Annotated in this window: 53 protein-coding genes and 1 pseudogene (2 of these 54 running past the window's edge); 31 read left to right on the top strand and 23 right to left on the bottom strand. The window is 73.8% G+C overall.

Features of this window, described 5'->3' with window-relative positions; translation table 11 throughout:
* Window positions 1–281, bottom strand: partial view of a LysR family transcriptional regulator gene (locus tag OG802_RS27770; protein WP_329414780.1) — the 5' portion only. Its footprint begins 586 nt before the window's first position; the window shows 281 of its 867 coding nt (coding positions 1–281); the start codon lies at window positions 279–281; its stop codon lies beyond the left edge, outside the window.
* Window positions 282–376: 95 nt separating this feature from the next.
* Here OG802_RS27770 and OG802_RS27765 point away from each other — a divergent pair, with 95 nt between their 5' ends.
* Entirely contained in the window at window positions 377–1,111 is a 735-nt protein-coding gene (locus OG802_RS27765; RefSeq protein ID WP_329414778.1) for a CTP synthase C-terminal region-related (seleno)protein, read from the top strand.
* Here the strand turns inward: OG802_RS27765 and cyc2 are convergent.
* From cyc2 to OG802_RS27750, 3 genes are all read right to left on the bottom strand, one after another.
* Window positions 1,099–3,330, bottom strand: a complete 2,232-nt coding sequence (cyc2, locus tag OG802_RS27760) for a germacradienol/geosmin synthase Cyc2 (protein ID WP_329414777.1) — start codon at window positions 3,328–3,330, stop codon at window positions 1,099–1,101. The two genes, OG802_RS27765 and cyc2, sit on opposite strands and share 13 nt — an antisense overlap.
* A gap of 130 nt (window positions 3,331–3,460) precedes the next feature.
* Complete coding sequence (locus OG802_RS27755; RefSeq protein ID WP_329414776.1) at window positions 3,461–4,648, bottom strand: damage-control phosphatase ARMT1 family protein; 1,188 nt, start codon at window positions 4,646–4,648, stop codon at window positions 3,461–3,463.
* Window positions 4,649–4,755: 107 nt separating this feature from the next.
* Window positions 4,756–5,406, bottom strand: coding sequence for a ScbR family autoregulator-binding transcription factor (locus OG802_RS27750; protein WP_329414774.1), 651 nt, complete (start codon window positions 5,404–5,406; stop codon window positions 4,756–4,758).
* A gap of 490 nt (window positions 5,407–5,896) precedes the next feature.
* On the opposite strand from OG802_RS27750, the gene OG802_RS27745 reads away from it, so the two are divergent.
* Entirely contained in the window at window positions 5,897–6,856 is a 960-nt protein-coding gene (locus tag OG802_RS27745) for a lytic polysaccharide monooxygenase auxiliary activity family 9 protein (protein ID WP_329414772.1), read from the top strand.
* Window positions 6,857–7,087: 231 nt separating this feature from the next.
* On the opposite strand, the gene OG802_RS27740 is transcribed toward OG802_RS27745, so the two are convergent.
* The gene (locus tag OG802_RS27740) at window positions 7,088–7,729 is read right to left on the bottom strand and encodes a Tat pathway signal sequence domain protein (protein ID WP_329414769.1); all 642 of its coding nucleotides are present in this window, start codon (window positions 7,727–7,729) and stop codon (window positions 7,088–7,090) included.
* A gap of 678 nt (window positions 7,730–8,407) precedes the next feature.
* Here OG802_RS27740 and OG802_RS27735 point away from each other — a divergent pair.
* The 7 genes from OG802_RS27735 (at window position 8,408) to OG802_RS27705 (ending at window position 15,288) form a co-directional block, all read left to right on the top strand.
* The gene (locus tag OG802_RS27735; RefSeq protein WP_329414767.1) at window positions 8,408–9,073 is read left to right on the top strand and encodes a DUF6230 family protein; all 666 of its coding nucleotides are present in this window, start codon (window positions 8,408–8,410) and stop codon (window positions 9,071–9,073) included.
* Window positions 9,073–9,534, top strand: a complete 462-nt coding sequence (locus OG802_RS27730) for a DUF6114 domain-containing protein (RefSeq protein WP_329414764.1) — start codon at window positions 9,073–9,075, stop codon at window positions 9,532–9,534. Before OG802_RS27735 ends, OG802_RS27730 begins: the two co-directional genes overlap by 1 nt.
* A 503-nt stretch (window positions 9,535–10,037) precedes the next feature.
* Complete coding sequence (locus tag OG802_RS27725) at window positions 10,038–11,057, top strand: substrate-binding domain-containing protein (protein WP_329414762.1); 1,020 nt, start codon at window positions 10,038–10,040, stop codon at window positions 11,055–11,057.
* A gap of 129 nt (window positions 11,058–11,186) precedes the next feature.
* On the top strand, window positions 11,187–13,889 hold the full coding sequence (locus OG802_RS27720; RefSeq protein ID WP_329414760.1) for a sensor histidine kinase: 2,703 nt from the start codon (window positions 11,187–11,189) through the stop codon (window positions 13,887–13,889).
* 11 nt (window positions 13,890–13,900) lie between these two features.
* A complete protein-coding gene (locus tag OG802_RS27715; protein WP_329414757.1) occupies window positions 13,901–14,335 on the top strand; it encodes a roadblock/LC7 domain-containing protein in 435 nt (144 codons plus the stop codon).
* Between the two features lies 1 nt (window position 14,336).
* Complete coding sequence (locus OG802_RS27710; RefSeq protein ID WP_329414754.1) at window positions 14,337–14,693, top strand: DUF742 domain-containing protein; 357 nt, start codon at window positions 14,337–14,339, stop codon at window positions 14,691–14,693.
* Window positions 14,680–15,288 (top strand): GTP-binding protein, encoded by a 609-nt coding sequence (locus tag OG802_RS27705; RefSeq protein WP_329414752.1) that lies wholly within the window; start codon window positions 14,680–14,682, stop codon window positions 15,286–15,288. Before OG802_RS27710 ends, OG802_RS27705 begins: the two co-directional genes overlap by 14 nt.
* A gap of 110 nt (window positions 15,289–15,398) precedes the next feature.
* Here the strand turns inward: OG802_RS27705 and OG802_RS27700 are convergent, their stop codons facing one another.
* The 3 genes from OG802_RS27700 to OG802_RS27690 all read right to left on the bottom strand — a co-directional run bounded on the left by OG802_RS27700 (window position 15,399) and on the right by OG802_RS27690 (window position 18,715).
* On the bottom strand, window positions 15,399–15,815 hold the full coding sequence (locus OG802_RS27700; RefSeq protein ID WP_329414750.1) for an ankyrin repeat domain-containing protein: 417 nt from the start codon (window positions 15,813–15,815) through the stop codon (window positions 15,399–15,401).
* A 33-nt stretch (window positions 15,816–15,848) separates the two neighbouring features.
* A complete protein-coding gene (locus tag OG802_RS27695; RefSeq protein ID WP_329414748.1) occupies window positions 15,849–17,627 on the bottom strand; it encodes an aromatic amino acid lyase in 1,779 nt (592 codons plus the stop codon).
* A gap of 128 nt (window positions 17,628–17,755) precedes the next feature.
* Complete coding sequence (locus OG802_RS27690) at window positions 17,756–18,715, bottom strand: ABC transporter substrate-binding protein (protein ID WP_443055374.1); 960 nt, start codon at window positions 18,713–18,715, stop codon at window positions 17,756–17,758.
* Between the two features lie 402 nt (window positions 18,716–19,117).
* On the opposite strand from OG802_RS27690, the gene OG802_RS27685 reads away from it, so the two are divergent.
* From OG802_RS27685 to OG802_RS27670, 4 genes are read left to right on the top strand one after another with little or no spacing between them, the layout of a single operon-like run.
* Complete coding sequence (locus OG802_RS27685; protein ID WP_329414746.1) at window positions 19,118–22,435, top strand: sensor histidine kinase; 3,318 nt, start codon at window positions 19,118–19,120, stop codon at window positions 22,433–22,435.
* On the top strand, window positions 22,432–22,908 hold the full coding sequence (locus tag OG802_RS27680; protein ID WP_329414744.1) for a roadblock/LC7 domain-containing protein: 477 nt from the start codon (window positions 22,432–22,434) through the stop codon (window positions 22,906–22,908). The genes OG802_RS27685 and OG802_RS27680 overlap by 4 nt, the downstream gene beginning before the upstream one ends.
* Before the next feature lie 31 nt (window positions 22,909–22,939).
* The gene (locus OG802_RS27675) at window positions 22,940–23,383 is read left to right on the top strand and encodes a DUF742 domain-containing protein (RefSeq protein WP_329414742.1); all 444 of its coding nucleotides are present in this window, start codon (window positions 22,940–22,942) and stop codon (window positions 23,381–23,383) included.
* On the top strand, window positions 23,370–23,969 hold the full coding sequence (locus tag OG802_RS27670; RefSeq protein ID WP_329414740.1) for a GTP-binding protein: 600 nt from the start codon (window positions 23,370–23,372) through the stop codon (window positions 23,967–23,969). Before OG802_RS27675 ends, OG802_RS27670 begins: the two co-directional genes overlap by 14 nt.
* A gap of 61 nt (window positions 23,970–24,030) precedes the next feature.
* Here OG802_RS27670 and OG802_RS27665 read toward each other — a convergent pair whose 3' ends face one another.
* The 6 genes and pseudogenes from OG802_RS27665 to OG802_RS27640 form a co-directional block, all read right to left on the bottom strand.
* Entirely contained in the window at window positions 24,031–24,699 is a 669-nt protein-coding gene (locus OG802_RS27665) for an ABC transporter permease (RefSeq protein WP_329414737.1), read from the bottom strand.
* Window positions 24,696–25,412 carry an ABC transporter permease gene (locus tag OG802_RS27660; RefSeq protein WP_329414735.1) on the bottom strand — a complete coding sequence of 239 codons (717 nt, stop codon included), beginning with the start codon at window positions 25,410–25,412 and terminating at the stop codon, window positions 24,696–24,698. The genes OG802_RS27665 and OG802_RS27660 overlap by 4 nt, the downstream gene beginning before the upstream one ends.
* Entirely contained in the window at window positions 25,409–26,563 is a 1,155-nt protein-coding gene (locus OG802_RS27655; RefSeq protein ID WP_329414731.1) for an ABC transporter ATP-binding protein, read from the bottom strand. Before OG802_RS27655 ends, OG802_RS27660 begins: the two co-directional genes overlap by 4 nt.
* A 296-nt stretch (window positions 26,564–26,859) precedes the next feature.
* Window positions 26,860–27,078, bottom strand: a pseudogene (locus OG802_RS27650) (FAD:protein FMN transferase); the annotation flags it as partial.
* A 10-nt stretch (window positions 27,079–27,088) separates the two neighbouring features.
* On the bottom strand, window positions 27,089–27,487 hold the full coding sequence (locus OG802_RS27645; protein WP_329414728.1) for an FMN-binding protein: 399 nt from the start codon (window positions 27,485–27,487) through the stop codon (window positions 27,089–27,091).
* A 19-nt stretch (window positions 27,488–27,506) separates the two neighbouring features.
* Entirely contained in the window at window positions 27,507–28,844 is a 1,338-nt protein-coding gene (locus OG802_RS27640; protein WP_329414725.1) for a ferredoxin reductase family protein, read from the bottom strand.
* Between the two features lie 152 nt (window positions 28,845–28,996).
* Here OG802_RS27640 and OG802_RS27635 point away from each other — a divergent pair, with 152 nt between their 5' ends.
* From OG802_RS27635 to OG802_RS27625, 3 genes are all read left to right on the top strand, one after another.
* Window positions 28,997–29,689: a response regulator transcription factor gene (locus OG802_RS27635; protein WP_329414722.1), complete on the top strand. Its 693-nt coding sequence runs from the start codon at window positions 28,997–28,999 to the stop codon at window positions 29,687–29,689.
* A complete protein-coding gene (locus OG802_RS27630) occupies window positions 29,686–31,182 on the top strand; it encodes a sensor histidine kinase (RefSeq protein WP_329414719.1) in 1,497 nt (498 codons plus the stop codon). Before OG802_RS27635 ends, OG802_RS27630 begins: the two co-directional genes overlap by 4 nt.
* Before the next feature lie 305 nt (window positions 31,183–31,487).
* Window positions 31,488–32,501: a lysylphosphatidylglycerol synthase transmembrane domain-containing protein gene (locus tag OG802_RS27625; RefSeq protein WP_329414716.1), complete on the top strand. Its 1,014-nt coding sequence runs from the start codon at window positions 31,488–31,490 to the stop codon at window positions 32,499–32,501.
* 46 nt (window positions 32,502–32,547) lie between these two features.
* Here the strand turns inward: OG802_RS27625 and msrB are convergent, their stop codons facing one another.
* The 4 genes from msrB to OG802_RS27605 all read right to left on the bottom strand — a co-directional run bounded on the left by msrB (window position 32,548) and on the right by OG802_RS27605 (window position 36,000).
* The gene (msrB, locus tag OG802_RS27620; protein ID WP_329414714.1) at window positions 32,548–32,958 is read right to left on the bottom strand and encodes a peptide-methionine (R)-S-oxide reductase MsrB; all 411 of its coding nucleotides are present in this window, start codon (window positions 32,956–32,958) and stop codon (window positions 32,548–32,550) included.
* A gap of 13 nt (window positions 32,959–32,971) precedes the next feature.
* Window positions 32,972–34,357, bottom strand: coding sequence for a UDP-N-acetylmuramate--L-alanine ligase (gene murC, locus OG802_RS27615; protein WP_329414712.1), 1,386 nt, complete (start codon window positions 34,355–34,357; stop codon window positions 32,972–32,974).
* A gap of 119 nt (window positions 34,358–34,476) precedes the next feature.
* Entirely contained in the window at window positions 34,477–34,950 is a 474-nt protein-coding gene (locus tag OG802_RS27610) for an indole-3-glycerol phosphate synthase (RefSeq protein ID WP_329414711.1), read from the bottom strand.
* A 192-nt stretch (window positions 34,951–35,142) separates the two neighbouring features.
* Window positions 35,143–36,000 carry a pyrimidine reductase family protein gene (locus OG802_RS27605; protein WP_329414709.1) on the bottom strand — a complete coding sequence of 286 codons (858 nt, stop codon included), beginning with the start codon at window positions 35,998–36,000 and terminating at the stop codon, window positions 35,143–35,145.
* Between the two features lie 37 nt (window positions 36,001–36,037).
* Here OG802_RS27605 and zapE point away from each other — a divergent pair, with 37 nt between their 5' ends.
* The 8 genes from zapE (at window position 36,038) to OG802_RS27565 (ending at window position 43,958) form a co-directional block, all read left to right on the top strand.
* Window positions 36,038–37,144, top strand: coding sequence for a cell division protein ZapE (gene zapE, locus OG802_RS27600; RefSeq protein WP_329414706.1), 1,107 nt, complete (start codon window positions 36,038–36,040; stop codon window positions 37,142–37,144).
* Between the two features lie 184 nt (window positions 37,145–37,328).
* The gene (locus tag OG802_RS27595; RefSeq protein ID WP_329414705.1) at window positions 37,329–37,742 is read left to right on the top strand and encodes a hypothetical protein; all 414 of its coding nucleotides are present in this window, start codon (window positions 37,329–37,331) and stop codon (window positions 37,740–37,742) included.
* A 91-nt stretch (window positions 37,743–37,833) separates the two neighbouring features.
* A complete protein-coding gene (locus OG802_RS27590) occupies window positions 37,834–38,415 on the top strand; it encodes a carbonic anhydrase (RefSeq protein WP_329414702.1) in 582 nt (193 codons plus the stop codon).
* The gene (locus OG802_RS27585; RefSeq protein WP_329414699.1) at window positions 38,412–39,950 is read left to right on the top strand and encodes a SulP family inorganic anion transporter; all 1,539 of its coding nucleotides are present in this window, start codon (window positions 38,412–38,414) and stop codon (window positions 39,948–39,950) included. The genes OG802_RS27590 and OG802_RS27585 overlap by 4 nt, the downstream gene beginning before the upstream one ends.
* Before the next feature lie 127 nt (window positions 39,951–40,077).
* Window positions 40,078–40,983, top strand: a complete 906-nt coding sequence (locus OG802_RS27580; RefSeq protein ID WP_329414697.1) for a slipin family protein — start codon at window positions 40,078–40,080, stop codon at window positions 40,981–40,983.
* Between the two features lie 243 nt (window positions 40,984–41,226).
* Entirely contained in the window at window positions 41,227–42,594 is a 1,368-nt protein-coding gene (locus tag OG802_RS27575) for an alkaline phosphatase PhoX (RefSeq protein ID WP_329414694.1), read from the top strand.
* A gap of 158 nt (window positions 42,595–42,752) precedes the next feature.
* On the top strand, window positions 42,753–43,652 hold the full coding sequence (locus OG802_RS27570) for a polysaccharide deacetylase family protein (protein WP_329414692.1): 900 nt from the start codon (window positions 42,753–42,755) through the stop codon (window positions 43,650–43,652).
* 105 nt (window positions 43,653–43,757) lie between these two features.
* The gene (locus tag OG802_RS27565) at window positions 43,758–43,958 is read left to right on the top strand and encodes a hypothetical protein (protein WP_329414690.1); all 201 of its coding nucleotides are present in this window, start codon (window positions 43,758–43,760) and stop codon (window positions 43,956–43,958) included.
* A gap of 90 nt (window positions 43,959–44,048) precedes the next feature.
* Here OG802_RS27565 and OG802_RS27560 read toward each other — a convergent pair whose 3' ends face one another.
* Complete coding sequence (locus tag OG802_RS27560) at window positions 44,049–44,720, bottom strand: ABC transporter (protein ID WP_329414687.1); 672 nt, start codon at window positions 44,718–44,720, stop codon at window positions 44,049–44,051.
* The gene (locus OG802_RS27555; RefSeq protein WP_329414685.1) at window positions 44,717–45,679 is read right to left on the bottom strand and encodes an ABC transporter ATP-binding protein; all 963 of its coding nucleotides are present in this window, start codon (window positions 45,677–45,679) and stop codon (window positions 44,717–44,719) included. Before OG802_RS27555 ends, OG802_RS27560 begins: the two co-directional genes overlap by 4 nt.
* 122 nt (window positions 45,680–45,801) lie before the next feature.
* Between OG802_RS27555 and OG802_RS27550 the strand changes: the two genes are divergently transcribed.
* The 4 genes from OG802_RS27550 (at window position 45,802) to OG802_RS27535 (ending at window position 51,112) form a co-directional block, all read left to right on the top strand.
* Window positions 45,802–46,503 carry an aminoacyl-tRNA hydrolase gene (locus tag OG802_RS27550; RefSeq protein ID WP_329414683.1) on the top strand — a complete coding sequence of 234 codons (702 nt, stop codon included), beginning with the start codon at window positions 45,802–45,804 and terminating at the stop codon, window positions 46,501–46,503.
* 125 nt (window positions 46,504–46,628) lie between these two features.
* Window positions 46,629–48,083: a DUF692 domain-containing protein gene (locus tag OG802_RS27545; RefSeq protein ID WP_329414681.1), complete on the top strand. Its 1,455-nt coding sequence runs from the start codon at window positions 46,629–46,631 to the stop codon at window positions 48,081–48,083.
* A gap of 297 nt (window positions 48,084–48,380) precedes the next feature.
* Window positions 48,381–49,160 carry a DUF4142 domain-containing protein gene (locus OG802_RS27540; protein WP_329414679.1) on the top strand — a complete coding sequence of 260 codons (780 nt, stop codon included), beginning with the start codon at window positions 48,381–48,383 and terminating at the stop codon, window positions 49,158–49,160.
* Between the two features lie 284 nt (window positions 49,161–49,444).
* Complete coding sequence (locus OG802_RS27535) at window positions 49,445–51,112, top strand: alpha/beta hydrolase (protein WP_329414677.1); 1,668 nt, start codon at window positions 49,445–49,447, stop codon at window positions 51,110–51,112.
* Between the two features lie 57 nt (window positions 51,113–51,169).
* Here the strand turns inward: OG802_RS27535 and hemQ are convergent, their stop codons facing one another.
* The gene (hemQ, locus tag OG802_RS27530) at window positions 51,170–51,901 is read right to left on the bottom strand and encodes a hydrogen peroxide-dependent heme synthase (protein WP_329414675.1); all 732 of its coding nucleotides are present in this window, start codon (window positions 51,899–51,901) and stop codon (window positions 51,170–51,172) included.
* Window positions 51,902–51,906: 5 nt separating this feature from the next.
* The gene (gene hemG, locus OG802_RS27525) at window positions 51,907–53,364 is read right to left on the bottom strand and encodes a protoporphyrinogen oxidase (protein ID WP_329414674.1); all 1,458 of its coding nucleotides are present in this window, start codon (window positions 53,362–53,364) and stop codon (window positions 51,907–51,909) included.
* A 203-nt stretch (window positions 53,365–53,567) separates the two neighbouring features.
* On the opposite strand from hemG, the gene OG802_RS27520 reads away from it, so the two are divergent.
* Window positions 53,568–54,647: a DUF4349 domain-containing protein gene (locus OG802_RS27520; protein WP_329414672.1), complete on the top strand. Its 1,080-nt coding sequence runs from the start codon at window positions 53,568–53,570 to the stop codon at window positions 54,645–54,647.
* Window positions 54,648–54,674: 27 nt separating this feature from the next.
* Complete coding sequence (locus tag OG802_RS27515) at window positions 54,675–56,072, top strand: FAD-dependent oxidoreductase (RefSeq protein WP_329414670.1); 1,398 nt, start codon at window positions 54,675–54,677, stop codon at window positions 56,070–56,072.
* Between the two features lie 96 nt (window positions 56,073–56,168).
* Here OG802_RS27515 and OG802_RS27510 read toward each other — a convergent pair whose 3' ends face one another.
* The gene (locus tag OG802_RS27510; protein ID WP_329414669.1) at window positions 56,169–56,438 is read right to left on the bottom strand and encodes a hypothetical protein; all 270 of its coding nucleotides are present in this window, start codon (window positions 56,436–56,438) and stop codon (window positions 56,169–56,171) included.
* 125 nt (window positions 56,439–56,563) lie between these two features.
* Between OG802_RS27510 and OG802_RS27505 the strand changes: the two genes are divergently transcribed.
* Window positions 56,564–56,731 carry the 5' end (the start) of a rhomboid family intramembrane serine protease gene (locus OG802_RS27505; RefSeq protein ID WP_329414667.1) on the top strand. It continues 645 nt past the right edge of the window, so 168 of the gene's 813 nt are visible here — the first part of the coding sequence; the start codon lies at window positions 56,564–56,566; the stop codon falls past the right edge of the window.

Raw genomic sequence — 56,731 nt, 5'->3', positions numbered from 1 at the left:
GCCAGGGTCAGCCCGTGCGGCGGTGTGCGGGCCAGCCGGACGACGTCCGCGCGGGCCGCGTCCAGGCGCAGCAGCAGGGGACCCGCGTGTTCGAGGAGCCGTTCGCCGGCCGCGGTGGGGGCGACGGGACGACGGGTGAGCAGGGGTGCGCCGAGGTCCTGTTCGAGGGCGGCGATGTGCTGGGAGACGGCCGACTGGGTGTAGCCGAGTTCGCGGGCGGCCTCGGAGAAGGAGGCGAGGCGGGCGACGGCGACGAGGGTGCGCAGCAGGTGCGGGTCCATGCGCGCAGGATCGCAGAGCGGCATCAGCTCTGCTTATCGAGGGTGCAGGAACCATCGTTGGACGTGAAGCCGGGTGCGCGCCGACGATGGGCGTCATGACCGACACCGCAGCTCAGATCGCGCGGGTCGCCCTGGTCGGCGACCGCTCCCCCAACGTCGTCTCGCACACGCGTGTACCGCTCCTGCTGGACGCTCTCGCCTCCCGGGACCGGCTGGTCCTGGACGCCTACTGGATCTCGTCCGAGGAGGCCGAGGACGCGGGCGCCGTGCGCGGGTTCGACGCGGTGTGGGCGGTGCCGGGCAGCCCTTACCGCAGCGAGGCGGGCGTGCTGTCGGCGATCCGCACGGCGCGCGAGGAGGGCATCCCGTTCCTGGGCACCTGCGGCGGCTTCCAGCACGCGCTCCTGGAGTACGCGCGCAACGTCTGCGGGCTGGCGCACGCCGCGCACGCCGAGAACGACCCCGAGGCCGAGGACCCGCTGATCGCACCGCTGGCGTGTTCCCTCGTCGGCCACGAGGGCGTCGTCACGCTGGAACCGGGTTCGCTGGCGTACTCCCTGATCGGCTCGGGACGGACGGTCGAGCGCTACTTCTGCGCGTACGGGCCCGCCCGCCACCTCGACACGCTGCGGGCCCACGGACTGCGTTTCACCGGCCACGACGAGGACGGCCGGCCCCGCGTGGCCGAACTGCCGGGCCATCCCTTCTTCATGGCCTCCCTGTTCCAGCCCGAGCTGTCCGGCGACGGCTCGCGCCCGCATCCGGTCGTCCGGGCGCTGGCGCGGGCCGCGGTCGGGCACGCCGCCCGCAGGACGCGTCAGCCGGCGTAGGACGGGTGCGGGACGGGGGCCGGGGCCGGGGGGAGGGCCGGGGCCGGTGGGGCGGTGTCCGGCAGGAAGCCGTGGGTGCGGCGGGCCAGGAAGGCGGGCTTGTAGCGGTCGACCTCACGGTGCCAGTGCAGGATGCCGGCCAGCCAGTTCTGCAGGTCCGCCACGTAGTCCCCCATCGCCCGGCGTGCCGCGGGAGACAGGTCGAAGTCGTCGTACAGGACGGGCAGTTCGTGCGCGATGACATGCTCGAACTGCCGCATGCGCTGGGTCATCAGGTCGTGGACGACGCCCAGCGCCGCCGGGTAGTCGCAGCCGAAGAAGTTCTGCACGACGAGGATCGCGTTGTGCATCTCCCCCTCGTACTCGATCTCCTTCTGGTACGAGAAGACGTCGTTGGTGAGGCACGCGTAGTCCATGGCCGCGTTCTCCAGCGCGCGGACGACGCCGCTGCGGTAGACCTCCGGCGGGATCGCGGGGCCGCGGCCCATCCGGCACATGCTCAGGGTGAGGTCGGAGCCGAAGGTGGCGCGGCGCATCTCCAGGTAGTCGACCGGGTCGGGGACACGGTTCTGGAGCTGGTTGGACAGCTCCCACACCCAGCTCTCGGTCATCACGTCGACCGCGTCGCGCAGGGTGCGGCGCTGGTCGGGGGTCATGGCGGCGGTGGTGTGCGCCCACAGGTCGAGCAGGCCGCGCTCCATGGCGTTGGCGGGGACGACGGACGCCGGCTCGCCGTCCACCGGCATGCAGGCCGACAGGCGGGTCGTCACCAGGCGGGCGGCGGCCAGGTCGCGGCGGCCGCCGAAGACGAGCGGGTAGTAGTCGTCGCCGTAGGTGCCCCAGGCGAGCCACCGGGAGCTGAGGTCGAGCGCTTCGGGGGTGGCGTCCGGGTCGAGGCCGGCCGAGCACAGCGCGAGGTCGAAGGCGTCGAGCTTGTCCTCGTCCCAGACGCCCTCCGCGAGGATGCCCACCTGGTGCGACCACGCCTTCAGGCGCGGGCGGCACGCCTCGAGGTGCGGGCTCAGCTCCACCCGGTAGGGCATGTGGAAGTCGGGCAGCAGCGACGGGCCGACCTTCTGGAACGGCACGTGCGCGTACGCGCGCAGTCTTCCGCGCGGCCCGGACGGCGTGCGGGGCGTCCCCGTGGCGGCCGTCGACGCGAGGAGGGCGCCGACGTCGGCGGCGGAGGTGCCCGGGCCGGTGAGCTTCCGCCAGGCCGGCTCGGTGACCGCGCCCTCGTTCATGTAGCGGCTGGAGCGCAGGTGCCACTCGTGGCCGCCGGACTGCCAGTCCTGGAGCCCCTTGGCGTAGGCGGCGATCGCGGCGGCCTCGTCGGGTCCGAGCCCCTTCTCCAGCGCCATCGCGGGCACTTCGGTGAACGCGGTGTGCTCGAACTGGTGCAGACGGGAGGTGAGGATGTCGTTGACGGTGTCGGCGGCCTCCTGGGTGGTGCAGCCGAAGAACCTCTCCAGGACGAGCACGCCGTTGCTGTTCTCGCCCTCGTCCTCGACCTCGCGCTGGTAGGAGAACAGGTCGTTGCGCAGGTGCACGGCGTCGGCGAAGGTCTCCATCAGCACCCTGAGCGGCCTCGTCCCGGCGACCGCGGCCGGCACCTCGGCGGTCGCGTACTCCACCAGCCCCGCCGACCAGGGCGCGCCGCCCACCTTGCGCCGCATCTCGATGTACTCGACGGGGTTGGCGATCCGCCCCTCGTCGATGTTGGACAGCTCCCACATCGACTCGTTGAGGAGGTGTTCCGTCGCCACGGCGAAACGGCGCCGCCAGTCCTCGGACATGGCCGGCACGGTGCGCGTCCACAGGTCGTGCAGGCCCGCCTCCACCGGGTTGCGCGGCTCGGGCACGGGTGTGGCCAGGTCCAGCGGCATGAACAGCGGCAGCCGTTCCAGGTGGGCCTTGCCGGCCGCGCGGTCGGGGGTGCGCTTGAACATGTCGAGGAAGTGGTCGTCGAAGAAGAACACCCACACGTACCAGTCGGTGATCAGCGACAGCGCGGGCCCGTCGCAGTCCGGGTGGGTGTACGCGCAGAGCAGGCCGTAGTCATGGGCCTCCAGGTCGGACTGCTCCCAGATCCCGGACCCCTCCAGCATGCCCATGTCGCGCGCCCACCGGGTGGAGTGGGCCCGCGCCTGGTCGAGGTGCGGGTTCAGCCGCGCGGGATGCGGCAGGTAGAACTGCGGGAGTTCGAACGGTTGCGTCATGGCCGGGCCCTACCCGGGGCTTCTCACGGCCATCCGCGGCACGGCACATGATCACACCATCGCGTGAACCGGCGGAGATCGGTGAACCGTCGGGGGGTGGGCGTGCGTTTCGGGCGGGGCGGCGGCGGGGTCAGGTCCGCAGCTGGATCAGCGCGTGCGTTCCGCCGGTCCGCCAGCCCTCTCCCTCGGCGGTGGTCAACGCGGCCTCGGTGGCGGCGTCGAGCCCGGTGATCACTTCGGACTTCAGCGTGCGCAACGCCACGACCGGGCCGGGGAAGTAGGCGGTCACGTCGGCGAACGGGGTGGTGGGCTCCCACCTGGAGTCGCCCACGAGACGGCGGTAGTTGAGGTCGCCCTTGACGATCGTCAGGGCCGCTTGCGCGAACTCGGCCCGCAGGTCGTCCGGCATCCGCGCGAACGGCAGCGGCGCGGCCGAGAAGGGGTGGGCGCGGACCGTCAGGGCGCCGTCGGCCATGGCCGCCCACAGACGCCGGCCGTGGCCGGCGGCCGCCCCCGAGGCGCCGGTGAGCCTGCGCAGCGCGTCGACGACGTCGGCCGTCGTCGCGTCGGACACGTAGTAGGGGTACGGCTTGACGTGCAGGACGACCCGGTCGCACCGCTTGTGTTCGAGGAGGTGGGCCGCCAGCAGGAGATCGGGGATCAGTTCGCGGCCGGCGTTGTCGGCCACCAGGCACACGGTCCGGCCCGCGCCCGCGCGCGTGGCGTCCAGGAGGGACCACAGTTCCTCGCCGTCGTCGGCGACCAGGCCGGGCACGGCGGCCCGTCCCTCGGCCTCGCCGTCGGACAGCCGGAACCCGAGGTCGGCGCGGTTTCCCCACAGCGAACCGTGGAGCAGGGCGCGGCCCCGTTCCCCGGCCGTGCGGTCCGCGAGGGCGTCGAGCGCCGTCAGTTCCCGGTCGGTGTCGGCCCCTTCGAGTTCGGCGAGCTTGAAGGGGCGGAAGGGGTCGATGCCCGCCCACGGGCCGGGGCCGAAGTACCCGACCGCGTCGAGGAGCCGGCGGTAGAAGTAGCTCTCCGACCACAGCCAGGGCACGTCGAACCAGGATCGGCCGACGTGGTCGTCGAGCCCCCAGTCCCGCCAGCGGCCGCGGTCGTGCGCGTCGTCGGGCAGCGGTTCGACGACGCCCCGCGCGCAGGAGTCCGCCAGCGCGTCCAGCGCCCGGTGGGTCCCGGGCCCGTAGGGGAAGGCGTCCCGCACCTGCCGGATGATCGCCGGGTGCCGTTCGGCGAGCACGCTGCGGGGGAACGAACCGGGTTCGTTGCCGAGGATCACGGGCGGGGCGGGGTGGGGACGCATGCGGCTCACGGTAGCGCGGCGGCTCCGACCGGCGGCGTCGCGCACCCGGCGCACTGCGCGGCGGCCCTCGACGGCGCCCCCACGGACGTTCCTCTGCCTACCCGGTCTCAGACGGCCGCCATGATCTCCCGTTCCAGCCGGGTGGCGAGCGTCAGATAGCGCGGGCGGCGCGGCACCGGTACCAGCCCCCGGATCAGGACGTACCACATCTCGGCCATCCGGCGGGGCAGCCGTGCGACGGGTTCGCGGGAGCGGCCGACGACCCGGGTGCCGACGAAGAAGCAGACGAGGGAGTGGGCGACGGCGTCCACGTCGACGTCCTGGTGGATGTCGGACTCCTTGACCGCGCCGCCGAGCCGCCGGGAGACCAGGTCCAGCAGCTCCGCGAAGGGGTGCGGCACGGGCGGCCGGACGGCCACCTGCCCGGTGGCGAGCCGCAGACCGGCGCGGGCGATCGGACCCTCGACCGACAGCCTGGTCAGGGCGAACGTCAGCCGTATCAGGGCTTCGAGGGACGCGCAGTCGCGGTCGTCGATCTCGCCGGCGACGCGGCGGGCGGCCTGGGACTGCAACTCCATGATGGCGTGGGCCAGATCCTCCTTCGCCGCGAAGTGGAAGTAGAGGGCCCCCTTGGTGACATGGGCGTGCGTGACGATGTCACTCAGGCTGGTCGACTCGTAGCCGCGCCGGTCGAACAGGTCGGCGGCGGCCGTGATGATCGCCGTGCGGGTCTGTTCCGCGCGTAACTGCCTCGCCATCGGCTGATACTCTCCCGGGCCGGTAAAGAACGGGTCGTGCCGTTTTTTGTTACCCCACGTACACGATAACTCACCATGCGGTACTGGCGGCAAGGCCGCGAGGACCGCCGACTCCCCTGGCGACGACCGGACTTGCCCGCCGGGAACGCCCTCCGCAGGAGTGCGCGCCCGACAGAAACGTACCAGTGGCACAGTCCGAACGGCCATCGAAAGAGACGGGATGTGCGGTTTCCGGGGTGCCGAACCGGGCCACGGGCCTCGAAGGTGAGGCGGTGACACGTGCAACCGGGGTGTGAACGGCTCGCGTCGCGCGGCGGAGCGGCTGTTCCCGGTCGATTCGGGAGCCGTCCGCGAAGGGGCGGGGGAATCACCGGCGAACGGGTCGCGGAGGAGGAAGGGGATCACCGGCGAACGGGCCCGGTGAACGCGACGGTGCGGATTCCCGTACTCACGGCAGACCGTTCCCGCGCCGGCCGAGGAGACGTCCCCGATGCCCCGCACGACCGCACACCGCACCGCAGCCCTGGCGGCCGCCGCCGTGAGTCCGCTGTTCCTGGCCCTGTGGGCCGCCACGCCGGCCCAGGCGCACGGCGCTCCGACGGATCCGGTCAGCCGGGTGTACGCCTGCTCCCCCGACGGTGGCGCCGCCGCCCGGACGGCGGCCTGCCGGGCCGCCGTCGAGGCGAACGGCTCCTCCTTCGCGGCCTGGGACAACCTGCGGGTGGCGAACGTGAACGGCCGCGACCGGCAGACGATCCCGGACGGGCGGCTGTGCAGCGGCGGACTGTCGGCCTACCGCGGCCTCGATCTCGCCCGCGCCGACTGGCCGTCCACCAGGGTGTCGCCGGGCGGGACGCTGCGCATGACGTACGCCTCGACGATCGCGCACAGCGGCACGTTCAAGATGTATCTGACGAAGCCGGGGTACGACCCGTCGAAGCCGCTCACCTGGTCGGATCTGCCGCAGCGGCCGTTCGCCGAGGTCAAGGACCCGAAGCTGACGGACGGCGCCTACCGCTTCACGGCGAAGCTGCCCGCCGACCGGACGGGCCGTCAGATGCTGTACACGATCTGGCAGAACAGCAGCACGCCCGACACCTACTACTCGTGCTCGGACGTGGTGTTCCCGGCGTCGGCCGCGCGGAGCGGGCCGGGAGGGCGTCCTACGGGCGGGACGGCGAGCAGGACGCCGGTCGCGGCCACGCCGAAGGCGCCGGGCAGCGCGACGCCGTCGCCGGCGTCCGGCAGCCCTTCCGCGTCCGCGTCGCCGTCGCCTTCGCCCGCGTCGGCGCGGGCCGCGGCGGCCGCGCCGCGGAGCACCCCGGTGGCGTCCGAGACCAGTTCGGCGTCCGGCTCCGGTCCGTCGGCGCCGGTGCTGGCGGGGGGCGCCGCCGCGGTGCTGGCTCTCACCGGCGGGACCGCTCTCGCCGTGCGGCTGCGCCGGCGCTGAGCCCGGCCGGGCCCGGTGGACGGGGAGCCCCGCGAGCCCGGTGAGTCCTGGGGCCGCACGCGAGGTTACTGACCGGCAGAAGGTGCGCATGCGGAAGTCCGGGTGTGCGGACGTCGGTCGTCCGCGCACCCGGAAGTCGTACGCCGCTCGGCCTCACCCGGACGAGGTGTCCGGGCGCGGGCGGGCCGCGTCCGGTCCGCCCGTGCCGGGGTCAGCCGCGCTCGGCGGTGTTCAGTTGACGGTGACGGCCTCGCCCGCGTCGGTCACCGGGGCGTACTTCGCGGTGAAGTAGCCGTTGGCGAAGCAGAGCGACGAGCCGGACGTCTTGGTGAAGTGCTGTCCGGTGAAGGTGATGCTGTTGTCGTCGTTGCTCGCGACGCCGGTCAGGCTCGGAGCCTGGTAGACGCAGTTGATGCTGCCGAGCAGGGTGCGCAGCACGACCGTGGTCTGGATGGTGGAGCCGGCCGCCGGGGTGACGGTCACGGAGCCGTCCGAGCCCACGCTGGTGGTGTAGGCCAGGTTGTTGACCGTGACGCCGGTGACGCCGAGCACGCCGAGCACGTTGGCGGTGCAGCTGCCGAAGGTGTGCGCGGTGAGCGACTCGGTGGCGACGCCGGGCGCGGCGGGGTTGTCGGTGACGGTGGCGTTGAACGCGGACGAGGCACAGGAGACGCCGCTGGTGCCGGTCGCGCTGGAGTAGAGGGTGGCGGTCGTGCCGGAGGCCAGGGACGCGTTGAGGACGTCACCGACGGCGACGTCGCCGTTGGCGGTCGTCAGGACGGCGCCCGCGGCGGAGGCCGGGGTGACGGCGGCGAGGGACAGGGCGGCGACGCCGCCGGCGACGGCGAGGAGGGTGCGGGAGCGGGTGCGCATGGGGGTGCCTCTTTCTCAAGGGGGGATTTGTTGCAGGGGGGTTGGTCGGTAGGAGGGGGGAACCGGCGCGTTGCATGGGAGCAACCTGGGGACGCGTTCGGCGTCCACCGCTGCCGGCCCGTGACGCCTTCTCCGTACGTGACGGACCGGCAACGGCGAGCGACCGGTGACCGGCCGGGGGCACTGGTGAGTGCTCCGGCCGGGCCGGGCGGAGAGGGCGATCGGCCGGGGCCGCAGGGGGAAGCGGTTCCGGCCGGCGCCGTGAAGGGATCGAGCCCGTGCTGAGGGCCCGTCATGGCGGAAAAAGTCCGGGAGCGCGGAGCTTGACGCCGCGCTGCGGATCCGGCGCCACGGATCCGGGCTGGGCCAGGAGAGTTGTAGACCTGATGTTCGGTCAACGTCAATAGCTGCAAAGGAACTTGATGGATCGACAGATGAAATCGATCAGGCCTGTCGGTCACTGGTCCGCAGGCGGCACATGATGGACACTCTTTTTTCACATCTCCCTTGACCGCATGGTGTAACCATCGGTAACTTCCTCGACGGCTACTGCTGCGTAACGTGAAAGCCCTTGCGGCTTCCGGGAGTCACGAGGAGACGTACGCGGCAGCCGCTGTCCGCGCCAGGACAACGCGCCACTGAAGCCCAACCCGCATGACTTAGCGCATGGGAGCAGACATGGCCTCGTCCCCGGACGTCACGTCGTCCGCCGACAACACCCCCGAGAACCCCGAAAGCGGTTCCACCGAGAGACGCGGCCGAGTCCGGCTGCGCCGGGCCGCCGTGATGGCGGTGCCCGCCACCTTCGTCGCCGCCGGCCTCGCGGTGCTCACCGCGCAGGGCGCGCTGGGCGTGCAGTTCGCGATCTCCGGCATGCCGTTCGTCGTCACCGCCGACAGGCTCGACGGCGAGGGCTTCGCCCAGTTCGGCGGCCTGGACAACATGATCGAGAACAGCCCGAACCAGGGCGACACCGGCGGCCAGGTCCTGGTCGTCACCTCGGTCGTGAAGAACGGCAAGATCACCAACATGTGCCAGAGCGTCGACCTCGGCGGCATCCAGCTCGTGCTGAAGGCCGGCGGCGGGAACACCCCGGTGAGCGTGAAGAACCTGGCCATCGACTCCGACCAGATCACCGGCGACGCCGAGTTCAACAACATCGAGATCGGCCGCGACTCCAGCACCTTCGACAAGGTCCCGATCCAGGGCCCCGCGGGCGTCTACGGCCAGCAGGCCGACACGGTCGTCATCAAGAACCTGTACCAGCACAACTACGCGGCCACCGCCGCCGTCTTCAAGCTGCCCGGACTGAAGATGAGCTTCTCCAGCGAGGGCTGCGAGTAATGACCTTCACCCAGTGGCGGGACCGCTTCCGCGGGTGGAGGGGCCACCGGCCCTTCGCGGGCGGCGTGCTGCTCGTCCTGGGCGGCGCGGAGATCCTGGTGACCATGAAGGCACCGCTTCCGGTCATCCTGCACGTCGGCATGCAGGGGCTGGCGGGTTACCTCCTGCCCACCCTGATGGTGCTCTGCGGTCTGCTGATCCTGTTCAACCCGATGCAGCGGCTGTTCTACTCGATCATCGCGATCCTGCTCTCCCTGGGCACCTGGCTCACGTCCAACATCGGCGGCTTCGTCGTCGGACTGCTGCTGGGCGCCGTGGGCAGTTCCCTCGCCTTCGGCTGGGTTCCCGACCAGGAACCGCGCCGGAGCCGTCGTCAGCGGCACGAGGAGAAGCAGGCCCTCCCGACGGTCGGCACGGCCCACAAGGGCGGCCACCTGCCCGAGACGGGCAAGCCCGCGTAAGCGGGACGGCGACATCCACCGGCGGGGCCGGGCGACTCGCGCACAGCGGGCCGCCTCCGGCCCCGCCGGTCTTCGTTCCCTGGAGCGCCGGCCGTCACGCCACGCCTCACACCACCGCGTCACGCCACCGCCGTCACGCCATCCCGTCACGCCGAGCGCCGTACGCCCTGCGTGCTCTGTGCTCTGTGCTCTGCGTGCCCCGCGCGCCGTACGCCTCGCGCGTCGCGTATCCCACCGCGCGTCCGGCGCGCCCCCGGTCCATACCTGGACGCATTGACGATCAGTCAATCCACCTGCGTCTTTGTCCCGCTGGTCCATACCGCGGGCATTCAGGATCACAATGCGGCACCGGCCTCTCACCCCCGGTGGCAGCTCACTTGACTACCGGCGGTCACACACGGTTGGCTCCGAGCCAACGGAAGTCTCCCGCCGGTGCCCACCCCCTCGCACCGGTGCCGCTCGCCCGTCCCTCTGCTCTGCCGCACAGCGAGGTGCAGCCCCCCATGACCACTCCCCTCCCCCTCCCCTTTCCCCGATCCTCCGCGATCCCGAGATCGCCGCGCCTCGCCGCCCTGGCCGCGGCCTGCTGCCTCCTGCTCGCCGGCTGCTCCGGCGCCGGCTCGTCCGCCCCGGCCGCGGACCGGGCGGGCGGCCCGGCCGGCCGCGTCAGGATCGCCCTGATCACCCACGGCGCCGAGGACGACGCCTTCTGGGAGCTGGTGCGCAAGGGCGCCGAGGCGGCGGCCGACAAGGACGGCGTCGACCTGGCCTACGCCAGCGACCCCGACGGCGCGGGCCAGGCCGCACTGGTGCGCAACGCGATCCGCGACAAGGTCGACGGCATCGCCGTGACCCTCGCCAAACCGCGGGCGATGAAGGCCCCGGTGGCCGCGGCCAAGGCGGCCGGCATACCCGTGGTCGGCCTCAACTCCGGCATCGACGCGTGGCGTTCGGCGGGGCTGCTGGAGTATTTCGGCCAGGACGAGAGCGTCGCGGGCCGGGCCGTCGGCGACAAGCTCGACGGCCTCCACGTCAAGCACGCCCTGTGCGTCATCCACGAGCGGGGCAACGTCGCCCTGGAGGCCCGCTGCGCCGGTGTGAAGAAGACGTTCTCCGGTGAGACGGACATGCTCTACGTCGACGGGACGGACATGGACGCGATGACCGCCGTCGTGACGACACGGCTGCGGCAGGACCCCGACATCGACGAAGTCATCACCAACGGGGCCCAGTTCGCGCTCGCGGCCGTACAGGCCGCCGACAAGGCCGGCAGCAAGGCCGAGGTCGCCACGTTCGACCTCAACAAGGACCTGGTCACGGCCGTGCGCGACGGCCGGGTGCAGTTCGCCGTGGACCAGCAGCCCTATCTCCAGGGGTACCTGGCCGTCGACGGACTGTGGCTGCACCGGACCAACGGCAACGTCAGCGGCGGCGGCGTGGCCCCCGTGCTGACCGGCCCCGCCTTCGTCACCCGCGCCAACGTCGCCCAGGTCGCCCGCTTCGCCGCCGCCGGAACCCGCTGACCGCACGCCGCCCCTCGCTCCCCTCCCCTCGCTCCCTCCCCGCCCCCTTTTCCCCTGGCCCTTCTCCCTGGCCCTCTCCCCCTCCCCGTCCCCTCTTCCCCCTCCCCGCTGATCGCTCCTAGGACGGCCATGTCTCCTCGGTCCGGCGCCCGGCGCCGCCGTCTCGGCTCCATACGTCTCTCCCTGATCCTGCTGGCGCTGGTGCCCGGCGTCACCCTCACCGCCATGTGGGGTGTGACGACGACCCAGATGTTCACCGAGGGGCTGCGGCTGCGCGCGCAGACGGAACTGAGCAGGTCCACCGGCGCGATGGGCACCGAGGCGACGCTCGCGCTCCAGCAGGAGCGCAGTCTGTCGGCGGTGTGGCTGGCCTCCGGTCCCGGCGGGTCCCGGGCCGCGCTGGAGGCCCAGCGCACGAAGACGGACGAGGCGGTCGCCAAGCTGGTGTCCCGGGCGGACGACATCCAGAAGGCGCCCGCCCGTGTCCGTGACCGGCTTTACTCGGTCGTCGCCTCGGTCGGCAGCCTGGAGTACTACCGTGGTCAGGTGGACGACCCCGTCGACATCACCGCCGCGCAGGCCCTGGACCAGTACACGTCCATCATTGACGACCAGATCCATGCGTTCCAGGAGCTGTCCCAGGTCGACGACGGCGACCTCACCTCGCAGGCCGGTCCGCTCGTCGCGCTGGAGCACGCGGCCGAGCTGGTCTCCGAGGAGGATCTGCAACTCACCCTGGCCGGGCCCGGGGGCCGCATGGACGAGAAGACCTGGGCCAAGTTCGCGCAGTTGGTGAACAGCCGCCGCTGGCTCGTGCAGGACCAGATCGTCCCCTCCCTCACCGGTGACGCGAAGGCGGACACCGAGCGGATCCTGACGAGCTACCAGTGGCAGACGCTGGAGGCCGTCGAGGACAAGGTGCTCGCCGCCCGCGCCGAACAGGGCGGACACGGCGACATCGCGCTGCCGGACGTGCAGAAGACATGGCGGGCCGCGCTCATCGACGTCAGCGACCAGTACGCGAAGCTCATCGGGGAACAGACGGCGACCCTGCTGCGGCACAGCGCGGACAACTCCCGCGGCCTGCTGATCAAGGCCGCCTCGCTGAGCGCCGGCGGTCTTCTCGCCCTCGTCGTGTGCGTCGGCATGTCCTGGCGGATCACCCGTTCCCTGTCACGGCGGCTGCACGGACTGCGGATGGCCACGCTGAGCCTGGCGCACGAGCGGCTTCCCGACGTGGTGGCCCGGCTGGACCGGGGAGAGACCGTCGACGTGGACGCGGAGACCCCGCCGCTCGACTACGGCAGCGACGAACTCGGCCAGGTGGCCAAGGCGTTCAACACCGCGCAGCGCACCGCCGTGCACACCGCGGTGGAACTCGCCGACACCCGGCGCGGCTTCCAGAAGGTCATCCTGGGCATCGCCCGGCAGAGCCAGAACCTGGTCAACCTCCAGCTCAGCAAGCTCGACGCCCTGGAACGCCGGCACCAGGACCCCGACGTCCTGAAAGGACTGTACGAACTCGACTCCACGGCGAGCCAGTTGCGGCGCTACGAGGAGAACCTCGTCATCATCAGCGGCGGCCGGCCGGGGCGCAGCTGGGCGGAGCCGGTGGCGCTGGTCGACATTCTGCGCAGCGCCGTCGGAGAGGTCGCCGAGTACCGGCGGGTGGAGGTGCACACCGAGGAGGAGGTGGCCGTCGCGCCGCCCGCCGTGGCGGACGTCATCCATCTGCTGGCCGAGCTCATCGACAACGCGACCTCCTACTCGCCCGCTCCGGCCCCGGTCGGCGTCCGGGCGACGCTGGTGGCCAGGGGGCTGGCGATCGAGGTCGAGGACCGCGGGCTCGGGATGTCCGAGGAGGACTACGCCTCCTTCAACGAGCAGTTGGCGGTCCCTCCGCAGTTCGACGTGGTGGCGCTGGCGGACGACCTGCGGCTGGGCATGTTCGTGGTGGCCCGGCTCGCGACCCGGCACGGCATCGCCGTGACCCTGCGCTCCTCGCCGTACGGCGGCACCACCGCGATCGTGCTCGTCCCGCACGACATCGTGGTCAAGGACGCGCCGGACGACGACCGCGACGACACGGCGTCCGCGGGCGTCCGGCGTCCGCGGGCCGCGCGGACGGCCGGGGAAGGAGAGCCGTCCGAGCCGCCACGCGACGCGCACGCCTCCGGCCCGGACGGGCGACAGGATCCGGCACAGGAGCGACCGCGCCGGCAGGAGCCGGAGCAGGGGCGGTCACGGGAGCAGGCGCGGGAACACGGCAGGTCCGGGCAGGAGGACGTCGGCCGCGCCCACGGACGTACGACGGCGTCCGTCCCGTCCCCGGCCTCAGCCCCGCTCCCGATCTCTACCCCTGCCCCTGCCGCTGCGTCTGCCTCTGCCTCTGTCGCGAACTCGGCCGACGGGTCCGACGGGCCGCCGTCGCTGCCCCGCCGGATACCGCAGACCAGCCTCGCCACCGAGTTGCGCGACGACGCCGCGGCCGCGGCCCGCGCCGGGCGCACCGAGGAAGACCCCTTCGCGGACGATTTCACCGCCGAGCGCGCGGCGTCCTCCCTCGCCGGCTTCCAGCGCGGCACCCGGCGCGCCCTCACCGAAGCGGACGCCGACGTTGACGCCGAAGCGGACGCCGACGTTGACGTTGACGCCGAAGCCGAAGCCGACGCCGCCGGTGGAGACGCCGGTGGAGACGCCCGTGATGGCGAAGCCCCGTGCCGCGGGCCGCGGGAGACGGCCGCCGCCGACCGGGACGGCGGCCCGCCGGTCACCGCCTCAGGCGCCACGGGCGCCGCCACGAACTCGACCACGCCCGCCGACCGCTCATGAAGGACACCCCGATGACACCCTCCCTCCCCGGCACCAACACCCAGCTCGACCAGCTGCTCACCGGTCTCGTCGACCGGGTCGCCGACGTCAACCAGGCCGTCGTGCTCTCGGAGGACGGTCTGGTGGTGAGCAAGTCCACCGGATTCCTGCGGGAGGACGCGGAACGACTGGCGGCGACCGCGTCCGGTCTGATGAGCCTCAGCAAGGGGGTCAGCATGGACTTCCGCGGCGGTCCGGTGCGCCAGGCACTGATCGAGATGGCCAACAGCTACCTGATCCTCACGTCGGCCGGTCCGGGCGCCCACCTCGTCGTGCTGGCGGGCAGGAACGCGGACGTCGGCGTGGTGGCGTACCAGATGAACATGCTGGTGAAGAAGATCGGCGAGCACCTCAGCGCGGCTCCGCGGGCCCATGCCGGTCCCGCCGCGCGCACCCACGGCGGGTGAGGTGAGCGGAGGCGACGAAGCGGGCCGGCTCGTCAGGCCGTTCGCCCTCACCGGTGGACGGACCCGGCCCAGCCGCGCCGACTTCACGCTCATCACCACGGTCACCGCGGTGGACCCGCCGCCCGAACGGCCGACGCGGCCCCAGCCGGAGCACGGCCGGATCCTGCGGCTGTGCGCCCGGCCGGTGGCCGTGGCGGAACTCGCGGCCCATCTCGACCTGCCGGTCAGCGTGGTCGTCATCCTGCTCTGCGACCTGCTGGAGGCGGGGCTGATCACGGCCCGCCCGCCCCGCTCCGTCACCGGCGCCCATGACCTGGACCTGCTGCAGAAAGTGAGGGACGGCCTTGGCCGGATCTGACACCGCCGCTCGCCCGGCCGCACCGGCGGCGGCCCCCGACACGGTGAAGATCCTCATCGCGGGCGGCTTCGGCGTCGGCAAGACGACGTTGGTCGGGGCGGTCAGCGAGATCACGCCGTTGCGCACGGAGGAGCCGCTGACGGTGGCAGGGCTGGACGTGGACGACCTGAAGGGCATCGAGGAGAAGCGGTCCACCACCGTGGCCCTCGACTTCGGGCGGATCTCCATCGGCGACGACCTGGTGCTCTACCTCTTCGGCACGCCCGGCCAGCAGCGTTTCTGGTTCATGTGGAACGACCTGGCGATCGGTGCGCTGGGCGCCGTGGTCCTCGTCGACGTACGGCGACCGGAGTCCAGCTTCGCCGCCGTCGACTTCTTCGAACGGCGGGAGATCCCGTTCGTCGTCGCGGTGAACGGCTTCCACGGCGTGCACCCGTATCCCCCGGAGGCGATCAGGGAATCCCTCGCCCTGCCGGAGCGGGTGCCCGTCCTGCTGTGCGACGCCCGGGACCGGGAGTCGTGCCGGGACGTGCTGATCGCCCTGATCGACCGGCTGATCGACGACGTCACGCTCCGCCCGCCCCCGCCGGCCTGACCCCGTCCCGCCTCGGACCGCCCCGCCTCGGACCGCCCCGCCCCGCCCCGCCCCGGACCGTCCCGGACCCTCCCTCCCGAGTCCGTTCCGCCGGCGCGAGGTGGTCGCCGTCAGCGGGCCCCGGCCGCGCGCAGGACGGCGACCGTCTCCGGATGAGGTCCCGCGGCCGCCCATTCCAGGGGTGTCAGCCCGGTGCCGTGATCCTCGCGCAGTCCGGGGTCCGCGCCGTGGACGAGCAGGGTGCGCACGGTCTCCACGTGGCCCCAGCAGGCCGCCGCGCACAGCGGAGTGCCCTCGGCGCCGACGCCGGCGCTCTCGGCGTCGGGCGGCGCCCCGGCCTCCAGCAGTCTGCGCGCCACGTCGGCCGCGCCGTGGACGCACGCGTGGTAGAGCGGGGTCGTGCCCTCGGAGTCTGCCCTGGCCGGGTCCGCGCCGGCCCGCAGCAGACGGTCGACGTCCCGGACCGTCCCGCACATCGCCGCCCCGACCAGGCGCGAGGTGAGCTTCTTCTGCCGTCTTCTGTTCACGGTCACCGAGCCTAGGGCTACTGGGCGGCCGTCTCACAGGTCTGCCAGCACCGGCAGCAGGCGGACGGCCGCCGTCACGTCGTCGGTGAGCGGACGGTCCCGCGTCTCCGCGGGCAGTGCCGCCGTCGCCACCGCGAGGGCCGCCACGCGGGGCGGGTCCGGATGCAGCCTCAACGCCCTCACCGCGCTGACGAGTTCGCAGCCGAGGACGACGGCGTAGGCCTCCGTCGCCCGCAGGGTCTGCCGTGCGGCCTGGCCCGCGAAGCTGGCGGCCTCCTCCAGGCCCCGGGAGAGGACGGCGTGCCCCGCCGAGGCCGGCGCCGCGCAGGAACGCAGCTCGGCCAGAGCCGAGTTGGCGCTGTACTCCAGGATCATCGTGCCCGAGCTGCTCACCGGCCCCGTGGCGAGGAAGACGGGCAGGCCGGTCAGTCCGGGATCGCCCAGTGCCGCCAGCCGGGCGGTCGAGAGCTGCGCGCTCTGCAACAGCGCGAGGACGACGCCGTCCAGGGCCAGTCCCAGGGGCGCGGCGAAGAAGCCGCCGTGGTGGTAGGCCCTGGCGTCGGCGGCGTCCATGAGGGGGTTCTCGGACGGGCAGTTGATCTCCACCTCGACGACCTCGCGCAGTCGCTCGCACGCGTCCAGCACGCACCCGTGGACCTGGGGGAAGGTCCGGAAGCCGAAGGGATCCTGGATGCGCCCTCCCCGGCGGGGCGGCGGGCGGTCGGCCCACCCGAGCAGCCGCCGCACCTCGCCCGCCGCCCGTGCCGCACCGGGGTAGGGGCGCAGGGCGTGCACGGGCGCGGCGTAGGCCTCGGGCGAGCCGGACACCGCGGCGAGGGACAGCGCGGCGACGGCGTGTGCGGCCCGCAGCAGCACGTCCAGTTCGCCCTGGGCGAGCGCGGCCTGCCCGAGCGCGAGGGCGTTGCTGCTGAGCAACGCCAGGGCGTCACCGGCTTGCAGGACGACGGGCGCGGGAGTCCCGGAGACGGGCGCGGGAGTGCGAGGGGGACCGGTGGGGGCTCCGGGGGTGACGGTTGCCGGACGTGGCTCGCGGGGCGGCTCGGGGCGCGGGTCGAGGCGACGACCGGCCGGGGCAGGGGCCGGGGCGGAGCCGGGGTCTGCGCCGGGGCCAGGGCCAGGGCCGGGGCCTGGGCCTGGGACGACGACGAACTGCACCGGGGCGGCGGGATCCTCACCGTGAGAGCCGTCGGCCGAGGTGGAGGCGGGGGCGTCCGGGCCGGCCCCGCGGGCCCGACGGGGTGGCTCGGGACGCGTCCAGGGGCGTTCGCCGATCAGCGTCAGACCCGTCTGCGCCAGGGCCGTCAGGTCGCCGGTGCCGATCCCGCCGTACTCGTTGACGGCCGGGTGGACGCCCAGCCGAAGGGCGTCGGCGAGGGCGTCGACGAAAGCCGGCTGGATGCCGGAGCCGCCGGCGAGCAACTGGTTGGCGCGCACCGCGAGCATCGCCCGCACCTGGCGGGCCGGGAGCAGGGCGCCCGCGCCGCCCGCGTGGCTGCGCAGGAGCCGCAGCCCGTGCGCGGCCTCGTCGTGCTCCTCGACCGGCACCGAGCGCTGCGCGCCGACGCCGGTGCCACGCCCGTACAGCCGCCCGGAGGCGGCGAGCCGCTGCGCGGTCAGCCAGGAGCGCCGGGCCCGGTCGCGCGCCTCCGGGGCGACCTCGGGCACGGCTTCGCCGTCGGCGAGTGCGAGCAGCTCGCCGACGGTGAGCGTGGTCCCGTCCAGGAGGACCCGGGCGCCCCCTCGGTGCGGGGGTACCCGGGCCCGTCCGTTCGCGGATGCGGTGACGTCCAACGGATCGGCAGTCCAGCGGTTCGGCGTCCGGCGGTCCAGCGGGTGAGCGGTTCGGCGGCGGCCCGGTCCCGGTGGCCCGACCGGGGTTCGGCGAGCCGGTCCGGGCGGGGCCGGGCAGCCGGGCTGTATCAGCCCAGGCCGGCCGTCTTCAGCCAGGCCTTGGCCACGTCGAGCGGGTCCTTGCTCTGGAGCTGCACCTGGGAGTCCAGGTCGAGCAGGGTCTTCGTGTCGAGCTTGGCGGAGACGGCGTTGAGCGCGTCGACGCCCTCCTGGGAGAGCCCGCTCTTGTAGACCACCGGGGTGACGTTCGCGAAGCCGAAGAGGTTCTTCGGGTCCTGGAGGACGACGAACTTCTCCTTGGTGATGGTCGGGTCCGTGGTGAAGACGTCCGCGGCCTGCACGGTGTCCTTCTTCAGCGCGGCCTGGGTCAGCGGGCCGCCCGCGTCGAGGGCCTTGAAGGACTTGAACTTCAGCCCGTACACGGAGTCGAGGCCGAGCAGGCCCTGCTGGCGGGTCTGGAACTCGGGCGATCCGCCGAGGACCAGCTTCGGCGCGATGTCCTTCAGGTCGGCGAGGGTGGACGTCGCGGTGAGGTGGTACTTCTGCGCGGTCGCCGCGTTGACCGTGACGGAGTCCTTGTCCTCGGCCGGCGACGACTCCAGCAGCGTCAGCTTGGAGTCGAGCTTGGCCTTCACCGCCGCGTTCACGGTCGCGAGCGACGTCTGCTCGGCCTTGGCGTCGAGGTAGGCCAGCAGCGAGCCGTTGTACTCCGGCAGGACGGTGATGGAACCGTTCTTGAGCAGGCCGTACGTGGTCTCCCGGCTGCCGATGTTGGGCTTGTAGGACACCTTGATGCCCTTGGCCTTCAGAGCCTCGCCGTAGATGTCGGCGATCAGGATGCTCTCGGCGAAGTTGTTGGAGCCGACGACCACGGTGTCACCGGCCGCCTTGTCGCCGGCGAGCGGGTCGGAGGAGTCGTCGGACGAGGAGGAACATCCCGCCAGCAGGGCCGTCATCGCGGCGAGGGCGACGGCCGCCGCACCGGGGTGGTTCCTGAGGGACCTGCTGCTGTGGGTGTTGGAAGTCACGGTTCCCGTTCCGGGCTGGGGGGTTGATGAGAACTCACACACTCTGACCTGATCCAATCCATCGGCTTCTCGATCAGTCAAGGGCAGCAGGATCACCGATTGGCGTCGATCCGTGATCACTTGTGCGCGGATCGGGAGATCGGCCGCCTCCCTCCCGGTGATCGCCGGGACGGCGTCTCCACTCCGCTTCGTAATGATTTCTTGACGCGGGGCGACGCGCGGCACCGTTCCGATTGGCGATAGGCTCCGCGGAGTTGACCTTCGTCACAGCAGTCGGCGGCGGTCACGGCGGTGTACGGGGGCCGCTTTCAGTGTCGTCGCACAAGGACACATGTGTGCACGGAAGTGCGCATATGCGAGACCCCCCTTGCACGCTTGCAACATCCTCTTGAAGGAGGCCCGGTGTCCACGAAAGAGGTGGACGCGTCCGCCCGGCCGGCGTCCTCGGCATCGTCCTCCGCGCGGCGGGGGATGCGGGGCTTCGCCGACCGATGGCCCTTCCAGCGCAAGCTGAACGTACTGGTCGGTATCCCGCTCACGGTGATCGCCCTGCTGCTGACGTACCTCATCGTCGACCTGGTGCAGGAGTCCGACCGCGCGAGCGACGCCGCCCAACTGGTGCGCGACAGCACCGAGGTGGCCCAGCTCGTCGCCGACCTCCAGGACGAGCACCAGCAGGCGATCCTGCTCTCCGTCCGGCACGAGGCGGCCTTCGACGCCGGCACCCCCTCCAGCGACGGATACCGGCAGGCCCAGCTCGTCGTGGACACGCAGGTGAACAAGGTCATCGACGCCTTCGACGACCGGCTGCCGGACGCGGAGCTCCAGGCCCTGAAGGAGGTCCAGGGACTGGCGGGGCTGCGGTCCACCATCGAGCAGGGCTATCTGCCCGCCGACAACATCGACCCCGCCTACTCGGGTGCCGCGGACGGTCTCATCGACGGCCTGAACCTGGACCGCGACCCCACGCTGGCCACCACCTTCACCGGCAGCCTCCTCGACTCGCTGCTGCGCGCCGACGCCGCGCACGGCGCCTACGAGACCGGCGTGTTCTCCGCGCGCACCGGCGACAGCAACGCGCTCATCGAGTTCACCGGAGCGGTCGGCTCCTACGAGGTGTTCACCTACCAGGCGCAGCGCTTCGACCGGTTCGCCGACGACGCGCAGTCCGAGGAGTTCAGCGGCATCGAGCACAACTCCTCGCAGGCGTCGATCACTCAGGACTACGCCGAACTGGCCGTGGACCCGAGCGCGTTGCAGGCCGAGTCCAAGACCGCGATCCGCGCCTCGTTCCGGGAGGCGCTCGCCTCCTACCCCGACTACAGCTCGCAGGCCGCGATCCGGCTGAAGATCACCGCGTCGCTCATCGACCGGATCGCCGACCGGGCGGACGACGCCGCCTCGGGCGCGCAGTGGCGCGCGGGCCTGCTGCTCAGCCTGGCACTGCTCTGCTTCGCCCTGTGGATCGCCTTCTCCGTCCTGGTCCGCCGCTCCGTGGTCCGTCCGGTGCTGGCCCTGACGGGAGCCGCCCAGGAGGTCGCCGACGTCGCGGGCCGCGAACTCGCCCGGGTCGCCGACGACGACGCCGAGGAGTCCGGCCCTCCGAGGCTGCGCGAGCTGCCGGTCACCGCCGACGACGAGATCGGCGAACTCGCCGAAGCCTTCAACAATGTCCAGACGACCGCGGCCGCGCTGCTGGAGCGCCAGGTGCTCAGCCGGCGCAACGTCGCCGAGATGTTCGGCAACGTCGGACGCCGCGTCAGCAACCTGACGACACGTCAGCTCGCGCTGATCGACGCGGTGGAGCGCGGTGAGACCGACCCGGCGCTGCTCGCGCGGCTCTACTCCATCGACCACATCGCGGTGCGCCTGCGCCGCAACGCCGACAGCCTGATGCTGCTCGCGGGGATCCGCGAGACCGTCCTGGACGCCGGGCCGACCGCGCTGACCAACGTCGTGCGGGCCGCCCTCGGCCAGATCGAGGGCTTCCAGCGGGTGCGGCTGCGGGTCGCGAGCGACGCCGTGGTGGAGCCGGACATCATCGGCGACCTGACGCTGATGATCGCCGAACTCCTCGAGAACGCCGTGTCGTTCTCGCCCGAGGGCAGCCCCGTCGAGGTCGTCGTGGGCTCCGACGGCGACGGCGCGTCCCTCACCGTCTCCGACCACGGCCTGGGCATGAGCGCCGACCGGCTCGCCGAGGAGAACGCCCGCCTGGTGCGCCGCGAGCGCCTCGACGTCGTCCCGACGAAGGTGCTCGGCCTGTTCGTGGTCGGCGCGCTGGCCCGCCGCTGGGACGTGGACGTCACCCTGTCCCGCACCCCGGGCGGCGGTGTGACGGCCGAGGTGCTGATCCCCTCGGCGCTGCTCCTGACGGCGGCCGAGGAGGACGTGGCAGGCGCGGCGGACAGGCCCGGCGCCACCGGCACGCCGGCCGCCCCGTCGGCCGCGGCCCTCCCGTCGGCCGTCCCGTCGGCCGCTCCGCCCGCCGCCGCACCGGCCGCCCTCTCGGCGCCCGCGGCCGGGCCCTCCCCGTCGGCCTCGGTCCCGTCCTGGGCCGCGCGGTCGGACGATCCGGCCGTGCTGCCGCGCCGGGTCCCCCGCCGCGGCCCCTCCCCCGCCGACCCGGAGGGCGAGCCCCCGCTCGGCGCGAAGTCCCGCGCCGAGGACCAGGAACCGACGACCGGCGCTTCGACCGCCGACACCCCGGCCGGCCCGCGCACCGGCGAGCCCGCCGCCCACGCCCGCACGGACGCGGCCGGAGAGCCCGCGCGCACGGCGGTGGGCGATCCGGCCTCCGCCCGACCGGCGGAGACCGGATCACTCACCGCCCCGGCCCGGCAGGATGCCCGGACCGGCGCCGTCACCGTCACGGCCGGGCCGGGCGAGGCCCCCGCCGAACCGGCGGCCGGCCCACGGGACGGGACGCCGGGCACCGGACACGGCGTCCCCGCGCCGCGGTCGCCCCTCGCCCCGCGCGCGGCGGCCCACCTGGACGCCGAGGCCCACGCCCGCGCCACCGAGCCCCCGGTCGACGCCGGCACGCCGGAGCCCGCGCCGCACAGTCGCACCGCGCAGTCCGATTCCGTGCCCCACGCCCGTACGGCGGCCGGGCCCTACGGCGGTTCCGACGGCGGTTCCGCCGACCCGGCCGACTCCGCCGACTCCGCGGACCGCCCGGGACTCCCCGCACGTCACACGCGGTCCGGCGGCGCCGCGGCCTCCGGCGGCCCCGCCGCATCCGGCGAGCCCGCCGCCGGGGGCGACGGAGCCCGTCCCCTGCGGCGCCGTGTGCGCGGCGCCACGCTGCGGACGACGGCCGAAGCCGCCGCCCAGCAGGCGGCGCGCAGTCCGGCCCGCCCGGCGGACGCGGACGCCGTGCGCAGCGCGCTGGAGGAGTTCGAGGCGGCCGTGGCCCAGGCGCACCGGGACAGCGGCGGGGACACGGGCGAACACCCCGCCCCCGCCGGCGTCCACGACGGCGTCCGGCCCGGCCACCGTCCCGCCGAAGAGCTGGACCACCGTCCCGGCCACCGTCCGGACGACCGGCTCGACCAGCCCCACCCGACCGACCAGCCCCACCGGACCGACCGGACAGCGCCGTCCGACCCGTCCGCCCCGTCGGAACCGTCCGACGGGACCCACCCGATCGCCGATCCGATCGCGGTCCGGGACACACCGCACCACCAGAACCACCTTCCGGAAGGAGCCGAGCAGTGAGCACGTCGACAGGTGAGACTCCCGCCGGAGACGCCAGGCCGACCGATCTGCGGGCCGCCGCAGCCGACTTCACCTGGCTGCTCAACCGTTTCGCCACCGAGACCGCGGGGGTCGTGGACGCCATCGCGGTGTCCTCCGACGGTCTGCTGATCGCCGTCTCGGAGCTGCGCGAGCACGCGGACTCCGAACGGCTGGCCGCGATCGTCTCGGGCATCACCAGCCTGGCCGCGGGCGCCTCCGGCAACTACGGCCTGGGGGGACTGAACAAGGTCATCATCGACCTGGAGGGCGGCCATGTGCTGGTCTCCGCTATCGGCAGCGGCGCGGTGCTGGGCGTGGTCACCGACAAGGAGGCCAAGCTGGGCAACATCGCCTACGAGATGACGGTGTTCGCCAACCGCGCCGGCGCCGCGCTCAGTCCGCAGCTCGTCCTGGAGCTGAAGAACAGCGTCGGCGCCCCGCGTACGCGTTGACCGCGTGCCACCGTAGAGAAAGCGAACACCGATGGCGGACGGCCGCACCCCGCGCGGGGCCGGCGAGGACGGCGTCGCCCCGGTCGGGCCCGCGCCCGCCGTCCGGCCCTTCCTGGTCACCGCCGGACGGGTCGCGGGCGGCTCGGACGAGGCGTCGTCCGGCCGGACGATGCCCGTGGAGACCCAGTTGGTGACCACCGCCGACGGGATCGACGCGCTCGGCCGGCTCTCCTTCGAGCAGCACGACATCGTCGCCGCCTGCCGCGTCCCGCAGTCGATCGCGGAGATCGCGGCGCGGCTGCGGCTGCACCTGAACGTGGTGCGGGTCCTCGCCGAGGACCTGCGGACGGCGGGGCAGCTGTCGGTGCACGTGCCCGACTCCGGCGTCACCCACGACGCGTCCGTCCTGCGCAGGGTTATCGATGGCCTGCGGGCCATCCCCGACTCCCGGGGAGTACTCCGTGACACCGACTGAACCGCTGGTCCGCGCCTCGGCCGGCCAGTCCGCCGTACGGCCGCCGCTGCCGGTGAAACTGGTGATCGCGGGCGGCTTCGGCGTGGGCAAGACCACCGCCGTCGGCTCGATCTCCGAGATCGAGCCGCTGACCACCGAAGCGGCGATCACCGAGGTCGCGGCGGGGGTGGACGACCTCAGCCACACTCCCCGCAAGACCACCACCACGGTCGCCATGGACTTCGGCTGCATCACCATCGACCCGACCCTGAAGCTCTATCTGTTCGGCACGCCCGGACAGGAGCGGTTCGGGTTCATGTGGGACGACATCGTGGAGGGCGCGGTCGGCGGGCTGGTCATCGTCGACACCCGCCGCCTCGACGACTGCTACGCCGCGGTCGACTACTTCGAGCACAAGCAGATCCCGTTCGCCGTCGCCGTCAACGCCTTCGACGGGGAGGTGGCGCACACGCTGGACGAGGTCCGCTGGGCCCTCGACGTCTCGGACGGCGTTCCGCTGCTCGTGTTCGACGCGCGCGAGCGCGGCTCGGTCCGGGACGCGCTGCTCGTCGTGCTGGAACAGGCCCTGGCCCGCTCGGAGCGCTGACGGCGCGGGGCGGGCGAGCGGCAGGCGGTCCTCCCCGCCCCCGGCCCCGCACCGGCAGCGCCTAGCCGCTCCGGCGCACCCCCGGCGAGACGGTCGCTCTGGTCGCCGCCCAGAACAGGGCGAGCGTGACCAGGGCGAGGCCGGCCACCAGGACCGCGCCGCCCACGACCTTCTCGTAGTCGTGCTGGTAGAGGCCGTCGACGATGTAGCGGCCGAGGCCGCCGAGGCTGACGTACGCGGCGATGGTGGCCGTGGAGACGATCTGGATGGCCGCCGAGCGCAGACCGCCGAAGATCAGCGGGAGCGCCACCGGCAGTTCGACGCGGAGCAGGACGTCGCTCTCGCGCATGCCCATCCCGCGCGCGGCGTCCACCGGGGACGGGTCGACGGAGCGCACCGCCTCGTACGTGGTGACCAGGATCGGCGGCACGGCGAGGACGACCAGCGGGATCATCACCGGCAGCATGCCGAACCCGAGCACGATGGTCGTCACGACCAGCAGACCGAAGGTGGGCAGCGCGCGGGCCGCCGTGGCGACCAGGGAGAGGACGTTTCCGCCCCGCCCGTAGTGGCCCGTCACCAGGCCGACGGGAAGCCCGATGGCGGCCGCGAACGCGAGGGCTTCCAGGGAGTACTGGACGTGCTCCCACACGCGGGTGGGGATTCCGTCGTAACCGTGCCAGTGGGCGCTGTCGTTGAAGAAGGCGCTGACGAAACTGAGTACGTTCACCGGGCTGCGTCCTCCAGGGCGGGCACGGCCGGGGCGGGACGCCCGCCCGCGCTCCGGGATCCGCCTCGGCTCGGACCGCTCGGCATCCAGGGGGTGAGCAGGACGCGCACGACGACCAGGAGGGCGTCGGCCAGGACCGCGAGGGCGGCGCTGGTGAGCACGGAGTTCCAGGCGAGTTCGGGCCGGTTGTAGATCTGGGCGTCGTGCAGGAGGTTGCCGAGCGCGCCCTGGTTGCCGATCAGCATGCCGACGCTGACGAGGCTGATGCTGGACACGGTGGCCACGCGCAGCCCGGCGACGATGGCGGGCACCGCGATCGGCAACTGGACCTGTAGGTAACGGCGTACGGGGCCGAAGCCCATGGCGGTCGCGGCGGCGAGGGTCTCCTGCGGCACCGAGCGGACGCCTTCGACGATCGCGGGCACGAGCACCACGAGGGTGTAGACCGTGAGCGGGATCATCACGGTCAGCTCGGTCTGCCCGGTGTAGTCGATGAGGACGACGAAGAAAGCCAGCGACGGAATCGCGTAGAGCACGGTCGTCACCCACAGCACGGGCGGGTACAGCCAGCGCAGCCGCACGCACAGCTGGGCCAGCGGGAGGGCGAGCAGCAGTCCGGCCAGCACGGGCAGCAGGGCCTCGCGCAGATGCAGTCCGATCAGGCCGAGCCAGTCGTGCTGGAGGTCGCTCGGGATGTCGAAGAAGCGGTTCACCGGACGGCCTTCTCGACGCCGGCTCCGTCGTCGAGCGACTCCTGGCGGCCTGCCGCGTGGGCGCCCCGGATGGCCTCGGCGATGGAGGCCTGCGAGACGACTCCGGCGGCCCGGCCCTCGTCGTCCACGGCGACGGCCCAGCCGGTGGGCGACAGGACGGCGCAGTCCAGCGCGGCGCGCAGCGAGTCCCGGCCGGCGACGAACGGCCGTCCGCACGACAGGAGTCGGCCGGCGTCGATCCGTCCGGCCGTCAGCAGGCCGGGCTCGCTCCAGCCGAGCGGGCGGCCGTCCAGGCCGGTGACGAGGAGGTAGGGGGTCTCGTCCGCGCCGCGGGCGGCGATCTGTTCGGCGGTGGCGTCGACCGCGACGACCGGGGCGGTGAGCAGCTTCAGGCCCGCGGAGGAGAAGAACGACAGGCGCCGGATGCCGCGGTCGGCGCCGAGGAAGTCCTCGACGAATGCGTCGGCCGGGTCGGACAGCAGCTCGGCGGGCGGCGCGAACTGGGCCAGCCGGCCGCCGGTGCGCAGCACGGCGACCATAGTGCCCAGTTTGACGGCCTCGTCGATGTCGTGCGTGACGAAGACGATGGTCTTGCCCAACTCGTCCTGGATGCGCAGGAGTTCGTCCTGGAGGCCCTTGCGGACGACCGGGTCGACGGCGGAGAAGGGCTCGTCCATCAGCAGTACGGGCGGATCGGCGGCGAGCGCCCGGGCCACGCCGACGCGCTGTTGCTGGCCGCCGGAGAGCTGGTAGGGGTAGCGCTTGGCGAACGAGGCGTCGAGGCCGACGCGTTCCATCAGTTCGCGGGCCCTCGCGCGGGCCTTGCCCTTGCTCCAGCCGAGCATCCGGGGGACGGTGGCGATGTTGTCGACGATCGTGCGGTGCTGGAAGAGACCGGCGTTCTGGATGACGTAACCCATGCCCCGGCGCAGGGTGTTGACGGGCTGCTGACGGGTGTCGACGCCGTCGATGAGGATCGCGCCCTCGCTGGGCTCGACCATTCTGTTGATCATCCGCAGGGTGGTCGTCTTGCCGCAGCCCGAGGGGCCCACCAGGACGGTGATCGCCCGGTCCGGTATGTCGAGGGAGAGCCGGTCGACCGCCACCGTGCCGTCCGGATACCGCTTGGTGACTGAATCTATCCGTATCAAAACGCCGAATACCCTTCGGGTCTGGCAATTTCCGCCCGCACTCGACCGATCGAGTCCGGATCATTGCGGGGAGAGTCTAGACCGCCCACCGGACGGGCGGTCGGCCGCCGACCGCCCCGGCGCACCGCGCCCTCAGGGACGGCTCAACGACCCGCGGGCGGGGCCCCAAACGTCCCCGCCGGGTGCGGGCGGACGCGGGGCCGGGGGCCGTCGTCCCCGGCCCGAGGTCCAGGCGACGACGGCCGCGCCCCAGCCGAGAAGCCACAGCGCCGCTCCCAGCGCCCCCGCCTGCACGCTCACGCGGCCGCCTCCGCCGGGAATCCGGCGCTGCGCGGGACGCGCCCGCCGGGCGGCACCGCGTCCACCTCGCAGCCCTCCCGCGCCGCCGCCCACGCGACGCCCTGCTCGACCAGCGCGAAGGCGGCCGTGGCGACGGCGTCGGCCTCGGTCAGGGTCGGGGCCACGACGGTGAGGCTGTCGACACCGGTGACCGGCCGCCCGGCGCGGCCGTCGACGCGCCGCACCTCAGGCGCCCTTGGCGTCGATCGCGGCCTGGAGGGACTTCTTGTAGCCCTCGCTCGTGAGGGTCGCGCCGGAGACGGTGTCGATGTCCGCGCTCTGCGCGGTGAGCGTCTGCGCGACGAGCTCGGGCACCGCCGCCGTGGTCTGCGGATGGTGCGGCTGCTTCAGCATCCTCACCGCCGTGATCCGGTCGCCCGCAAAGGTGACCTGGACCTGCACGTCGCCCTTCTCGGTGCTCACGGTGGCGCCGGTGGCGACGGCCGACCCCGGCGCCGGGCCGGCGGAGGACGTCGCGGGCGTCGAGACGGTGTCGGCGGCGGCCGAACCGGTCGAGGGCTCGTAGCGCCAGACCGGGACGAGGGCCGCGACGGACAGGATCAGGACAGGCAGTGCTCGCTTCACGGTGTCTCTCCCGTATCCCTCAGCCCGCCAGGCTGAAGCGCTCGAAGTGGATCTGCGGCTTGGGCACGCCGAGTTCGCGCAGGGTGGCGAGGACCGCGTCCATCATCGGCGGCGGCCCGCACAGGAAGACGTCGCGCCGGGCGATGTCCGGGACGAGCGCGGCCAGTTCGCGGGGCGCCAGCCGGTCGGGCACGGCCGGCCCGGTGACCAGGTGCAGTTCGGCGCCCCTGGCGAGCGCCAGTTCGTGCAGTTCGTCGTAGAGGACGGCGTCGCGCTCGCCGGCCACCCGGTAGACGACGACCGCGTGGCCGTCGATCTCCTCCAGCAGCGCCCGGATCGGGGTCACGCCGACGCCGCCCGCGATGAGCACGGACTCCGCGCGGGTGCGGTGCATCGCGGTGAACGCCCCGTAAGGGCCCTCGGCGAAGACGCGGGTGCCGGGCACCAGCCGGCGCAGTCCCGCGGAGCCCTCGCCGGCCGCTTTCGCGGTCAGCCGCAGCCGGGCGCCGTCGGGCGCGGCCGACAGGGAGAACGGGTTCGCCTGCCACCAGCGGTCCTTGGTGAGGAAGCGCCACAGGAAGAACTGGCCCGCCCGGGCGGGCATCCGGTCCAGGTCACGGCCGGTGATGTACACGCTGACGACGTTGTCGGCCTCGGGCACGACCGCCTCGACGCGCAGCTGGTGCCGCCAGTTGCGCCACAGGGGCAGCACGAGGCGGCCCAGGACGACCGCGCCCAGGGCGGCGCCCCACAGCGTGTACCAGTAGGCCGTGGCGGCGGACGACGCGGTGAACGTCGTCCCGGCCGCGACCTGGTGGGTGAAGGCCAGCACCACGGCGACATAGGCGTAGAGGTGGATGAAGTGCCAGGTCTCGTAGGCGAGCCTGCGGCGGGCCCAGCGGGCCGAGGCCCCGCCGACGACCAGGATCAGCGCCGTCGCGACGACCGCGCGGAAGACGCCTTCGACGGTCTCGGCGAGGTCGACGAGCTGGCTCACGGGGTTCACCGAGGACGGCTCGGCATAGCCGAAGACGATGAAGACCACGTGCCCGACCAGCGTCCACAGCAGGCCGAAGCCGGTCCAGCGGTGCCAGCCGGTCAGCCGGTCCATGCCGATGCGGCGGTCGAGCCACGGCAGCCGGGCCACCAGCACCAGCTGGAAGGCCATCAGCAGCGCGGCGTACAGGCCGGCGAACCGGCCCACCACGAGCAGGGCGCCGGAGGCGAAGCCCGCCTGCACGGCGAACCAGGTCACGACGGCCGCGTTCGCGGCCAGCACGGCGTACAGGCCGGTGCGGGCCACCACTTTCGGACGTATCGCCGTGGGGGGCGCGGGGGGCGATTGGACGGTCGTCACGGACGGAAACTCCTCGATCGGGACCTCAGGAGACAGAGCTTCTCCGTGCTTCGCTGTCGTTTTCCTGTCGTACAACTTTCAAGATCTTATCGATCCGCGCGCGGGGCGGACGCGGGGCCCGCGCCGCGGTCCGGGTGACGCACTATGAGCGGGTGGAAAAAGTACGACTGCTCGTCGTGGACGACGACCCGCCGATCGCCGACCTCGTGGCGACGGTCGCCCGCTACGAGGGCTGGGACGCGGTCACCGCGAACTCCGGCGAGGAGGCGCTGCGGCGCGCCGCCGAGTTCCGCCCCGACATCGTGGTGCTCGACCTGATGCTGCCCGACCTCGACGGCTTCGGCGTGCTCGACCGGCTGCGGCGCTCCGGCACGATGGTGCCCGTCGTCTTCCTCACGGCGCGCGACGGGGTCGCCGACCGCGTGGCCGGACTGACCCGCGGCGGGGACGACTACCTGGTGAAGCCGTTCGCCGTGGAAGAGCTCATGGCGCGACTGCGGACCGTGCTGCGGCGCAGCGCCGGGCCCGGCTTCCAGCGGTCCGTGCTGCGGGTGGCGGACGTCGTCATGGAGGAGGACACCCGGGAGGTCCGGCGCGGCGGCAGGCTCCTGACGCTGACGCCCACCGAGTACGAGGTGCTGCGCTATCTGATGCGCAAGTCGCCGACCGTGCTCACCAAGGCGCAGATCCTCGACCACGTGTGGGAGTACGGCTTCGGCGGCCGCTCCAACGTCGTCGAACTCGTGGTGAGCCGGCTGCGCCGCAAGCTCGACGCGACGGGCGACGACCCGCTGATCCAGACGGTACGGGGTTTCGGATACGTCATCCGGCAGGCGGCCGAGTGATCGCCCGGCTCTGGCGGTCCTCCCGAGGACTGCGGCTCGGCACCCGGCTGGCGCTCGGTCTGGGCGCGCTGTCGCTGGTGGTGTTCGCGGTGGTGGGGACCGCTCTGACCACCTACATGCGCGACTATCTGTCGAACCAGCTCGACGACCAGCTCGGGATCGCGCAGGTGGCCCAGTCCAAGAGCATCGTGGACTCCGGCTCGCTGACCGGGAAGAAGTACTGGGGCTGGTACTACGCCGTGTACGACGTGCGCGGCGGCGAGCCCGTGCTGCGCAAGCCCGAGGACCCCGGTGACGTGCCCCGCGACGTCGACGACCTCACCGCCCTGGCCAGGGCGCAGACGACGGCGGGCGCCGAGGTGCTGAGCACCGCGCACCTCGCGGGCGCCGGGGAGTACCGGCTGCGCGCCTGCGAGGTGGAGCCCGGCGTGGTGCTGGTCAGCGGTGCGCCGATGGACGACCTCGAGGACACCGTCGGCCGGCTGATCACCGTCCAGGCCGTCGCCTTCGGCCTGGCCCTCCTCGCGCTCGTGGTGTTCGGGCGGGCGCTGCTGCGACGCGGTCTGAAACCGCTCAGCGACATGGCGCACACCGCGCACGGCATCGCCTCGCACGACCTGAGCGAGTCGGCGTCGCGTCTGCCGCTGCGCGCGGACGCCCCCGGCGGCGGCCCCGAGGTGGAGGAGCTGCGCACGGCGTTCAACACGATGCTGGAGCACATCGACGACTCCCTCGCCGTGCGCGCGGAGGCCGAGCAGCGGCTGCGGCGTTTCGTCGCCGACGCCTCGCACGAACTGCGCACCCCCCTGATGTCGGTGCGCGGTTACGCCGACCTCTTCCAGTACGCGGCCGCCAACGCGCCCGAGGAGCGGGACAGGCACCTGACCCGGCTGCGCGCCGAGGCCGCCCGGATGGGCTTCCTGCTGGACGACCTGCTGCTGCTGGCCCGGCTGGACGCGGCCGAGGTGGAGACACCGCTGCGGACGGAGAAGGCCGACCTGGTGGAACTGGTCGGGCAGGCGGCCGACGCGTTTCGCGCGAGCCATCCCGGCCATCCGCTGACCGTGGCCCCGGGCCCGTCGGCCGTGCCGCTGCCGATGGACCCCCACCGCATCCGTCAGGTCCTGGACAACCTGCTGACCAACGCCGCCGTGCACACCCCGAAGGGCACGCCGGTCGGCGTCGAGGTGACGGTCTCGCCGGACACGGCGCGGGTCCACGTGAGCGACGGGGGTCCCGGCATCCCGCCCGAGGACCGGGACAGCGTCTTCGACCGTTTCTACCGCGTCGACAAGGCCCGCAGCCGCGACCGGGGCGGAAGCGGCCTGGGCCTGTCGGTCGCCCGGTCGCTGGTCCGGGCGCACGGCGGCTCCCTGGAGCTGAGCCCCACGGCCACGACCACCGTGTTCACGGTCACGCTTCCCCTGGACCCCGGGCCGGGGGCAGCCGTCGGCGCGGCGGGCCGGGTGAACCCCGGCGGCGGCACGGGATGAACCGCGGGGTGCGCGGGCAGAAATGACACAGCCTCACCGCACCGCACCACCCCGGCACCACCGCACCACGCACCACCCCGGCACCACCGCACCACCGCACCACCCCGGCACCACCGCACCACCGCACCACCGCAGCGTCATCGCACCGCGGTCGCCGTTCGGCCCGCGCTCCGTCGGCTGTCGGACACCGCACCGTCACACCGGAGGGGAAGCACTCCGCCGTCCCCTGCGCAGACTCGTGAGACTCGCCCCCGATCCGTCGCACCGCCGCCGCGCGGTCACGACGCGGAAGGACGACGTGCGCCGTGCCCCTGCTGCCCCTGGACGAGACCGCGGCCCCGCACGCGCAGCCGCCGCCGCGCGAGGACGTCCGCCGCCGCCTTCCGGGCGTGACCGCGGCCCGCCGGGCCGTCGTCCTGCTTCCGCTGCTGCTGCTCGCCGTGTGGGCGGCGCTCGACCGGCGTGCCGTGCAGGACGGAGCCGTCCGGCTGGCCGGGGCCGATCCGTGGTGGCTGCTGGTCGGGCTGCTCTTCACCTACCTGGGCGCGGTGGCCGCCGCGTGCGTCCGCCAGGGCGCGATCCGGGAACGGCTGCCGACCGGCCCGCTGGTGGCCTCGCAGATCGCCGCGGGCGCCGCCAACCACGTGCTGCCGGCGAGCATAGGAGCCCACGCGGTCACCGTCCGGTTCCTGCTGCGTCAGGGCGTCCCGCTGCCCCGCGCCACCGCCTCGATCGCCCTGTACTCGCTGGTCAGAGCGGTGGCCAAGACGCCGGTGGTGTTGGTCTTCGTGCTCGCCGCGCCCTCCGCCGCGCCCCCGGTCCGCCTCCTGCCGCAGGGCCGCACGCTGGTCCTGGCGGCCGCCGGCCTGCTGCTGGCGCCCCTGGCGGCCGCCGCGCTCTACGCCTTCGTACGGCCGCTGCGCCGGCCCGCCCTGGACTTCGTCCGCGCCGCGCTCACCGACGCCCGGCTGCTGCACGCCCGCCCCGGCCGCGTTCTGCCGCTGTGGGGCGGAGCGGTCGCGGCCCCGCTGCTCCAGGCGGGCGTGGTGGCCTCGGTGGGGACCGCGCTGGGCGTGCCCATGTCCTGGCCGCAGCTGCTGTTCGCGTTCCTGGCGGCGAGCACCGCGGCGGGCGCCGTGCCCGCGCCGGGCGGCATCGGCCCGGTCGACGCGGCCCTGGTGTTCACCCTGGCCGGGTACGGCACCCCGCTGCCCCTGGCCACGGCGACGGTCATCGGCTACCGGGCGCTGACGGTCTGGGTGCCGCTGCTGCCGGGGATGCTGGTGCTGTCGGCGCTCGTGCAGCGCAAGCTGCTGTGAGCGCCGGCAGTCCTCGTGGCCGCCCGCGGCTCGCCGCTCGGTGGCGTCAGCCCCCGCCGTTCTCCCTGAGCCGCAGCGAGATGCTGTTGATGCAGTACCGCTGGTCGGTCGGGGTGGCGTACCCCTCGCCCGCGAACACGTGCCCGAGGTGGGAGCCGCAGCGGGCGCAGCGGACCTCGGTGCGCACCATCCCGTGGGTACGGTCCTCGATCAGCTCCACCGCGTCGGTGTCCTTGGGGTCGAAGAAGGACGGCCAGCCGCAGTGGGACTCGAACTTGGTGCCCGAGGTGAACAGTTCCGCGCCGCAGGCCCGGCAGGAGTAGACGCCCTCGGCCTTGGTGTCGGTGTACTCACCGGTGAACGCGGGCTCGGTCGCCGCCTGGCGCAGGACGGCGTACTCGGCGGGCGTCAGCTCCGCCCGCCACTGCTCGTCCGGCTTTTCGACGTCGTACGACATGAGCCTCAGCCCCTCACTGCGAAAGACGGTCCAGAATGCGCGGGCCCAGGTCGGTCACGTCTCCCGCGCCCATGGTGAGAACGAGATCACCGGCCTTCGCCATTCCCGCGACGACCGACGGCGCCTCGTCCTTGTCGTGGACGGCGGTGACGTCGGCGCCCGCCGCGCGCGCCGCGTCGATGATCAGGGCGCTGGTCACGCCGGGTACCGGGTCCTCGCGGGCCGGGTAGATGTCCAGGACGACGGAGGCGTCCGCGAGGGCCAGCGCCTGTCCCATCTCCGTGCCCAGTTCCTGGGTGCGGGAGAACAGGTGCGGCTGGAACAGGACGAGGATGCGGGCGTCGCCGACCGCCGCGCGCATCGCCTCCAGGTCGGCCGTCATCTCGGTCGGGTGGTGGGCGTAGGAGTCCACGACCTGGACGCCCGCCGCCTCGCCCTTGAGCTGGAGCCGGCGCTTGACGCCCGTGTACGCGGCGAGCGCCGGGGCGAGTTCCGCGGCCGGGACGCCCAGGGCGACGCCGGCCGCCAGCGCGGCGACCGCGTTGTGCGCGTAGTGGCGGCCGGGCACCGACACCGTGAAGGTGAGTTCCTCGCCGTCCAGCACCACGGTCACCTCGCTCTTGAGGCCCTGCGGGACGACGGAGAGGATCCGCACGTCGGCGTCCGCGGACTCCCCGTACGTCACCACCCGGACGCCGTCGACGCGCCGGGTCAGCTCGCGGGCGCCCTCGTGGTCGGCGGTGACCACCAGCGTGCCGCCGGGCACGATCTTCCCGGCGAAGGTCTCGAAGGACTCGTAGATCTCGTCCATCGAGGCGTAGTTGGCGTGGTGGTCGAGTTCGACGTTGAGGACGATGGCGACCTCGGGCGCGTACGTGTGGAAGCTGCGGTCCGATTCGTCGGCCTCGGCGACGAAGATCTCGCCGTCGCCGTGCAGCGCGTTGGAGCCGGGCGCGTCCAGGTCGCCGCCGATCGCGTACGACGGGTTCAGCCCGAGCGCGGACAGCGACACGGCCAGCATGGACGTGGTGGTCGTCTTGCCGTGCGTGCCGGCGACGGCGATGGGACGCAGCCCGTCCATCAGCCGGGCGAGCGCGTCCGAGCGGTGGACCACCGGGATGCCCAGTTCGGCCGCGCGGGCGAGTTCCGGGTTGTCGGCGCGGATCGCCGACGACACGACGACGCAGCTGGCGTCGTCGGCCAGGTGCGCGGCCGCGTGTCCGATGTGCACGGTCGCCCCGAGCGCCCGCAGCGCGGCCGCCGTGTCCGAGTCCTTGGCGTCGCTGCCCGCCACCTTCGCCCCGCGCTGGGCCAGGATCTTCGCGATCCCCGACATCCCGGCCCCGCCGATGCCGATGAAGTGCGGTCGGTCCATGGCGGTAGGAAGGCCGGGTGCCATGTGCTGTCTCCCAAGGTGCGCTACGACGGTCCAGTGCGCCCCCACCCTATGGGGCCGGGGCCGCCGGGGCCGACCCGGGCCGCGGGGAGCGCGGCCCGGGCCCCGGCCGGGTCCGCGCGCTATGCCTTGCTGTGCGAGAACAGCTTCAGCACGGGCACGCCCACCTTGTGCCGTGCGCGGGAGGCCCAGTCGCGGTGGAAGAACTCCTCCACGTAGTGGGGGTCGGTCAGGACGATCACCTCGTCCGCCCCGGTCTCCGCGACCAGGGCCTTCAGGGCGTCCAGCGGATGGTCCTCCACCAGCCGGCCCACGGCGGGGCTGCCGGAGGCCCGCAGCGCCTGGAGGGACACCTCCAGGGCCCGCGCGCCGAAGCCCTTGGCCTCCTCGCCCTCGGGCGTCTCGTTCTCCCTGGCCGCCTCGTCGAGTTCGCCGAGGGCGACGTCGTCGATGGCCCGCAGCAGGCGGTCCGCCTGGTCGCCCCGCGGCTGGAGCAGCACGTGGAAGGAGACCGGATCGTCCCCGTGCAAGGTGGTGACGAACTCCACGTCGGCGGACGTCAGGGCCTTCTCGATCATCAACACGCTTGTGAACACCAGCGCCCCATTCTCCTTCGAGGACCCCCGTGGCCCTCTGTCCTCCGGGGGCCGCTCACGGCCCTGCGGAAACCATTTTTCCCCGTGCTCGCACGGGAGGCTGCGAAACTCAGTGTGCCCGCCGGAATTGAAACGGAACGGGTGATTCCGCCGATCCGTGATCCCGGCGCCGGCCCGGACCCGCCGTCGGCGTCAGGGCCGTCGGTACCTGCCGAACAGGAAGCCCTCCTCCTCCAGCAGGGACGCCAGGACGAACCGCCGCGGGACCGGGAGGGACGGCCCGCCCGCGATCCGTTGCGCGTCGCCGGCCGTGAGCATGGGCGAGATCGTCAGGCACAGTTCGTCGAGCACCCCGGCCGCGACGAACTGCCCCAGCAGCCGCGGACCGCCCTCGGTCAGCAGCCGGGTGTGTCCCAGCTCGGCGAGCGCGGCGACCGCCCGGTCGGGCTCCACGCCCATGCCGTCGCCGGCGATCACCACGCGCGCGCCCGCGCGCTCCGCCGCAGCGATCCGGTCGGGCGCGGCGGCGGCGCCCGTCAGGATCAGGGTGGGCACCAGGGGCGAGGTGAACAGCGGCAGGGAGAAGTCCAGGCCGAGGCCGGCCGTGACGACCGCGACGGCCGGCGCGGGACCCTGACCGGCCGCCTCGCGCCGCCGGGCGAACTCCGCCCGCGCGCGTGCGGGACGGTAGCCCTCCTGGCGTACCGTCTGCGCGCCGACGACGACCACGTCCGCGAGCGCCCGCAGCGTGCCGAAGACGCGCATGTCGGCGGCGGTGGAGATGGGCTGCGAGCGCCCTTCGTGCTGGGCCGCGCCGTCGAGCGTGGACACCATGTTCGCCCGCAGCCAGGGCAGCCGCCGCGGGGGGCCGGACTGCGGGGAGGAGCCGGGGGCGGGCTCCGGGTAGGCGTAGGCGTCGGCCAGCTCGTCCAGGCTCCACTCGCGGTCGCGGTCCCGGTCCGCCCCGTCCCCCTCGCCGGAGGGCACGAGCGGGCTCCCGCCGGAGCGGGTCGGCACTGTCTGGTCGGTCACAGGGAACAGCCGTCGCATGTCAGGCAGTCTGGCACGCCCCGTAGCATGGGGAACCGTGTCGTCCTCCTCTCCCGCCTCTGGTCTCAGTCCGATAGCCGACGCGGCCCCGGTGTCCCTCTGCGCCCGTCAGCCGCACGTCCCCGCGGACCGGCTGGTGGCCGAGATGGTGCCGCCCCCGCGTTTCGACTCGGTCCGCTTCAGCACCTACCTCCCGGACCCGAACCAGCCCAGCCAGACCCAGGCGGTCGGCGTGCTGGAGAACTTCGCGGGCGGACTGGGCGGGGCCCACGCGACGGGCGCGGCCAGGCGCGGCTTCTTCGGCCTCGGCCGGGCGAAGGCGCCCCGCACGCCCGCCGGACCGCGCGGCGTCTACCTCGACGGCGGGTACGGCGTCGGCAAGACCCACCTGCTGGCGTCCCTGTGGCACGCCACGCCGGCCGAGCCCGCACTCAAGGCGTTCGGCACGTTCGTCGAGCTGACGAACCTGGTCGGCGCCCTGGGCTTCCAGCAGACGGTGCGCACCCTGTCCGGGCACCGCCTGCTGTGCATCGACGAGTTCGAGCTGGACGATCCGGGGGACACCGTCCTCGTGTCGACGCTGCTCGGCAGGCTGGTCGAGGCCGGCGTGGCGCTCGCCGCGACGTCCAACACCCTGCCCGGCAAGCTCGGCGAGGGCCGGTTCGCCGCCGCCGACTTCCTGCGCGAGATCCAGGGGCTGTCGGCGCACTTCCGCGCCCTGCGCATCGACGGCGAGGACTACCGCCACCGGGGGCTGCCGGATGCCCCGGCTCCGTTCTCCGACGAGCAGGTCACCAAGGCGGCGTACGCGACCGAGGGCGCCTCGCTCGACGACTTCCCGCATCTGCTGGAGCACCTCGCCAAGGTCCACCCGAGCCGGTACGGCGCGCTGACGGACGGCCTGAGGGCGGTCTGCCTGACGAACGTGCGTCCGGTGCCCGACCAGTCCACGGCGCTGAGGCTGGTGGTGCTGGCCGACCGGCTCTACGACCGCGAGGTCCCCGTCCTCGCGTCCGGGCTCCCGTTCGACCGGCTGTTCAGCGAGGAGATGCTGAACGGCGGTTACCGCAAGAAGTACTTCCGCGCGATCTCCCGCCTCACCGCGCTGGCCCGCGACGCCGGACGGCTCGTCGAGGCCCGGTAGACGATCACGGGCAGCGGGGTCAAGAGCCGGTTCTCGCCACCCGTGCCTCTTTTTTGAGGCGCACTTCTTCTGGAAACGTGGAGTTAACCCTGCAAACAACGTCGCAGGGTTAACGTGTTTCTTGACCAGTCGTTGACCAAGCGTTGGTCCGGGCTAGAGACGTCCAGCGTGAGGAGGGAGGCGCATGTTCCGTGGCACGACGGGCCGCACGGTGATCTCGATCCTCGCCGCCGTCCTGCTCGCCCTCCCGTTCTTCGCTCCCACGCCGGTCTTCGCACACGCGCACACGATGCGTCAGGCCGAGGCCAAGGCCAAGCCCGGATTCACACCCTCCGGCAAGGCGATGCGTGAGGAGACCGTCACGCAACGCGACTGCGACCTCTCCGGCGGTCCCGGCGGCCCCCTGCGCAGCCGCGACCGCAACCGCGCCGCCACGAACTCCCCGGCGGCGTCGGCGCCCCAGGAGCCGGAGCGCACCCAGCTGTCGCTGGACCCGGCGGCGGCGCACCAGCCGCCCCGGCCCGTCGACCGCCACCATCGCCCGTCGAGATCCTCGGCGGCCCACACCCCGGCCGGACTCCAGGTCTTCCGCTGCTGAGCGGGCGGAACAGAACAGCACATCCCCCACCTGTCCTGTGTCCTGCACATCCGACGCGCCCCCACGGCGCGCCAGGAGGAGTCACCACGTCATGCAGCCCCTCATCGACAACGCCCGCACGTTCGGACAGCGCCCTGAGGAGTTCGCCGAACTCGCCGCCGGCCAGTCGCCGCAGGTCCTGTTCATCACCTGCTCGGACTCGCGCGTCGTACCCGCGCTGATCACGGGCGCCCGCCCCGGCGAGCTGTTCGAACTGCGCACCGCCGGCAACATCGTGCCCCCCTACGTCTCCGACCGCCCCACCGGCGAGGCGGCCACCGTCGAGTACGCCGTGGAGGTGCTCGGCGTCAGCGACATCGTGGTCTGCGGCCACTCGCACTGCGGCGCCGTCGGCGCGCTGGTGCGCGGCGACGACCTCGACGCCGTCCCGGCCGTACGCGACTGGCTCGCGCACGCGGCGGACGAACCTGGGGCCGCCGACCCCGACGACCCGACCGTCATGCGGGCCGTGCAGAACCACGTGCTCGCCCAGCTGCTGCGGCTGCGGTCCTACCCGTGCGTGGAGAAGCGGCTGGCCGACGGCGCGATCCGGGTCCGCGGCTGGTACTACGAGGTCCACACGGGCGCCGTGCGCGAGCACCGCGTCGACACCGACGGCTTCGAGGCCCTGTGAACGCCGCGACGAACGACGGCGCCACCGGGCGAATATCCCGGTTCCCCCACCTCAGGCAGGACTTCGCCGCATCCCTCGTGGTCTTCCTGGTCGCGCTCCCGCTGTGCGTGGGCGTGGCCGTGGCCTCCGGCGTCCCGGCCGAACTCGGACTGGTCACCGGCATCGTCGGCGGCATCGTCACCGGACTCCTGCGGGGCAGCTCCCTACAGGTGTCCGGTCCCGCGGCCGGCCTGACCGTGCTGGTCTACGAGGCGGTGCGGGAGTTCGGCCTGCCCGTCCTCGGCGTGATCGTCCTCGCCACGGGCGTGCTGCAACTCGCCATGGGCGCACTGAAACTGGGCCGCTACTTCCGGGCCATCTCCGTCTCGGTCGTCGAGGGCATGCTGGCCGGAATCGGCCTGGTGCTGATCGCCGGACAGCTGTACTCGATGGTCGGCGGCAAGGCCCCCGACTCCGGGCTGGAGAAGATCGCCGGACTGCCCGGGGCGCTCGTGGACGCGGCCGGCGACACCACCGCGTCCGCCTCCCTCCTGCTCGGCGCCGGCACCGTCGCCGTGCTGGTGTCGTGGAAGCGGCTCCCGGCCAGGGTGCGCATCGTGCCCGGCCCGCTCGCCGCGGTGGGCCTGGCGACGCTCGCCGCGCTGCTGCTCGGCCTGCCGGTGGCCACCGTCGAGGTCCAGGGATTGCTGGGCTCCCTCCAGCCGCCGCCGCTCGGCGCCTTCGGCGACCTGGCGAGCATCGGCCTGCTCGGCACGATCGCCGCGTTCACGCTGATCGCGTCCGCCGAGTCGCTGTTCAGCGCGGCGGCCGTGGACCGGCTCCACGACGGTCCGCGCACCGAGTACGACCGGGAGCTGATGGCGCAGGGCGCGGGCAACACGGTCTGCGGCCTCCTCGGCGCGCTGCCGATGACCGCGGTGATCGTGCGCAGCGCCGCCAACGTGCAGGCGGGCGCGCGCACGAAGGCGTCCCGGGTGCTGCACGGCGTGTGGCTGCTGCTCTTCGCGGCCCTGCTGCCGTCCGCCCTGGCGTACATCCCCCTCCCGGCGCTGGCCGGGATCCTCGTGCACGCGGGCGCCAAGCTCGTGCCCGTGCGGACGGTCGCGGGACTGTGGCGCGAGCACCGCGGAGAGGCGCTGATCCTCGTCGTCACGGCCGTGTCGATCGTGGCCGTCAGCATGTTCGAGGGCGTCCTCATCGGTCTGGCGCTGGCCGTGGTCAAGACCGCCTGGGAGGCCTCCCACCTCAGGCTGGACATCGTCGACAAGGGCGCGGGCCCGGTCCAGGCGTATCTGTCGGGCAACGCGACCTTCCTGCGCCTGCCCAAGATCCTCGACAGCCTGGAGGCGCTTCCGCAGGACCGCCCGGTGGAGGTGGACCTGTCCGGCCTGCACCACCTCGACCACGCCTGCCGCACGGCCCTGGAGACCTGGGCGGAGCGGCACAGCGCGGTCGGGACCGAGCCGGTGAAGGTCACCGAGCCTGCCCCGGTCGCGGACCCGGTGAAGGCCCGGCAGCCGGCCACGACCGGGTAGCGCGCACAGCGCCGGCGGGATCCGCCGTGCGGTCCGGGGCACGGGCGTGGCCCCGGGCCGGACGGCGGGCATATCGTGGGTGGGAGCGGACAGCGCCGCTGTCACGAACCTCTGCGAGGAGGTCGTCATGCTCCAGGAGTTGCTGGGCGCGGCCGCGGCGGTCGCCGCCGGGGGCGCGGTGTACCTCGCCGCCGCGGCACGGGTCGTCAAGCAGTACGAACGCGGAGTGGTCCTGCGCCTCGGCCGGCTGCACGGCGACGTCCGCCCGCCGGGGCTCACCCTCGTCGTCCCGGCCGTGGACCGGCTGCGCAAGGTCAACCTCCAGATCGTGACGATGCCCATCCCCGGCCAGGAGGGCATCACCCGCGACAACGTGACCGTGCGGGTCGACGCCGTCGTGTACTTCCGGGTGGTGGACGCCGCCGCCGCGATCATCAACGTCGAGGACTACCGTTTCGCCGTCTCGCAGATGGCCCAGACGTCCCTGCGCTCGATCATCGGCAAGAGCGAGCTGGACGACCTGCTGTCGAACCGGGAGAAGCTCAACGAGGGTCTGGAGCTGATGATCGACAGCCCGGCCGTCGGCTGGGGCGTGCAGATCGACCGCGTCGAGATCAAGGACGTGTCGCTGCCCGACACCATGAAGCGCTCGATGGCCCGCCAGGCCGAGGCGGACCGGGAGCGCCGGGCCCGGATCATCAACGCGGACGCCGAGCTCCAGGCCTCGAAGAAGCTGGCCGAGGCGGCCAAGGAGATGTCCGAGCAGCCGGCGGCTTTGCAGTTGCGGCTGCTCCAGACGGTGGTGGCGGTCGCCGCCGAGAAGAACTCCACCCTCGTCCTGCCGTTCCCGGTGGAACTGCTGCGGTTCCTGGAGAAGGCCCAGCAACAGGGGCAGCCGACGCCCCCGAACCCGCCGGCCCAGCCGTCCCCACCGCCTCAGCAGGCCCAGCCGGATCAGCAGATCCAGCCACATGAGCAGGCCCGGCCGCTCCAGCCCGATCAGCAGGTTCGGCCGCTCCACCCCGACCAGTAGGCCCGGCGGGCCCGGCAGGGGCGGCCATCGGTGCGGCCGGCCCGACCGGCGCGGCGAGCGCCGCCGGGGCGTTCACCGCAGGGGGCCGGGCAGCCGTCCCCGCCCCCGCCGCCCGAGGACGCGCGGCCCCCGCGCGTGGGTGACGACGCGTGACACGTGCCCTGGGCGTGGTTCCCGGCGCGCGGTGCGAGTGATAGACACAGCGGGATCACAGTTCCTGTCCGCCAGCAGGAAGGTTTTCCCATGTCCGCGACACGACGTCAGATCCTTGCCGGCAGCGGTGCCCTGGGGGTGGGGATCGCGTTCACCGGCGCGCTCGGCGACCTCTTCGCGGGAACGGCGTCCGCGCAGGGCCTCGGGCACACCGGCTACGGCCCCCTCGTGCCCGACTCGAACGGCCTGCTCGACCTCCCGAAGGGGTTCCGTTACCGGGTGCTGTCCCGCGAGGGCGACCCCCTGCGGTCCGGTGAGGGCCCGGTGCCCTCGAACCACGACGGCATGACGGCGCTGCCGGCCCGCGGCGGCCGGGTGCACCTGGTGCGCAACCACGAGAACCGCCCCGCCGCCGCGCACCCCGTTCCCACGGTCGAGGGCCTGACCTACGACCCGGAGGGCAAGGGCGGCTGTACGGCCCTGACGCTGGACTCCCACAACAGAGTGCTCTCCGAGCGGGTCGCCGTCGCCGGCACGGCCGTCAACTGCGCGGGCGGGCCCACCCCTTGGCACACCTGGCTGACCTGCGAGGAGACCGAGGACAAGGCGGGCACGAACGGGTACACGAAGGACCACGGCTTCATCTTCGAGGTCGACCCGTCGGACCCGCGCCGCACCGGGGCCGTCCCGCTCACCGCGATGGGCCGCTTCCAGCACGAGGCGATCGCCGTCGATCCGCACCGGGGCGTCGTCTACGAGACCGAGGACGCGTTCCTCAAGCCGTTCGGCCTGTTCTACCGCTTCCTCCCGGAGAGGCCGCTGGGCGGGGTGGGCTCCCTCCGCGCGGGCGGCCGGCTCCAGGCGATGCGCGTCCCCGGGGTGGCGGACCTGTCCTCCGTCCGGACCACCGGCGCCGTCTTCGACGGCATCGAATGGGTCGACGTGCCGGACCCGCTCGCCGTACAGACCCCGGTCCGGCTCCAGGACTTCGGCCCCAAGGGGATCACGCACGCCCAGAAGCTGGAGGGCTGCTACTGGGGCGGGCAGTGCGTGTACTTCGTCTCCTCGTTCGCGCGCGGTGCGGACGGATCGGCGGCCGACCACTTCGGTCAGATCTGGCGCTACGACCCGCAGCGCCGCCGTCTCACCCTCGTCGTCCTCTTCGGCCCGGACACCGACGTACAGCTCCCCGGGGAGTCTCCCGACAACATCTGCCTCGCCCCGAGCGGCGGTCTGATGGTGTGCGAGGACGGCAACGGCGCCCAGCACGTCTTCGGCGTGACCAGGACGGGCGAGGTGTACGCGATGGCCCGCGGCCGGCAGAACATCGGAACGCCCGAGGCCCCCGAGTGGGGCGAGTTCGCGGGCGTCACCTTCTCCCCGGACGGCGGCACGATGTTCGTCAACTGCTACACCCCGGGGACGACGTTCGCGGTGACGGGACCCTGGCGGCGATAGCGACGGTCGCGGCGGGGCGGCGGCGACAGCCGCGGTCGCGCCGGGGCGGGCCCCGGCGGCGGGCGGCCGGGCGGCGTGGGCGGCCGGTCGGGTGAGACCGGCCGGGGCCCGCTCGGGTGGCTGCGCGGATGTGAGCGCATTCCTCATATCTTCATACGATGATCACTCCCGTATGCCGCCGCCTGGCCGCGCTCTGCGCGCTCGGCGCCGCCCTCGGCGCCCTCGCCGCCTGCGGAACCGCGCAGCACCCCCGGGCGTCCGGGGCGACCGGCTCGCCTCCCGCGTCCGCCTCCCCGAGCCGCCCGTCCACGCCCCGCCCCCACGCCCCCGCCGCCCCTTCCCGCCCTCCGACGCTCGCCCCCGGACCGGCCGGCCTCACCCCGGTCTTCCGCAACGCGCCCCATGCGGCGGGCAGGACCGTCGCCCTCACCTTCGACGCCGACATGACCGCCGACGAGGGCGGCCGGGCGGCCGCGGGCGAACACTTCGACAACCCCGCCCTCATCGCGGCGCTGCGGACGCTGAAGACGCCGGCCACCGTGTTCATGACGGGCCGCTGGGCGGAGGAGTACCCGGACCAGGCCCGCTCCATCGGCCGCGACCCCCTGTTCGAGGTCGCCAACCACTCCTACAGCCACTACGCCTTCACCGGCGACTGCTACGGCCTGCCGACCGTCCCCGAGGACCGCATGCGTGCGGACGTGGAACGGGCGTACGCCGCGCTGCGCAAGGCGGGCGTGCCGGACGCGATGCCGTACTTCCGTTTCCCCGGCGGCTGCTACGACCGGCGGGCGCTGCGCGCGGTGAGCGGCACGGGCGTGACCGCCGTGCAGTGGGACGTGGTGAGCGGGGACGCCTTCGCGACGGACGCCGACGCCGTGGCGCGCCAGGTGCTGGAGGGCGTGAAGCCCGGCTCGGTGGTCGTCATGCACTGCACGCGCAGCGCCGCCCCGACGACCGAGCAGGTGGTCCGGAAGGTCGTGCCGGAGCTCCGCCGGCGGGGGTACCGGTTCGTCAAGGTGTCGGAGCTGATCGGGACGGCGGGCGCCCGGCGCTGAGGCGCGCGGCCCGTCCCCGTCATGGGCGACGGCCCTTCGCAGCGGCCCCTTCCCAGCCGCCCTTCGCAGCCGCCCTTCGCAGCCGCCCTTTCGTACGCTGGAGGCATGAGCGACGACACCGACCAGGACCGTGACCGGGACTACTGCCTGATCGACGCGACGACCCCGCCCACGGCGGACGGGCCGCCGTACGCGGAGTGCGTGCTGTGCCGCGAGCCCACCGAATACCCGGAGTCGTACAAGGGGATCACGCTGTGCCCGGTCTGCGAGTGGCAGGAGGCCCAGCGGACCGCCTGCTCCGGGTGAGCGGCCGCGTGCGGCCGTCGTCCGTCACCCGCCGCGCGGCGGCCCGCGAGACGCTCCCCGCCCACTGCGTCGCGGGACTCCCGCTCCCGGTCAGGGTGACCGGCGGGAGGTGAGCGCGCAGGCCGCGGCGACGGCGGCGGCGCTCAGCACGAGGGCCGCGGCCAGGGGCAGGACCGGCGTGTGGACCGTCGCCGTGTGGGAGCCGCCGACCAGGCCGCTGACGGCCGCGTGCGCGGGGGAACCGCTCACCACGAGCGCCAGCAGGGCCGCCAGCAGCAGCGCGGGCACCGCGCGGCCGGTCGAGCGCAGCACGGGCCAGGCGGTGAGCGCGCCGACGGCCGCGCCGAGCAGGGCGCAGGTCAGCACGGCGAGCAGGCCGGCCCTCGCCGCTTCGAGGACGGGAACGCGTTTTTGGTGGTCGCTGCCGACGGGGTCGCTGATCAGGGTGACGACCGCTGTCGCGGCCGTGCCGAGGACCGCGGCCGACGTCAGCGCGACCAGCACGCCGGCCAGGTGGGCCCGGCCCGGACCGGCCGCCGCGGCGACCACGGCACGGGCGGCCGGGGGTTCGCCGGCGACGCAGATCCGCACCAGCCAGGCGGCCACGGGCAGCAGGAACGCGGCGGCGTAGCCGAGCGAGTCCAGCAGCGGCTGACCGCCCTGTACGCCGACGCCGAGGAACACGGCGTACAGCAGGAACGGGGGCAGCCAGCGCTGCGACCGCACCAGCAGGGCGGCCTGGTAGCGCAGGAGGGCGGTCATCGACGGCTCCCGTCGAGGCGGACGCTCGCCACGTGCCAGGGCGGGCGGGCGGTCAGCAGAGCGCGCAGCACGACGTCGGAGTGGGAGGCCGGGACGGTGATCCGGTGCGTCCACCGGTCCACCCGGTCCGCGGGATCCGCCCCGTCCGCCCTGTCCGTCGAGTCCATCTGCTCCCTCCGGTCCATCCGGTCCATGCGCTCCATGCGGTCCATGCGGTTCGTCGGGTCCCTCTCCTCGGTGCGGACGGCGAGCCGGAGCGCCTCGGCGGGGAGCGGGCCGGCCTCGCCCTGCACCTCGATGACCGTGTACGGGCCGTCGGGCGCCGCGGCAGGCTCGTCGGGACGGCTCCGGAGGCCGCCGTCGCACACCGTGTGGACGGCGTCCGCGGCGCCGGCGAGGCGGCGCGGGTCGTGGTCGACGAAGACGACGGCCCCGCCGGCGGCCGTGCGCTCGGCGACCGCTCGTTCCAGTTCGGCCCGCGCCCGTGTGTCCAGTCCGGTCCAGGCCTCGTCCAGGACCAGCAGCCCGGGCTCGGCGAGGAGAGCCTGCGCGACGGCGACCTTCTGGCTGCTGCCCTTCGAGAGGCGGTTCATGGGCGTGCGGGCGTGGGCGGACGCGCCGAAGCGGTCCAGCCACTCGTGCGCGACGCGCTCGGCCGACGCCCGCGGCAGACCGTGCACGGCGCCGAGGTGGGTCAGGTAGCCCAGGGCCGTGAAGGGGAGGGCCGCGGGGAAGCGCTCGGGGACGTAGGCGGTGCGCGGGCGGCCCGTGACCCTGCCCTCCGTCGGGGCGTCGATCCCGGCGAGGAGGCGCAGGAGCGTGGACTTGCCGCTGCCGTTGGGGCCCTCCACACGCGTGAGGCTGCCGGGGGCCAGCGCCACGGACACGTCGCGCAGCACCCAGGGGCCGCGCAGGCCGTAGCGGCGGCCCACGCCGTCGAGGCGGAGATCGCGTTCCATGCGGCACATCCTCGCGCAGGAGCACCGCGTTCCGGTTCCAATGAAAGGGGGACGGGGGGAGGGAGCCGCGGCGGGGGCGGGCGGCCCGCCGCGGAGAACACCGGGTCACGTAGCCTGCGGCTGTGAGCGAGAGCCCCTTTCAGACCGAGCCGAACCCCCGTGACGAGGCCCCGCAGTTCGTGCTGCCGCTGGTCGTGCGGGTGGAGAAGTCCGCGCCCCCGGCCCGGACCGACGCCCTGGAGACCGCCGCACGGGCCGTCCTCGTGATGCTCGCCGACGAGCGGTCCGTCGGGGACGGCGAATGGGCGCGGGTCATGCGCGACTGGCAGGACGCCCGCATCCGCAAGGTCGTGCGGCGGGCCCGGGGCGCCGAGTGGCGGCGGGCCGGCGAGCTGCCGGGCATCACGGTCACCGGGAAGTCGGCGGAGGTACGGGTGTTCCCGCCCGTCCCGCTGGACGGATGGCCGAAGGAACTGGCGAAGCTCCAGGTGTCCGGCACCGATCTCGACGACCCGGAGCCTCCCGCGGACGTCGAGCCGGGCACGGTCGTGCTGTGGCTGAGCCCGGACGTCGCGATGTCGGCGGGCAAGGCGATGGCGCAGACCGGGCACGGCGCGCAACTCGCCTGGTGGGAGCTGTCGGACGACGAGCGGGCCGCCTGGCGCGAGGCGGGGTTCCCGCTCGCCGTGCGGACCGCCGACCGGGAGCGGTGGCGCGAGCTGACGGCCGCCGGACTGCCGCTGGTGCGCGACGCGGGCTTCACCGAGATCGCCCCGGGCAGCTGCACCGTCGTCGCGGACCATCCCGCCCTCCGCTCCCGCTGACCCCCGCGCCCGTCCCGTGCCCGAACCTCAAATGTTGCTCTGAAGGGAAGGCCCGGGCGGTTCGGCGGACGGCGGCGGGGCCATACCCCCGTCACCACGCAGGGGGAACGAAGGAGGCGGGGACCATGATGCGACTGGGGACGGGGATCGGCTGGCGGCCGGAGATCGCGGACGCCGTGGAACGGATGCCGGGCATCGACTGGGTCGAGGCCGTCGCCGAGAACGTGTGTCCCGGGCATCTGCCCGACTCCCTGCTGCGGCTGCGCGAGCGCGGGGTCACCGTCGTCCCGCACGGCGTCTCGCTCGGGCTCGGCGACGCCGAGCGGCCCGACCAGGGCCGGCTCACCGCTCTCGCCGAGCGGGCCGAGGCGCTGGGCTCGCCGCTGGTCACCGAGCACATCGCGTTCGTCCGGGCGGGCGGCCCCCACACGGCGTCCCCGCGGCTGGAGGCCGGCCACCTGCTGCCCGTGCCGCGCACACGGGACGCCCTCGACGTGCTGTGCGAGAACGTGCGCATCGCGCAGGACGCGCTGCCCGTGCCGCTCGCCGTCGAGAACATCGCCGCGCTCGTGGCGTGGCCGCACGAGGAGATGACCGAGGGCCAGTTCCTGTACGAACTGGCGGACCGCACGGGCGTACGGCTGCTCGTCGACGTCGCTAACCTGCACACCAACCACGTCAACCGGGGCGAGGACCCCGCCAGGGCGCTCGCCGAGCTGCCGCTGGAGGCCATCGCCTACGTCCATGTGGCGGGCGGCTTCGAGCGGGACGGCGTCTGGCACGACAGCCACGCCCATCCGGTGCCCCGGCCGGTCCTCGACATCCTGACCGACCTCGCGTCCCGTGTGCGGCCGCCGGGAGTGCTGCTGGAGCGGGACGACGACTTCCCCGAACCGGCCGACCTGGAAAGGGAGTTGGCCGCCATCAGGGAGGTCGTCGGGGCAGGGGCGGCCCGGAGTCCGGGCACGCTGGCCGTGTCGCGCCCGGGAGCGCACGGCGTGACGCGCGAACCGCCCGCCCGCACCGCCCTCCTCGCCGCCGTCGGCGCCGCCGCCGACGCCATGGCCACACATGCCGCCGCGCCCGCCGCGCTCCCCGCGCCCGCCGCTACCGCCGCTCCCGCCGAGCCCGTCGGCCCGGGAACCAAGCCCGAGCCCGAGTCCGAGCCCGTCGCCGAGGCGGCCCGGCTGCGCCTCGGGCTCGCCCAGGCGGCGCTGCTCTCCGCCCTGGTCGCCGGGACGCCGGTCCCCGAGGGATTCGACCGGGTGCGGCTCGGGGTGCAGGCGCGGGCACTGGCGGCGAAGCGGGCGGACGTCGTGGCGAAGGTCGCGCCGGAGCTGCCGCTGATCCTCGGGAGCGGTTACCGCGCCGCCTTCCTCGCGTACGCCCAGCGGCGGCCGATGCGCGGCGGCTACCGGCAGGACGCCCTCGACTTCGCCGAGGAGACGCTGCTGAGCGGCCGTTCGCCACAGGGCCGGCCCCGGCGCGAGCTGCGCCGCTGGTGGCTGGACCGCTCGGGCCCCGCACCCCGGCGGACGTCCCGGCTGCGCCGGGTGGGACGCACCCTGATCCGGCACTGAGACGCACCATCCGGGGCCGATCCGGGGCCGACGACCGCCGGACGCCGCCGGAGGGCCGCCGCGTCCGGAATGTGCCGGGGTTAACACCGCCCGCGCCGCCACGGCGGACGGCCGCCGTCGCCGCCGTTTGCGGGCGTTTCGCCCCGGTTAATCCCACGCTTCACCTCCCCGCTTTCGCCCGATATGCGGATGATGCAAGACTTCGCCCCTGTACGGCAGTTGACGGGACCGGCGCAGTAATATGCCAGTCCCGCAACCGAAGCGCACTAGTGTGCAGTGCCGCGAGCAGGAGGCACCATGCGCCCGCGACCCCCGATCCAGGGCAGAGGCATCTTCAGCGGCACCGGGCTCATCCTCACCGGCCTGGCGGCGACCCTCGCCGCGCTGATCTTCCCGGTCTGGTCGTACTCCGGCCAGCCGGCCGGCGCCGGCGCGAACGTGGTGAAGGCGGAGGCCGTGGCGACCCAGTACGGGCCGCTGTCCGCGCTGGACCAGGAGTTCGTCGCCAAGGTGCGGCTGGCCGGGCTGTGGGAGCTGCCCGCCGGACGGCAGGCGCGGACGAAGGGCACGACCGAGGCGGTGCGGACCGCCGGCGCGCACCTCGTCGAGGGGCACGCCTTCCTGGACCAGCGGGTGCGCACCGTCGCCGCGCAGCTCGGGCTCACACTGCCCGACGAGCCCGGCGAACAGCAGCGGGGCTGGCTGGCGGAGCTGGACGCGGCGCGGGGCGAGCAGTACGACCGCGCGTTCGCCAACATCCTGCGCGTCGCGCACGGCCGGGTCTTCTCACTCGTCGCCCAGGTGCGGGCCGGCACCCGCAACTCGCTGGTGCGCGCCCTCGCCGACGACGCCAACACCACCGTGCTGGACCACATCAAGGTCCTCGAGGCCACCGGATACGTCGACTTCGACGCGGTCGCCCAGGACCTGGCCACCGGCAGCACGCCACCGGCCGCCGGCTCCCCCGGAGCCTCCACCGCGTCGACCGGCCCCGGCCCGGTCGTGCCGCTCACGGAGTCCCCGTCCCCCGCCTACACGCTCCCGCCGGCCACCGCGAGCCCGCCGCCCGGCTCCTGAACCCCGCGGCCTGAACCCCCGTGTCCGAACCCTCGCGCGGGACGAGGGGCCGGACGTCGGGCGGCCGTGGCCCGACGCGAGCGGCACGGCACCGCACGGCACGGCACGAACGGGAAGCGGCCGGGAGCGACGGCACGGGCACGACCGGGACGCGTCGGGGCGCGCCTCATCGCCGGGGGGCGCACAGGGGGCATTGGAGCCGACACCCGCCGGTGGTGCTTGCCTTCCCCCTGGGCCGAACCAACCATCCCTTGTGTCGCCGCCGTGCACCGAAGGGACACCCGATGCGAGCCGCCGCCCTCCATTCGGCCGCAGGAGCCCTGCTCCTGACCGCCCTCGCCGCCGTCCCGGCGAGCGGGCTCCCCCACGCCGACGCCCCCGGCGTCCCGGTCGCCCCGGCGGGCCCCGTCGCCGCGGGCAGGACGCTCGCCCCGGGCGGGACGCTCACCGCGGGCAGGGCACTCGCCCCCGGCGTGGCGCTCGCCGCCGCGCGGGCCGCCGCCGAGGGCGTCGCCTTCGGGAAGTGCTCCGACGCGCAGGACCTGCCGGGCGCCATGCAGTGCGGCACGGTCGCCGTCCCGCTCGACTACGCCCACCCCGACGGCCGGCAGATCAAGCTGAGCGTCAGCCGCGCGCCCGCCACCGGCCGGGACCCGCACAACAGCAAGCGGCGGGTGCCCCGGCAGGGCGCGCTGGTCTTCAACCCGGGCGGTCCCGGCGGCTCCGGCCGGTACTTCCCGCTGATCGGACTGCTGCCGGAGTGGAAGCGCATCGCGGCCGCGTACGACCTGGTCGGCTACGACCCGCGCGGCGTGGGCCGGTCGGCGCCCGTGTCCTGCCAGGACCCCAAGCGCTTCTTCAAGGGCCCCTCCCCCGCCCCGGACCATCCCTCGCAGTCGTACAAGAAGGAGCGCATCGCCCAGGCGAAGGCGTACGCGCGGGGCTGCGCGACGCGGACGGGCAGCGCCCTGCGGCACTACACCTCGCTCAACAACGCGCGGGACCTGGACGTGCTGCGGGCGGCGCTCGGCGAGGACCGGCTGACGTTCATGGGGGCCTCGTACGGCACCTACTTCGGGGCGCTCTACGCGACCCTGTTCCCCTCCCACGTGCGGCGCATGGTGTTCGACGCGGCCGTGGACCCGGACCCCGCGCAGATCTGGTACCGCAACAACCTCGGCCAGTCGGCGGCGTTCGAGAGCCGCTGGACGGACCTGCGGGAGTGGATCGCCGCGCACGACGACGTGTACGGCCTCGGCGACACCGCGGACGAGGTGCTGAACAGCTACGAGCGGGCCCGCGCCCGGCTGGCCGAGGAGCCGGCCGGCGGCACGGTGGGGCCCGGCCAGCTCCAGGGCGCGTTCCTCCAGGCCGCGTACTACGACGACTACTGGCCCGGCCGGGCGCAGGCCCTGTCGGAGTACCTGAAGGGCGATCCCAAGCAGTTGATCGCGCAGGCCGCTCCGGCGCGGGCGGCGGCCGCCGAGGCGGAGAACGCCAACGCCGTGTACACGGCCGTCGAGTGCAACGACGCGCCCTGGCCGACGGACTGGAGGGTGTGGGACCGCGACAACACGCGCCTCGCGCGGGTCGCCCCCTTCGAGACGTGGGACAACGTGTGGGCGAACCTGCCGTGCGCCTACTGGCCGGCGCCCCGGCAGCGGCCGCTCGACGTGCGGACCGGGCCGGGCGAGCTGCCGCCGACGCTGATCCTGGCCGCCGAGCGGGACGCGGCCGCGCCCTACGCGGGCGCCCTGGAGATGCACCGGCGGCTGTCCGGTTCGGTGCTGGTGACGGAGCGGGACGCGGGCACCCACGGCATCGCCGGCGGGCCCAACCGGTGCGTCAACGCGCATCTCGACGCGTATCTGCTGGAGGGCCGGCTGCCGGCTCGGCGCGCCGCCTGCGCGGGGCGCGCGGAGCCGAAACCGAAGCCGGACGCCGGGCACTGACGCCGGGGCGCCGGGCGTCCGGGCGCAGCGAAGGCGCGCGGGCCGCCCGGCCGGGCGTCAGGCCAGTTCGGCGACCAGGTCGGCCACGGACTTGCGCCGGCCGGTGTAGAACGGCACCTCCTCGCGGACGTGCCTGCGGGCCTCGGAGGCGCGCAGGTGGCGCATGAGGTCGACGATGCGGTGCAGCTCGTCGGCCTCGAAGGCCAGGATCCACTCGTAGTCGCCCAGCGAGAACGAGGCGACGGTGTTGGCCCGGACGTCGGGGTAGCCGCGGGCCATCTTGCCGTGGTCGGCCAGCATGCGGCGGCGGTCCTCGTCGGGCAGCAGGTACCAGTCGTAGGAGCGGACGAAGGGGTAGACGCTCACGTAGTCGCGGGGCGTCTCGTCGGCGAGGAACGCCGGGATGTGCGAGCGGTTGAACTCGGCGGGACGGTGCAGCGCCATGTTCGACCAGACCGGCTCCAGCGCGCGGCCCAGCCGGGTGCGGCGGAAGAGGTTGTACGCCTCCTGCAACTGGTCGCTGGTCTCCGCGTGCCACCAGATCATCAGGTCGGCGTCGGCGCGCAGGCCGGACAGGTCGTAGGTGCCGCGGATCGTCACGTCCTTGGCGGCGAGCTGGTCGAACAGCTCCTGGACCTCGTCGGCGTACCCCGCGCGGTCCTCGGGGAGCACGTCCTTCAGTTTGAAGACGGACCACAGGGTGTAGCGGATGACCTCGTTGAGGTCCTTGGCGAGTTTGCCCTTGTTCGGGATCCTGCCGGGCTCGGTGGTGGAGGCGTCGTCACTCATGGTCCTCATTCTCCCGCTCCGCCGTGCAGACTCTGCACCGGGTCGGCCGTGAGCCGCTCCGCCGTGCCCGTGTCGCCGGCCAGCCGGTCCACCGCGGCGTCGGCGCTCGCCACGCAGGCGGGAATGCCCACACCGTCGTACGCGGCGCCGCACACCGCGATGCCCGGGAGCGCGGCCAGCCGCTCGCGAATGCGGGCCACGCGCGCGTGGTGGCCGACGGGGTACTGGGGCAGGCCGTCCGTCCAGCGGGTGACGCGGGTCTCCAGGGGCGTCGCGGTCAGGCCGGTGGCCTCGCGCAGGTCGTGCCGGGAGACGGCGACGAGGTCGGCGTCGTCCTTGTCGAGGATCCGCGTCTCGCCGTGGCGGCCCACGGAGGTGCGCAGCACGACCGTGCCGGGGTCCTGGTCGGCGATCCAGCCCCACTTCTGGGAGGCGAAGGTGGACGCCTTGACGGTGTGCCCGTCGACGGGCGGGACGAGGAAGCCGCTGCCCTCGGGCAGGGCGGCGTCGGCGCGCCGGTAGGCGAGGGTGACCAGGGCCATGGAGGCGTACTCCACCGTGCGCAGTTCGGCTGCGGCGCCGGGGCACTCCGCGGCCAGCAGGGCGGCCGCGGCCGGGGCGGGGACGGCGACGACCACGGCGTCGGCCCGCAGCTCGCGCCCCCCCGCCGTGACGCGCCAGCCGCCCGCGGGGTCGCGGCGCAGCGCGGTGACCGGCACGCGCGTGTGGATCTCGCCGCCGCCCGCCTCGACGGACGCGGCGACCGCGAGCGGCAGGGACCCCACCCCGCCCCGGATGCCCATGAAGACGGGGCCGGTCTGCGGGGCGGCCGCCGCCGTGCGCTGGATCTCGCGCACGGCCTCGGTCAGCGAGGTGTGCGCGCGTGCGGCCCGGAAGAGCTGCGGGACGGCCGAGCGCATCGAGATGCGGTAGGCGTCGCCCGCGTAGACGCCGCCCAGCAGGGGCTCGACGAGGCGGTCGACGACCTCGCGTCCGACACGGGCCGCCACGTACGCGCCGACCGCCACGTCGTCGCCGAGTTCGGTGGGCGGCAGGTCGGCGTCGCGCTCGACGCGTGCGAGGCCCTCGTCGGACAGGACGCCGGAGAGGGCCGCCGCGGTGCCGGGGACGCCCATGACATGGCCCTTGGGCATGGGGCGCAGGACGCCGCGGGTCCAGAGCGACGCCGAGGCGGTCGCGGGCGGCTCCAGACGGTCGGCGAGGCCCGCCTCGCGCGCGAGGGCGACCGCCTCGGGGCGGCGGGCCAGCATCGACTCGGCGCCGAGGTCCACCCGCACCCCGGCGATCTCGCCGGGCAGCAGCTTGCCGCCGACCCGGTCGGACGCCTCCAGCACGGTCACCCGCGCCCCGCGCCGCAGCAGCCGGTGGGCGGCGGCCAGCCCGGCGATCCCGGCTCCGACCACGACGACGTGCTGCCCGGCGACCGTACCCATTGCGCTCATGTCCTCCACTCTCTCAGACCCCTCCGACACTCCCCGCGCCCCGGGGGGATCCCGGCCGAGCCCCGTCCCGCGCGCCCCGGAAGCCGGCCGGTGTCCTGTCCGCGTCCCGACCGTGACCTGTTCGGAACCGGTCCGGTCCAACGTTCCGGGGTTCCCGGGCGTCGAAGGAACGTCAGTCGTCACACCCTCGGGGGGACACCCACATGCGCACACGACACCTCGCACACCCGGCCCGGCGTTCGGCGGGCCGCGCGCCCGCGCGGGGCGCCGCCGCGCGGCCCGCCCACGCGCTGGCCGTGGTCCTGCTGACCGCGGCGCTCGCGCTCACCGGCTGCGCCGGCTCGGGCGACCAGGACGCGGGCAGCTCGGCCGACCGGCCCGCCGCCGGAGAACCCGCCCCCGCGGACGCCGGCGCCGCCCAGGACGCGAAGGAGGGCGCGGGCGCGAGCGGTTCCCAGGCGACCGCGGCGCCGCGGACCAGGCCGGTGACCGACCGCATCATCCGCACCGCCGCTCTCACCGTGCAGGTCAAGGACGTGCCCAAGGCACTGGACGAGGCGCGCGCGACCACCGAGAACGCGGGCGGCTACGTGGGCGACGAGACCACCGCGCGGGACGAGGACGGCTCCGAGCACACGCGTGTGGTGCTGCGGGTCCCGGTCCAGAAGTACGACGACGTCCTGGTCGCCCTCCAGGGCGCGGGCAAGCTCCTGGAGCGCACGGCGAAGGCGCAGGACGTCACGGACCAGGTCGTCGACGTCGAGAGCCGCATCGCCTCGCAGCGGGCCAGCGTCGCACGGGTGCGCGAGCTGATGGACCGGGCGACGAAGCTGGGCGACGTCGTCACCCTGGAGGGCGAGCTGAGCAGGCGGGAGGCGGACCTGGAGGCGCTGCTCGCCCAGCAGGCCTCCCTGAAGGACCGCACGAGCCTGGCGACGATCACGCTGACGCTGTCCGAGAAGCCGGTGGCCCGGGCCGCCGCGGACGACGACCCGGGCTTCGTGGACGCGCTCGCGGGCGGCTGGGACGCCTTCGTGACGACGCTGCGCTGGATCGCCGTCGCGATCGGCGCACTGCTGCCCTTCCTGGCGGCCGCGGCCCTGCTCCTGCTGGCCTGGCTGCGGCTGGTGCGTCCGCGGCGGCGGGCGGCAGCGGCCCGGGCGGACGCGGCCGTGGCGGCAGGGCACACGGGCCGACCCGCACACCCCGCACACCCCGTGCACCCCGCACAGCCGACGCAGCCGACGCAGCCGACGCAGCAGCGAGAGCCCGGGCAGGACTGAACTGGGAGCGCCCCGTAGCGTGTTCGCATGAGCATCGAGCGACTGGTCGTGATCGGCGGGGACGCCGCGGGCATGTCCGCGGCGTCCCAGGCCCGCCGGCTGAAGGGGCCCGAGGAGCTGGAGATCGTCGCGTTCGAGCGCGGCCACTTCACCTCCTACTCGGCGTGCGGCATCCCGTACTGGGTGGGCGGCGACGTGGACGCGCGCGACGACCTGATCGCCCGCACGCCGCAGGAGCACCGCGCGCGGGGCATCGATCTGCGGCTGCGCACGGAGGTCGTGGAGATCGACCTCGCCGGGCGGCGGGTCCGCGCGCGGGACGTGGACTCGGGGGCGGAGTCCTGGACGCCGTACGACAAGCTCGTCATCGCGACGGGCGCGCAACCGATCCGGCCGGACATGCCGGGCGCGGACGCGGCGGGCGTCCACGGGGTGCAGACCCTGGACGACGGGCAGGCGCTGCTGGACTCGCTGGCCCGCGCGCGGGGCGAACGGGCCGTCGTCGTGGGGGCCGGTTACATCGGCGTGGAGATGGCCGAGGCGCTCATCAAGCGCGGCTACGAGGTGACGGTCGTCAACCGCGGCAGCGAGCCCATGTCGACCCTCGATCCGGACATGGGCCGGCTCGTGCGCCGGGCCATGGAGGGCATGGGCATCACCATGGTCAACGACGCCGAGGTCACCGAGATCCGCACCGGCGGGGACGGCCGGGTGCGGTCGGTGCGGACCGCGGACGCCGAGTACCCGGCGGACGTGGTGGTGATGGGCATCGGCGTCCGCCCCGAGACCGGTCTCGCGCGGGCCGCCGGGCTGCCGGTGGGCGCGCACGGCGGGCTGCTCACCGACCTGGCCATGCGGGTGCGCGGGCCCCTCGCCGACGGGCGCGTGTGGGCGGGCGGCGACTGCGTCGAGGTCCTGGACCTGGTGTCCGGCCGGGAACGGCACATCGCGCTGGGCACCCACGCCAACAAGCACGGCCAGGTCATCGGCGCGAACGTCGGGGGCGGGTACGCCACGTTCCCCGGCGTGGTGGGCACCGCCGTCAGCAAGGTGTGCGACCTGGAGATCGCCCGCACGGGCCTGCGGGAGAAGGACGCGCACCGGGCGGGCCTGCGGTTCGAGTCGGTCACCGTCGAGTCCACCAGCCGCGCCGGCTACTACCCGGGGGCCTCGCCAATGACGGTGAAGATGATCGCCGAGCGGCGGACGGGCCGGCTGCTGGGGGTGCAGATCGTCGGCCGGGAGGGCGCGGCCAAGCGCGTCGACGTCGCGGCCGTGGCGCTGACGGCCGGTATGACGGTGGAGCGGATGACGGCCCTGGACCTCGGGTACGCGCCTCCGTTCAGCCCGGTGTGGGACCCGGTGCTGGTGGCGGCCAGAAAGGCCACGGCGAAGGTGCACGGCGCCCCGCGCCAGAGGTCCTGACCCGGAGCGTTGTTCACGCGGGCCGGGGCGACGGGGCGCGACCGGGTGCCGGACACCGGCGGCCGCGCCCCTGTCCCCGGGGCGCCTCGCGGGCGGCTACGCGGTCCCGGTCAGGCGCGGCAGCGCGGAGACCGGTGCGGCGGCGCTCTGCTCGGCGGGCTTGGCGTGCGCCGCGGCCGCGGGCCGCGACCGCAGCCGGTTGCTGACGGCTTCGTCCAGGGTCACCGGACGCTGCATCTGTGACGCGAGCCGCCCGGCCTCCTGGCCGAGCCGCGCCACGTCCTCCCAGGGCAGCCTGACCACCAGGGAGAGCTCCGCCTCGCCGTCGGGGGTGGCGTGCATGGGGGGAGTGACTCGGTCGTTCATCGTCTGTTCCTCACGTCGTCCCCGCGACCTGCCTTCCTCGTGCCGCGAGCGGTTGCCGGTTCATACGCGGTGGCGGGCGGGCGCGTTCACCGGTTCGCCGAACGGATCGGGGGCACAACTTCCTTGTGGTCATCCCCGTGCATGACGTGAACCCCGTGCGCCGCACCCCGGTGGTGACGTACGCGCTGATCGGCGCGAACGTCCTCGTGTTCCTGTTCATGCCCGGCCTGTCCGGGTCCGTGGCGGGCGACAGCACCCTGGCCCAGGCCTGCCATCTGCACGCCTTTCTGGAG

It is taken from the genome of Streptomyces sp. NBC_00704 (assembly GCF_036226605.1).
Lineage (GTDB): Bacteria > Actinomycetota > Actinomycetes > Streptomycetales > Streptomycetaceae > Streptomyces.
The sequence above is the reverse complement of the archived record's forward strand: the minus strand, read 5'-3'. Positions and strand labels throughout refer to the sequence as shown.

Coding starts and splice junctions, on each gene's coding strand:
- murC (WP_329414712.1), bottom strand. CDS start 34,357: ATGGCACCCGGCCTTCCTACCGCCATGGACCGACCGCACTTCATCGGC.
- OG802_RS27540 (WP_329414679.1), top strand. CDS start 48,381: ATGCGCCCGCGACCCCCGATCCAGGGCAGAGGCATCTTCAGCGGCACC.
- OG802_RS27590 (WP_329414702.1), top strand. CDS start 37,834: ATGCAGCCCCTCATCGACAACGCCCGCACGTTCGGACAGCGCCCTGAG.
- OG802_RS27520 (WP_329414672.1), top strand. CDS start 53,568: ATGCGCACACGACACCTCGCACACCCGGCCCGGCGTTCGGCGGGCCGC.
- OG802_RS27740 (WP_329414769.1), bottom strand. CDS start 7,729: ATGCGCACCCGCTCCCGCACCCTCCTCGCCGTCGCCGGCGGCGTCGCC.
- OG802_RS27745 (WP_329414772.1), top strand. CDS start 5,897: ATGCCCCGCACGACCGCACACCGCACCGCAGCCCTGGCGGCCGCCGCC.
- OG802_RS27765 (WP_329414778.1), top strand. CDS start 377: ATGACCGACACCGCAGCTCAGATCGCGCGGGTCGCCCTGGTCGGCGAC.
- OG802_RS27755 (WP_329414776.1), bottom strand. CDS start 4,648: ATGCGTCCCCACCCCGCCCCGCCCGTGATCCTCGGCAACGAACCCGGT.
- OG802_RS27595 (WP_329414705.1), top strand. CDS start 37,329: ATGTTCCGTGGCACGACGGGCCGCACGGTGATCTCGATCCTCGCCGCC.
- hemQ (WP_329414675.1), bottom strand. CDS start 51,901: ATGAGTGACGACGCCTCCACCACCGAGCCCGGCAGGATCCCGAACAAG.
- OG802_RS27510 (WP_329414669.1), bottom strand. CDS start 56,438: ATGAACGACCGAGTCACTCCCCCCATGCACGCCACCCCCGACGGCGAG.
- OG802_RS27555 (WP_329414685.1), bottom strand. CDS start 45,679: ATGGAACGCGATCTCCGCCTCGACGGCGTGGGCCGCCGCTACGGCCTG.
- OG802_RS27580 (WP_329414697.1), top strand. CDS start 40,078: ATGCTCCAGGAGTTGCTGGGCGCGGCCGCGGCGGTCGCCGCCGGGGGC.
- OG802_RS27565 (WP_329414690.1), top strand. CDS start 43,758: ATGAGCGACGACACCGACCAGGACCGTGACCGGGACTACTGCCTGATC.
- OG802_RS27545 (WP_329414681.1), top strand. CDS start 46,629: ATGATGCGACTGGGGACGGGGATCGGCTGGCGGCCGGAGATCGCGGAC.
- OG802_RS27715 (WP_329414757.1), top strand. CDS start 13,901: ATGACACCCTCCCTCCCCGGCACCAACACCCAGCTCGACCAGCTGCTC.
- OG802_RS27735 (WP_329414767.1), top strand. CDS start 8,408: ATGGCCTCGTCCCCGGACGTCACGTCGTCCGCCGACAACACCCCCGAG.
- OG802_RS27515 (WP_329414670.1), top strand. CDS start 54,675: ATGAGCATCGAGCGACTGGTCGTGATCGGCGGGGACGCCGCGGGCATG.
- OG802_RS27750 (WP_329414774.1), bottom strand. CDS start 5,406: ATGGCGAGGCAGTTACGCGCGGAACAGACCCGCACGGCGATCATCACG.
- OG802_RS27675 (WP_329414742.1), top strand. CDS start 22,940: ATGGCGGACGGCCGCACCCCGCGCGGGGCCGGCGAGGACGGCGTCGCC.
- hemG (WP_329414674.1), bottom strand. CDS start 53,364: ATGAGCGCAATGGGTACGGTCGCCGGGCAGCACGTCGTCGTGGTCGGA.
- OG802_RS27570 (WP_329414692.1), top strand. CDS start 42,753: ATGATCACTCCCGTATGCCGCCGCCTGGCCGCGCTCTGCGCGCTCGGC.
- OG802_RS27560 (WP_329414687.1), bottom strand. CDS start 44,720: ATGACCGCCCTCCTGCGCTACCAGGCCGCCCTGCTGGTGCGGTCGCAG.
- OG802_RS27720 (WP_329414760.1), top strand. CDS start 11,187: ATGTCTCCTCGGTCCGGCGCCCGGCGCCGCCGTCTCGGCTCCATACGT.
- OG802_RS27725 (WP_329414762.1), top strand. CDS start 10,038: ATGACCACTCCCCTCCCCCTCCCCTTTCCCCGATCCTCCGCGATCCCG.
- OG802_RS27535 (WP_329414677.1), top strand. CDS start 49,445: ATGCGAGCCGCCGCCCTCCATTCGGCCGCAGGAGCCCTGCTCCTGACC.
- OG802_RS27730 (WP_329414764.1), top strand. CDS start 9,073: ATGACCTTCACCCAGTGGCGGGACCGCTTCCGCGGGTGGAGGGGCCAC.
- cyc2 (WP_329414777.1), bottom strand. CDS start 3,330: ATGACGCAACCGTTCGAACTCCCGCAGTTCTACCTGCCGCATCCCGCG.
- OG802_RS27575 (WP_329414694.1), top strand. CDS start 41,227: ATGTCCGCGACACGACGTCAGATCCTTGCCGGCAGCGGTGCCCTGGGG.
- msrB (WP_329414714.1), bottom strand. CDS start 32,958: ATGTCGTACGACGTCGAAAAGCCGGACGAGCAGTGGCGGGCGGAGCTG.
- OG802_RS27605 (WP_329414709.1), bottom strand. CDS start 36,000: ATGCGACGGCTGTTCCCTGTGACCGACCAGACAGTGCCGACCCGCTCC.